Source organism: Priestia sp. MDV22-iso46 (assembly GCF_058629175.1).
Window position 1 is genome coordinate 286,626 of record NZ_JBZVWT010000004.1, and the last position, 57,671, is coordinate 344,296.

Here is a 57,671-nt window from a genome sequence, read left to right on the forward strand (position 1 = left end):
CGCTTCATACTCTTCAATAAGTTTTACTCTGCCGCTATTGAAACGCTCTTTTGCCGCTTCTAACGATTTTTCATAATTATCTTTTAAGCTAGCGCTTAAATAAATATCCATTAATACCGACAAAGCTTTTTCATAGTCATTTGAATACGTACCTTCACTTGTATAGACTTCAAAGTACAACTGAAACTTCTTAAAAATATTTTCTACTTCGCGAATAGATTCCATCGTCATGCCTACTGAATATTGTTTTTCCCCTTGTGGATTCCGAAGCTCTGCTCCGTTTGCACAAATTAAATATGTATGAAGTCCTGCTTCTTCTAAAACATAACGGGCCTCTTCATAAGAACGTCCCGTAGCAATAACAACTTCCACCCCTGCCTTTTGAGCTGTCTTAATCGCTTGGGCATTTTCTTTACTTACAACTTGTTCACTATTTACTAAAGTTCCATCCATATCGATCGCAATACATTTAATCATGATGTACCCCTTCCTATGTATCTTTGCTCTCTTATTTTATTCTAGCATATGTTTTTTTGCGCTTTGCTACTTGCATGTAAAAGATTTACTAATTTTTTGTATACGCTCTGTTATAATCTGTTCCTTTTCTTGCTTTTTCGAAAACCTCTTTGATCGTCTTTAAATGCAAATCAGCTGTTGAATATACGTGAAAATTCATATCCTCTTCCTTCAGATGCTTACCAACGCCGATAGAAACCATATCTGTTTGATTAATAGCTTTTATACCCGCCTCTCCATCTTCTATGGCCACACATGCATAGGGTGTTACTTTTAATTGATCGGCAGCTGTCAAAAATATTTCTGGATCTGGTTTTCCCTTCTTTATTTTTCTCACATCCACAATGCAATCAAAAAAAGGACGTATTCCTAACGCATCCACTACAGTATTTGCATTTGAACTAGAAGAAGCAATCGCCGTTTTAATACCTTGTTTTTTACAATCCTCTAACAACAATTGTATTCCTGGAAGTAAGTGATTCTTTGTCATTTCCTTTATTAATGCTTGATAATGCTTATTCTTTTCATCAGCAAGCTGTTCTTTTTTTTCCACTGTGAGACGCACGTTGCCTTGTGCAGCAATGAGCTCTACAGTTTTCACTCGGCTGATTCCCTGCAGCTGCTGATTCAGTTCTTCAGAAAATGAAACGTTAAGTTGATCTGCTACTTTTTTATTTGCTTTATAATATAAATGTACCGTATTTGCAATAACACCGTCTAAATCAAAAATAATCGCTTGTAGCTCTTCTTTTTTCATATTATCCTCCTCTGTACTTGTCTTTATGCCATTATTTGAATGCTTTTATTACATTCCATCATGTTAAAATACCGTTGATATTGTTCACTTTATCATAAAAATTTTTTCATCATTTATGATTCATGAATAAATTTTTCAAAAAAAGAGAAATTACAGTCTTGCATTATGAAAGCCCTTTTATTACAATAGGGTTATGCAAACGGTTGCACTATCTTGGAAATATAGTTTATCAAAAAATAAAATGAAAACCCATACATAGGGGAAGGGGAAAAACTATGAAAAAGTTCTTTTCATTTGATTTTTGGCAGAAATTTGGTAAGGCTTTATTAGTAGTAGTAGCGGTTATGCCCGCAGCTGGTATTATGATTTCACTTGGAAAGCTAGTTGCAATGACTGGGGGAGACATCACTGCTGTACAAACAATTGCACGCGTGATGGAAGATATAGGTTGGGGTATCATTACAAATCTTCACATCTTGTTCGCTGTTGCCATCGGGGGATCTTGGGCAAAAGAACGTGCTGGCGGTGCATTTGCTGCACTCATTGCATTCATTCTTATTAATCGAATTACAGGAGCCATTTTCGGAGTTAAAGCAGAAATGCTCTCAGATTCAAAAGCAACGGTTCAATCACTGTTTGGACAAGAATTAGTTGTAAAAGACTACTTCACATCTATTTTAGGATCTCCCGCTCTTAACATGGGAGTGTTCGTAGGAATTATCGCTGGGTTTTTAGGCGCGAATTTATTCAATAAATATTACAACTATGATAAATTGCCTGAAGCCCTTTCGTTTTTTAACGGTAAGCGCTTCGTACCATTTGTGGTCATCGGTGGTTCAGTTGTAACGGCACTGCTTTTATCCATTGTATGGCCGTTTATCCAAGGTTCATTAAACAGCTTCGGACAGTGGATTGCAACATCTAGAGACACAGCTCCTATTCTAGCACCATTTATTTTCGGAGCATTAGAGCGCCTGCTTCTTCCATTTGGTCTTCATCATATGCTGACAGTTCCTATGAACTACACGGAGCTAGGTGGTACGTACAAAATTTTAACGGGTTCTGGAGCAGGTTCCACTGTTGCTGGTCAAGACCCTTTATGGCTTGCTTGGATTGCAGATTTAAATAATTTCCGCGCTGCAGGAGATATGGACAGCTACAAACAGCTCTTACATGACGTTACACCTGCACGATTTAAAGTAGGACAGATGATTTTATCTTGTGCGTCATTAATTGGAATCGCTTTAGCAATGTATCGTAACGTAGATCCTGACAAACGTTCGAAATATCGTTCAATGTTCTTTTCAGCTGGACTAGCTGTTTTCTTAACAGGCGTAACAGAACCGATTGAATTTATGTTCATGTTCGCGGCACCTCTTCTATACGTCGTATACGCCATTATGACGGGACTGGCTTTTGCCATTGTTGATATTGTTCATGTTCGAGTACACTCATTTGGTGTAATTGAACTATTAACACGTACACCAATGATTATCAAAGCCGGACTATGGACTGACTTAATGAACTTTGTCATCGCCTGCCTTGTATTCTTTGGCTTAAATTTTGGAGTGGCAAACTTCTTAATCAAACGTTTTAACTTCCCAACGCCGGGACGTAACGGAAACTATATCGATGAAGAAACAACTGCAACAAGCAGCAAGCAGGTGAAAAATGATTCGCTTGCCCCAGTCATTATTGGACTGCTTGGCGGAGAAAACAATATTGAAGACGTTGATGCTTGTATGACTCGCTTACGTGTAACGGTAAAAGATATACATGCCGTTGCAGGAGAAAGTGAGTGGAAACAAAATGGAGCCCTTGGTTTAATCTTGAAAGATAAAGGGGTACAAGCTATTTATGGACCTAAAGCGGATGTTTTGAAATCCGACATTCAAGATTTGTTAGGAGCTTAACATAATGAAGCTATTAACGTTAAATTGCCACTCTTGGCAAGAGGAAAATCAGCTAGACAAGTTATCTTGTCTAGCTGAAGTAATTAAAAAAGAAAAATATGATGTCATTGCTTTACAGGAAGTAAGCCAAAAAGTAGACGCACCTTATGTATATGACTACATTCGTAGCGATAATTACGCTTGGCTTTTAGCAAAAGAACTGGGTAAGCAAGGTGAAGACTATCAATTGGTATGGGATTTATCTCATATAGGCTATGAAGTGTATGAAGAAGGAATTGCCATTTTAACGAAACACCCGATTATTGAGGAGCATTCATTTTTTGTTTCACAAACGTCAAATATTGACTATTGGAAAACGAGAAGAATTGTTGGAGCAACAATCGAATATGAAAAAGAACTCCTTACGTTTTATTCTTGTCATCTTGGCTGGTGGGATGACGAGGAAGAGCCGTTCAAGCAGCAAGTTGATACGCTGCTAGCTCATGTACACAAAGATAACCCATTTTTCCTACTCGGAGACTTTAATAATGACGCTCATAGACGAAATGAAGGTTACGACTACCTGTTGAGCCAAGGCCTCTATGATACGTATACTCTATCGAACAAAAAAGACAGCGGTATTACAGTTAAAGGTAACATTGCTGGATGGGATGATAATGAACGGGCACTGCGCCTTGATCTAATTCTATCGAGTCATGCGCAGGATATTCAGTCATCAACTGTGGTTTTTAACGGCATACATTATCCCGTTGTTTCCGACCATTTTGGGGTAAGCGTTGAAGTGAAATAAGTGACATAAAGCGAACGAATAGCGTTCGCTTTTTTTCGTGTGATTATGATGATGTGAAAATCATCTTCTTTACTGCTTTATCTATCGTTTTAGAAGTGTCCGATAAACTTTCGCATTTTAAAAAGTAGGTGTGCTATAATATTGTGATGTTGGCGATATGCAACCCATTTTTGCATGTTTATCGATGAAATCGCTCAACTTAATAGTAAGATGATACATGTAAGCTCTATTTAAATGAACACCCGTTGTCATTATCATAAACTAATAAAGAAAAATAGGTGTGAAACAATCATGAAAATTTTGTTGATTTCAAATATGTATCCTTCGGAACAATTCCCAAGCTATGGTGTATTTGTTCAAAACACTGAAAAAATTTTAGTTCAACATGGTATTCAAGTTGATAAAATTGTCATGCAAAAAAAGACAAGCAAATTAAGCAAGCTTTTTAGCTATGCTTCTCATTATGCTAATGTCGTCTTGACGGGCTTGACAAAAAACTACGACTACCTTTACGTACATTATGCATCTCATAATGCTCTTCCGCTGCTGATTCTAAAAAAGCTAAAGAAGAATGTGAAGATTGTGACAAACGTGCATGGTTCAGACGTTGTACCTGAAGTACCTTCACAGGAAAAGTATCAGCCTAGAGTAAATGACTTATTGCAACATTCCACTAAAATTATTACTCCTTCTCCTTATTATAAAGGGCTCGTTAAAGAGAAATATAAGGTTCATAATCCAATCTATATTTTTCCAAGCGGAGGAGTGAATAAAGATCTGTTTCATCCTTATGCAGATAAAAGCAAAGCTTATCAAGAACTAAACTTGGACCCTACTATCCGTTATCTTGGATGTGTAAGCCGCATTGATGTGGGTAAAGGATGGGAATACTACCTGCAAGCAATTGCAAAAGCTGAACAACAAATGCCCACTTCTTACAAATACCTATACGTTGGAAGCGGAAAAGACGAAGCTGCATTTAAGGAAATGATCAAGACTCTGGGCCTAGAGGAAAAAGTCATCCATTTCCCTCTCCTTCCTCAGTCCTCTCTTGCTTACGTATATAATGCGATTGAAGCATTCGTTTTTCCGACCGTAAGAAAAGGAGAAAGTTTGGGCTTAGTCGGCCTCGAAGCTATGGCTTGCGGAGCACCCGTAATTGGGAGTCAGATTGGTGGTCTAAAAGATTACATTATAGACGGAAAGAATGGTCTATTCTTTGAGCCTAAAAATGTAGACGAACTAGCTTCACAGCTACAGGCTTTTATTAATCTTCCTGAAGATGTGAAACAGCAAATGTCTCAACAGGCGTTACAAACAGCAAACCGCTACACAGTAGATGTAATTGCTGAACAACTCCCAACAATTTTTTTTGATGAGGTGGAAAAATGAAAGTCGCAGTTTTAATTCCTTGTTATAACGAGGAAGTAACAATTGGAAAAGTAATTGACGATTTCAAACGCGAACTGCCTAGTGCAGATATTTATGTGTACGATAACAATTCAAAAGATCGCACAAGTGAAATTGCACTTGAACACGGGGCAATCGTCAAAAAAGAATTCAAGCAAGGAAAAGGAAACGTTGTACGTTCGATGTTTCAAGAAATTGATGCAGATTGTTATGTCATGGTAGATGGGGATGATACGTATCCTGCAGAATTTGTTCATCAATTAATTGAGCCTATTAGAAATCGAGAAGCTAACATGGTCATTGGAGATCGTTTATCAAACGGAACGTATCTCGAAGAAAACAAACGTGCTTTCCATAATTTTGGTAACAACTTAGTACGTTCTTTAATTAACGGCCTGTACAAAAGCAACATTAAAGATATCATGACAGGTTATCGTGCGTACGATAAATTATTTGTAAAATCAATACCTGTGATGAGCCCGGGATTTGAAATTGAAACAGAAATGAGTCTTCACGCGTTAGATAAACGCTTCCGCCTAAAAGAAATCGCGATCGATTATCGCGATCGACCTGAAGGCAGCGAATCGAAACTTAATACGTTCTCTGATGGATTTAAAGTGTTACGAATGATTTTTACGTTATTTAAAGAGTACAAGCCGCTTCAGTTCTTCTCCATTTGGACAGTGTTATTTATTGTCGCAGGATTAGCTGTTGGTGCTCCAGTACTTTATGAATTTTTTGATACAGGCTTTATTACTAAAGTACCTTCATCTATCTTAGCAACTGGATTGATGGTGTTAGGTGTTTTATCTTTCGTCTGTGGATTAATTCTAGATACAATCGCTTCATTAAATCGCAAGCAATATGAATTAGAACTAAATAAAAAAATTGAACAGATTGAACAAGTAGGAGAATAACAATGATGAAGAATAAAAAAAGTATTTTGCTGCTTACAGTAACAGCTTTAATTATTCTTATCGGTTTAAGTATTGGTAATCCAGACGGTGTTCAATATCTTTCCCTTTTTGCTGCACTTGTATTTACCATCATAAGCTCTATTTTTATTTATAAAAATAGAGCTTATGCTTCATTTAAACCGCTAGAATGGCTATTGCTGATTGTTTTTTCGTTTATCGTACAGTTTTCGCTTTTAGATAACTTACATATGACGAGCTCAACTATTTTTTCACTCGTTTTGTATGCCATCAGCCGTACTTTATTGGCAATGCTGCTGACGGCCGCTGTACTCAGCGCTATCAAACAGATAAACGATTTTCACTATAAATTTGCACACCCAAAGCGTTACCTAGGAATTGTTACGATTCTTATTTTAGCTGTTAGTCTATATTACTGGTTCGCCTTTTTCCCAGCGGCCATGACTCCCGATTCATTAGCACAGTGGAGACAGGCACATAACGGAGAATTTAACGATTGGCATCCTATTATGATTACGTGGCTGATTATGCTGCTGACAAAAATATGGGATAACCCAGGAATTGTAGCATTCACGCAAATTGTTGTTGTAGTAAGCATATACGCCTATACGTTTGACTTTTTCATTAAACGCAAAGCACACCCTGTTATGATTGGACTTTTAACAGCTATTATTGTCATTATTCCAAGCTTTTTAATCTTTTCAATTATTATTTGGAAAGATATTTTATACAGTGCTTTTCTGCTGTTTTTTACGGTGAATATTGCAAAAATCTATTTATCAGAAGGTGCTTGGATTAAAAGTAAAGCAGGCTTTTTCTTACTTTTACTTTCCGCATTTGGAGTAGCTTTCTTTAGACATAATGGTTTTCCTGTATTTGTTTTGACTTTCCTTTTAATGATCGTCTTATTCAGAAAAAATTGGAAACCTCTTGTCACGATTTTCTTAGTCGTCTTTATTTTACAAAAGATTGTTACAGGCCCTGTGTTCACTTGGCTTGATGTACAGCCTTCGGATCCAAATGAAGCTTTGTCTATCCCAACTCAACAAATCGCAAACATCATTTCAAATGATGGGGAGATGTCAAGAGAAGAGCGCGAATATTTTAATAAAGTGCTTCCTATTGAATTGTGGAAAGAAAAGTACAATCCATATAAAAGCGATCCTATTAAATTCACTTGGAAATACTACGACCGCGAGTTTATTTTTAATGATCTAGGTCTTTATTTTAAGAATTATGCTAGCATTGTCATCAAAAATCCTTATCTAGCAACGGAAGGCTTTCTCAAACAAACGGCTTTAGTATGGCAAATCAATCCTTTTAAAGATGGCTACACAGATACGTATGTAACCAACATTTATTACGGCAATGATTTAGGTCTTAAAAATAAAGTAATCGAGCCGTTTATTACGCATACTGCCAATGCTTACTTAGCTATTTTTAAGCACCCTGTTTTTACATTCTTATGGAAACCAGCTTTTTATCACTGTGTCATTTTATTATTTTCATTAATGCTAGTGATTCGAAGAGGAATTACGTCACTTATTATCGTCATTCCTTGGGCTCTTAACACGCTTTCTGTTCTTGCGGCATTGCCGGCTCAAGATTTTCGATATTTATTAGCAAGCGTATTTGTGTCTTTCTTCTTTATTGGTCTTCCTTTTGTCCGATTTGATCAGAAAGAAAGGGATGTGACCTCCTGATGGAGAGCAATTACAACAAAAAGCTAGGAATCACACTCATTATCGTGGCTTCCCTGTTTACAGCTGTTGGACAACTTTTTTGGAAGTTGTCCGAAGCTTCATTTAACTTAAATTTAATTATTGGTTTTTTTCTTTATGGATTAGGAGCGGTTTTTATGATTGCCGCTTTTAAATTTGAAAGAGTTTCCTTACTTCATCCATTTTTAAGCCTAGGATACGTAATCAGCATTGCTCTTGGTTTCTTTCTATTAAATGAAACTATTAGCCCTATGAAGCTGGTCGGTACTCTTATTATTATCGTAGGTGTAATTTTAGTAGGTGGCCAAGATGAATAGTATCCCGCTTTTAATTATTATGACCCTTTTAGGTTCAGTTGGAGCTGTCTTTTTCAAGTATATTTCTACGTATTTAAATGAAAAAAAGATAAAGCTAGCGCTTATTTGCTTTGTGGGTGGCGGCCTTTTTTACGGGACGGCAGCTCTGCTTAATGTGTATGTTTTAACGCTGTTACCTTATTCTATTGTATTTCCGCTCACGTCTATTACGTATATTTGGACATTAACATTCGGTTACTTTCTAATTAAAGAAAAAGTTACAACAAAACAAGTTATCGGCTGTATTCTTCTAATTGTCGGATGCTTCTTTATTGCTAATAGTTGATGAGATAACTTGAAAAGGTAGGAGTTTCGCATGAAAAACTTAAAATTCGCGAGCATTTTACTGCTCATATCAACATTATTTTTGAAATTTTCTAGTATGATTCGTGATTTAGTTATTGCTAACTATTTCGGTACAAGTTATATCGTCGATTCATACAACGCAGCAATGATCATTCCAAACGCTTTTATTTTATTTATGTTAACGGGGATGAAGGATGCGTTTATTCCTAGTTATTTACGTTATGAAAAAGAAAATAAAGGAAAGGTTCATTTGACTAATATTGTTAAATCAACCTTTCTTATTTGTTTCATTATTTCGGTTCTCGGATCAATTGCCGCTTTCTTTTACTTTCCCGCTTCGTATTCTAATTTTTCCAAAGCAGCAATTGAACTAGGAATTTATACGGGCGTTATGTACTTCTTATCTCTTTCACTAGTTGGAGTGAATGCCGTATACGAAGGTGTATTTGATGCACGAAGTCAATATTCTTTCTCCGTGTTTTCTCAAACGGTTGTCGTACTATTTACGATTTTAAGTACAATCCTATTACATTCAATTATGGGCGGCTATGCAATTGCTCTTGGCTATTTTATAGGAACAATTGCTTCTTTCTTAATTAAAGTTGTCTATTTTAAACCGCAGCATCTGCTGTTATGGAAGCAAAAAATTGACCGTGATGAAGTGGTGGCTTTTTATAAAGTATTCATCCCTGTTGGTGTGACCATTATGGTCGGTCAAATTAATTTAACTGTAAACTTCTTCTTTGCTGGCTCCTTTGGTGAAGGTGTTATTTCATACTTAAATTACGCCTTCAGACTTGTAAGTATTCCCCAGGCAATATTCGGGGTTACGGTCGCAACCATTATTTATCCGCTGATTGCAAGAGCCATTTCTGAAAAAGATGAAGAACGCTTTAAATCAGGAATTGAAAAAGGGATTACGTTTATGCTGATGCTGCTAATTCCGACGATTGTTATTATGATCTTTTATATGAAAGACATTGTAATGATTGCTTATCAGCGCGGTGCATTTGACGCACATTCAACGTTAAAAACAACGGATGTATCTTATTATTACCTAGGTTCGGTGTTTTTCTATTCGCTGCAAGCTGTTCTTGCAAAAGGATTTTATTCTCTTCAAAAAGGTTATCTTATTATGAGAGCAGGCTTATTATCCATTGTGTTAAATATCATCTTTAACATGATTTTCACTAAATTTATGGGATACCAAGGATTAGCACTTTCCATGTCAGTGGTTGCCTTTTTCTACACGGCCATCGTATTCGTTATGCTGGCAAAACAAATCAATCACTTCCATTACGGATATCTAGTGAAAGAAACAGGAAAAATTCTTTTAGCTTCCGTACCTGTTGCTATCGTCATGTTCTTCTTAAAGGACATCGCATTTTTGAATTCATTACATGTTATCTTACGATTTGGTATTGTCTGTATTGCAGGTGGTTTAGTATACTTAATGTCGACGCTATTATGCAGAGTAGAAGGTGTTATGCTTTTAGTTAAAAGAAAACGTTAATTCACGTAAAACAGGAGAGTACTATATGAAGAACACATACTGGTTATTTTTTCTGTTCGTTGGTTTTATTTCAATTCAGCCAATTATTGATATGCTAACGACGTACATGGTTTTGAACATGGATAGTGGTCTCTCAATTGGGGTTGTTATTCGCTTTCTATATATGATTTTTGCAGGTGTCCTACTTTTAGTGTTTGCCAAACAGTCAAAATGGGCTAGATATTCGATTATCTACCTTATTGCTTTTGCACTCTTTCTTGGACTCAATATCTACTTAAATCATCAATGGAAAGATCCTTATTATATTGGGCAAGAAATTAAATTTTTCAATAAGGTTGTTTATATGAACGTTACCTTACTTGGAATGATTGTGATATTTTCACATTATCGATCGTCTGTGGATGTAAAAAGAATACTGAGCAAAAACTTATTGACTGCTTCACTCATCATCAGTATTGTTTTTATCGGTACAATGCTAACAGGTACAGCACTAGAGAGTTATCAGTATAATAAAATCGGATTCAAAGGCTGGTTTTATGCAGCGAATGAGCTAGGGGCAACCATTGCTATTTTGCTTCCTCTGACACTGCTTTTAGCTTTAGATAAAGTACGTTCGTTTTCAAAAGCTTATTACTGGATTCCTTTTATCTTATTAGCCGTTTCATCCATCATGCTTGGAACGAAAGTAGGCTTAGGTGCCGTTATTCTTTCTTTAGTTGTAGCAACAGTTGTCTTATTTGCAAAATTATTTACGAATAAACGCAGCTTAATTAAAGCCAACTTAGTAATCTCAATTCTGCTTTTAATTGTAACCGGAGCAACTACTCCGATTTCTCCAGCTTATAAAAACACATATACGCACATCGATATGTTAGAAGCTAAAAAAGAGAAAACAGAGAAAGAAAAGCCGGAAAAGAAAGAAAAAGAAAAGCCTGCTAAAAAGAAAAAACAAAAGGAATCAAATTTAGATGACAAAGATATTCAAAATCTGATTCTAAGCAGCCGTGAGCAATTTTTAGCTCATCATAAGGAAGAGTATGCAAAAGCACCTATTGCACGAAAAATGATAGGTATGGGCTTTTCTGGTGACTATACCAAGCAGCTTCCGCCAAAGATGATTGAAATGGATTTTTATGATTTGTTTTTCTCTTTAGGTATCATCGGATTTTTACTATGGGTTCTTCCACTTCTAGTAGTTGGTTTAACCGTGTTGGTTCGATTATTTAAAGACCCATCACAGCTTCTGGATGAAAGCTTTATGATGTATAGTACAGCAATTGTATTAGCTCTTGGAATTGCTTTTGTAGCTGGGCATGTCTTCACCGCACCAGCCGTTACCATCTATTTTGCAGCAGCTGCTGCTTATCTGTTCGTCATTCATTTTAAACAAAAACAAGCATAAAAAACAGGCCATTGAAGGCCTGTTTTTTTATCTTTTTAATGGCTGAAGGCTTAATACCGTATCACCCGCATTAACGTTTATTTCTTGATCATGAGCAAAAAAACTCAATGCCTTTCCTTGCTTGCTCACTGCTAGTAAAAGAGAATCATCGCTTTTCTCCTCAAGATATGTTTCATACGTATATTCATCCGTAATTTTTGTATTGTAAATCGTATATCCGTGCTCCATTTTATGATGCAGAAACTCCCACGTAATTCCTTTCTTAAAGAGCATGCGTCCTCTTACTGTGTGCATAATTTCATCGACGTCTTCTCTTGAATCTTCTTGGTCACGAATGCTCAATTGAAAAACATTGTTCCGCCCCATATCTTGAAGAAAAGCAGTACAAACAAGCGCATTATATGCATCTAACTCAGTTGCAGCAATCACGTATTCATAAGGAGTTAAATCTAGATGATATTCTGTTTGCTCAGCTAGAACTTCTCCGTGATACACATCTACTTCCGCTCTGCGCGCAACTCTTAAACGCTCCCACGAAGAATCAGCAACTAATACTGGATAGCCCAGCTGTTTTAACTTGGAAGCAAAGGCAACCGTAAAATCATTGCTTCCTACAAGCAAAATACCAGGTTCTTCTCCAATTGATAAATCAAGCTTCTTAGCTAGCCATGAAAGGGAAAAACCGTGTGCACAAACCGTAGCAAACACTAAAGCAAATGTCAGAGTTGTTAGGATGGAAGCATCTTTAAATCCTTCATCAATTAGTACTTTCGCAAAGTAGCTCGAGACCGTTAACGCTACAATTCCGCGCGGGGCAATCCAGCCAATCAGTATTTTTTCTTTTATAGATAAATCTGTCCCTACCGTTGATAAAAAGATGGAGACAGGTCTGACAATAAACAGCATAAGTAAAACAAACAAAATAATATTCCAATGAAAAATTTCAGTAATGGTCTTCATCGTCAGTCCAGCCGTTAACATGATAAAAATAGTAGAAGTCAATAGAACCGAAATGTTTTCTTTAAAATGTCGCATATCACTAATAGATGAAATATGCATATTAGCAAGCGTAATCCCCATCGCTGTTACTGCTAGAAGACCTGTTTCATGCTTAATTTCATCAGCTACCGTAAAGCAGGCAATAACGACAATAAATACGACCGGAGATTTTAAATACTCTGGAATATGACCCTTTTGAAACATCCATCCTATTCCGCGGCCAAGAAGCCACCCTATTAAAACAGCAATAATAGAGGCTGCAAAGAAAAAGAGAATTGTTTTTCCACTCACTTCTCTCAGTACTAAAAATTGAACAATTTCAAACGAAAAAACGGCCAGCAGTGCACCAAATGGATCAACAATAATACCTTCCCATTTTAAAATCGCTGCTGGTTTTGGCTTTAATTTAGCTTGTCGTAAAAGAGGTAAAATCACGGTTGGACCCGTCACAATAAAAAGCCCTCCGATAACAATTGCCACCGCCCATGATAAATCCGCTATATAATGAGCAGCTAAAGAGCCTAAAATCCAAGCTAGCATGGCTCCGAGCGTCACAATGCGAAACACGGGCTTTTCGATTCCCCTTACCTCTCTCATGTCTAAATTCAAGCTGCCTTCAAATAAAATAACAGCTACAGCAATCGATACAAAAGGATCAAAAAGCTGAGCAAATTGTGCTTTAGGATCAATTAAACCTAAAATAGGGCCTGTTAGTAGTCCGATAATTGACATCACGACAATTGCTGGTAACTTAAATCTCCAAGCCAGCCACTGAGATAGAACTCCTAGTCCCACTACGAGCGTGATATGTATAAGCATAGGTTCCATTGTATCTTCCTTCTCTCGTTCGCATAATGTGTATATATTTTCCCTAAAATAAACCGATGTTATACAGGAAGAAACAAACACTACCTTGTTTTACCACTTTTTCAAAAATGCTAAACGCATACTCTTTTCTTTGAATCCAAGCTGCTTTCTTTCTTTCATTCGACACATATTTTACTCGTGTTTGTCGAATTTCACTTTATTATCAAATAATAAAAAGCCTTTAGCTTCTGCTAAAGGCTTTTTGCCGGATGATCCAATTCATATAGCTTTTGATAGTGACTGTTCGTCGCAAGTAATTCGTCATGCGTTCCTCGAATGGCTATCTTACCATCTTGCAAAAATAAGATTTCATCCATTTTTTCCATCCCAACTAAATTATGCGTAACCCAAATTAGGGTTTTGTCTTGAAGAGTTTCAAAGATAGTGGATAACAGACGCTTTTCAGTGATAGCATCCAACCCTGCAGTTGGCTCATCTAGCATAACAATTGGCGTATGCTGAAGCAGAACACGTGCTAACGCAATCCGCTGACGTTCTCCTCCCGAGAAGCGCTGACCTGTTTCGAGCATCGGCGTTTGATATCCTTGGTGCAAACCTTCCACAAGGGAGTGCATATTCACTTGCTTCATGGCCTCAATTACTTCTTCTTTTGTGGCCTCTTCATTAGCTAGTAATAAATTGTTGGCTACGCTTGTATTAAATAAATAAGGATTTTGATTTAATACCGAGATGAGTTTTGGTACATCTTCACGAACTTCAGCAACAGACTGACCGTTTAGCTGAACTGTACCTTCTGTAGGTACTAAGGAGCCTTGCAGCAACTTTAATAGAGTCGATTTTCCAGCTCCACTCTTGCCAAGAATCGCAATTTTTTTCCCTTGCTCGACTTGAAATGAAAGATCATGAATTACTGACTCCTCCTCATTACTATAGCGAAAGCTTACATGCTCAACTTTTAATCTAACCGAATTCCATGAACCTTTATAAGGTAGAGAAAGAGTATGTTTTTTCTTTTCGTTCACTTCTTCCCAGTTCTTTTCCATTGCCTGTACTCTATTTAATGATTCTTCAAACTGAGGAATCTTTTCTACTGCATTAGATACTGGCAGCAGCGCTTCAGATAAAGGAAATACTACTAAAATAAAAGCAGCAATAAACACACCTGCAAGCTCTTTATCTGCAAAAAGAGAAGCCCCAAACCAAATCATTGTGACAATTAAACCTGCTACAACAAGTTGTCCAAACAATTCTCGATAATACGTCCATAGTTTAAGCTTACGATCCATGCCGTCTAACTCATTTTCTGTTTTGTTATACGAATGAAAAAATGACTGCTGCTGACCGCTTAACACCCAATCAGCCACTCCTAAAAAGCCGTCTGTGACCTTGGCATATAACTGTGCTTTGCTTGATTTATATCGCTGATTGGCTGCCTTCATATGCCAAAGGGAAAAAAGCGGCATCACTACTACTAATAAAAATAAATAGATGGCAATCAAACATGCAAACTTTAGGCTAAAGAATCCTAAAGCTACAATCGAAATAACGTATAAAATAACAGCTGAAATTGTTGGAAGAATGGTACGCAAGAACAAGTCTTGTAAACTTTCAATATCTTCCGCGAGAACTCCTAAAACATCTCCTGTTTGATAGCGAGATGTAGCAATTAACGGTTCAATCAAATGATAAAGACGTGTACGCATTTTAGCTAAAATACGAAGAATAAAATCGTGACTGACAAGACGCTCCGCATAACGGAAAGCGGCTCGGCTTAAACCAAATGTACGCACAAGTACAATTGGAACATACACCAATAAAATCGTTTCTGGCCGTAAGGAAGAAGCTGAAATCAAATAACCTGACGTGAACATTAACGCGCAAGCAGAACCAATCGTTAACATGCTTAGTAATAAAATAGAAAAGATACGATATTTATATGTTTTAAAGTAGGGCCATATCCAACTTTTATATTTCATCATATCTCCTCCTCTTCATGTAAAAATTGATAGTAAGCTCCTTTTTTTCGAATCAGTTCTTGATGATTACCGATTTCTGCAACTTTTCCGTCCTCTATTACAACAATGAGATCCATGTCTTTCATCCAATGCAGACGGTGTGTAGCTAAAATAAATAACTTCTCTTGGAACATCGTTAAAATATCTTGCTTTAATTCATATTCCGTTTCAATATCGACTTGTGCCGTTGGTTCATCAAGCATAATAATAGGGCGGTCGCTTAGAAATGCCCTTGCTAGAGCAATTCTTTGAGCTTGGCCGCCGCTAAGCTGCCGTCCTCCATCTCCGATCATTTCATTTTCCTTCTCAGACATCTGTTGAATCATAGATAAAAGCCCTGCTTTCGTTAAAGCATCTTCATAATCATATGAGCCGCCTCTATCTTGATAAAATTCAATATTTTCTTTTACTGTTCCATTAAAAATAAATGGATGCTGAGGGATATACGTAATCTGCTTTTGCCAAGCATCTGAGCGTAAATCAATTGGCACGCCGTTTACTTCAGCAGAGCCTTCTGTAGATTGCACAAAGCCGCTTAGTATATCAATAAGCGTCGATTTTCCAGCGCCGCTTTTTCCGATGATTCCAATTTTCTTCATTCCTTTAACATGCAGTGACACATCTTCAAGAGAAGGTGGATGCTCTTCGTCATATTTGACGGTGATATGCCTTAATTGAAGTTCACTGCTTTCAGTCCAACTAGGAACATCTTCTTTTTTAGTCGGCGTTTTTTCAGCCTGCTTCACAATCTTAAGTAATGCATCTCCGGATTCTTTTCCGTCTAATGTTGCATGGTAATCATTTCCGACTTCTCGTATCGGCAGGAAGTATTCAGGCGCCAGCAATAAAATCATAAGTGCAGGCTCTAATATCATCGAACCATTCACCAGCCGCAAACCAAGCATAACAGCCACGATGGCTACAGATAACATCGTAAAGAAATCTAAAGCAAACGTAGATAAAAAAGCAATTCGGAGCGTTCCCATTGTCGCTTTTCGATAACGGTCACTGACTCTTTCAATCGTTTCAGCATGCTCCTTACTTTTCCCGAGAAATGTTAAAGTTTCTAATCCTCGAAGCGAATCTACAAAGTGGTTCGCCAACACGTGATATGTCTCCCATTGACTATCTATTTTTTTTTGTGCAGCCAGTCCGAGCAAAATCATAAATAAAATTAAAATTGGCATGGTCACAAGTAAAATAATGCCTGAAAGCCGATCATGATACCAAACGAAAGCAAGCACTAGCCAAGGTGTAACGCTAATGGCGGCCAGTTTAGGCAAAAACAGCTCGAGATAAGCGCGAAGCTTCTGTAGGCCTGTGGTGATGAGCGTCACCAAGTTTCCTGTTCCTTCATCTTTGGTAAAACGCGGTCCTAATGCAAAAATGCTTTTCATGACTATCAAACGCAGTTCCTGAGTCGTTTTGACTCCAAATTGATATGACGTTTTTTTCACTATAAAACCTATGATCTGACGAACCATAAAGGCAGACAAAAACAATCCGATTGCTTTTGTCTGCGAAGTTAAACTTTCACCATGAAAAAGAGCGGTAATTACTTCGGCGAGCCACTTAGCTTGAAAAATAATGGCTACACTTTGAATAGTAATAAGCCCTATTAACATGGCAAGAACCATTTTTATTCCGTTGTAAACCATTAAATTTCTACCCATTAATACTCCATATGCTCCTTATGGTCTACACGCTTTCTGAAAACGTAGTAGCTCCAAATTTGATAACCTAACACAAAAGGCAGTAACGCAATAGCAGCGTAAGACATAATCTTTAAGGAATAATTCCCTGATGCTGCATTATGAATCGTTAAACTATAGCTTTCATTGATTGAACTAACCAAAACGGTTGGAAACAATCCTGCAAATATAGAGGAAATTGATAAAATCAAAATTAAGCCAGACATAGCAAATGCCCATCCGTCTTTTTTACGTGTAAGGAAAAATCCTGCTAGTAAATACACGAAAATACCGATGAAAAATGTATATAGCATCAAGCGGCTATGATTACTGAATAAATCTGTTTCAAAAAACGTCATGCCTGAAAAGATAAGAAGTAATAAGGCATTTATAGGCAAAAGCTTCATAGCGACTTTCCGTGAACGATCTCTAATATCGTCCATCGTACGGATCGTCGCAAAAATAAGTCCGTGCCATAAGCAAAGCATTGTTAACGTAACGCCGCCTGTGATGGTATATAGATTAACAATATCCGAAAAGCCGGCATTCATTTGCATGTTGCGCTCAACAGGCAGTCCTTTCATTAGCGCTGAAAATAAGATACCAAAAATGAGCGGTGGAAAAAGACTTCCAAAGAAGATAACCCAATCCCATGCATTTTTCCACGCTTGTTTTTCAACTTTCCCTCGAAATTCAAATGCTACACCGCGGCCAATAAGCGAAAGCAAAAGAAGAACAAAAAGAACATATGACCCGCTTAATAGCGTTGCATACCAGTTTGGAAAAGCGGCAAACATAGCACCGATTGCTGAAATTAGCCAAACTTCATTTGCATCCCAAAAAGGACCAATTGTATTAATAAAAGCTCGTCGCTCTAAGTCGTTTCTTCCTAAAAAACGAGACACCATTCCAATCCCAAAATCAAAGCCTTCTAAAAAGATAAAACCAACAAACAGAATGGATACTAGTAAATACCAGAATTCATTAAGAGAAAACATTGTATCCCTCCTTTGTAAACGGATCAGTTGATACTACTTTTGTATGTGCTTCGTGATCGTGATCTGGACCTTTTTTAATTTCTTTAACGAACAAGAACACCATAATCACAGCTAAAATTAAATAAAAGAACGAAAACGAGATAATAGAAAACAGCAATTCACCTGCTGTTACACCAGGAGACACGGCATCTTCCGTTTTCATATAGCCAAATACAACCCAAGGCTGACGGCCAATCTCTGTCATAATCCAACCTGCTGAGCTTCCAAGGAACGGAAAGGCAATGGCAATCGTCATAATACGTAAAAATAGTTTGCTTTCTTGAAGTTTTTTACGAGAAAGCAAGTACGTGCCCCAAATACCTAATGCACATAATACCCCACCTAGACCAGCCATAATGCGGAAACTCCAAAATGTTGTCCGAACGGGTGGAATATAATTTCCTGCCCCATATTTCGCCGTGTACTGCTCCTGCAGCTCGTTCATCCCAGGAACGGAACCTGAAAATTTCCCGTATGATAAGAAGCTTAATAAATAAGGTATTTTGATTTCACTCGTATTTTTCTTTTCATCGGGGTGAATATTTGCTGTTACCGTCCAAGCGCCTGGACTCCCGCTGTTTTCCCATAATCCTTCACTTGCCGCCATTTTCATCGGCTGTGTTTTAACTAAGTATCCAGCCTGTTCATGACCAGATAACGCAATTCCTACACCTGAAACTAACCCTACAATAATGGCAACTTGGAATGATTTTTTGGCAAAAGCCACATGTTTTTTCTTCAAGAGCATAATGGCACTGACACCCGTGATAAAAAAGGCGCCTGTTGCAAACGAACCTAAAATGGTATGAGGGAATTCAACCCACAGCTGACCGTTTGTTAACAATTTAAAGAAGTCATTCATTTCTAAACGTCCATTATTCAGCTCCATTCCAACCGGATGCTGCATAAAAGAATTAGCCGTTAAAATAAAGAACGCTGAAAAAATAGTACCTAGACTAACAAGCCAAATACATAGACAGTGCAGCCATTTAGGCAAACGATCCCACCCGAAAATCCACAGTCCGAGGAAAGTGGACTCCATAAAAAACGCGAGCAGTGCTTCAATAGCAAGCGGCGCACCGAATACATCTCCTACAAACCGTGAGTACTCTGACCAGTTCATGCCAAACTGAAATTCTTGTAAAATACCTGTTACGACTCCGACAGCAAAGTTAATCAGGAATAAGTGCCCCCAAAACTTTGCCATCTTTTTATACTGTTCATCTTTTTTTACTACGTACATCGTTTCCATGATCGCTACTAAAAAGACAAGACCGATAGATAGCGGTACAAAGATAAAATGAAACAGCGTCGTTGATGCAAATTGAATACGTGATAGTATAACTGTATCCATCTTCTTTCTCCTTTCATATATAAGAACATTCATCATTTCATAGATACTTTGCTTATTTCTGAGCATCTTTTACTTACATTGTGAAACGTTGAGCATGATAATTCGAGAGGTATGCTCAATGTTTCACATACATATGTAATATCTCTCTTTCTATCTACATAGTATAGTCTATTTTTTTAGCTGTGCACGTACATTTTTTGAACGTTTTTAGACTAAAACGTGACTTTCTTGTGACAAAAAAGTGAAGGATCTCTTTATTTTTTTCATAAAAAAAGCACGCTCTGATTTGAGCTTGCTTCTCTACGGTCGATATTTTGCTTTGGCATTTAATTTAGATTGACGAATGATTTGGTTGATGACTTCAGAAAACACAATACCAATGGCAATTGAACCTGAAATCATAAAAGCTTTCGCTGCAAGACTAATCGCTTCATTATAGTTATTTTCTACAAAGTTACGCATGGCATCGTATGCTGTTCCTCCTGGAACTAGCGGAATAATACCTGCTACGGTGAAAATAATGATCGGCGTTCGGTAAATTTTTGCGTAAATTTGACTAATAATAGCAATAAAGAAAGCCGATGCAACTGTGCTTGGAATTTCATCTACGCCATAGAACGTTAGCAAATAGTAAATGAGCCAGCCAATCATTCCGACAAAGCCACTTTTTAATAATGATTCACGTGGAACATTAAAAATGATCCCAAATGCTGCTGAAGCAATAAAACTTGTAATTATCTGCTCTACGATATGCATATGATGCCTCCCTTCTATAGAAGCGTAAATACAATGGCAATACCTGCACCGATAGCGAATGCCGTCAGAAACGCTTCTGCTCCTTTTGATAATCCAGACAGTAAATGTCCTGCCATTAAATCTCGCACTGCATTGGTAATGGATAAGCCAGGAACGAGAGGCATAACGGATCCAATAATAATTTTATCAATTTGCGTGCCTAGTCCTGAAGCAACTAAAAGAGCTGATAAAAGTCCAATAACTAACGAAGCGGTAAACTCAGCAAAAAAGCGAATCGGAATAAGACGGTGGAAATACACCACGGTTAAAAATCCGAGACCTCCTGAAAACATAGCTGGAATAAAGTCCGACCATAAACCTTGAAACATGATTAAAAAGCATCCGCTAGAAATGGATGCAGCTGCAAGTTGAACCCATAGTGGAAAAGCTACGTTCGTTGCTTCAATTTCTTGTAGCATTTCATACGCTTCCTCCAAGGAGATGTGTCCTTGACTGATTGTTCTTGAGACGCTATTTACCATGGTTACTTTTTTTAAATCTGTCGTTCGTTCCGAAATACGAATTAACTTCGTTTTCGTCGGTTCTTTCGTTTCAAGTGAAAACATAATCCCTGTTGGCGTCACATAGCTGTGGGATTTTTTTATACCGTAAGACGCTGCAATCCGCATCATTGTGTCTTCTACTCGATACGTTTCTGCTCCGCTTTCTAACATAATTTTACCTGCTAGTAAGCTAACGTCCATAATTTCATATTTATCTAATTTTTGTTGTGTCATCAAATCGCTCCAAACATATTAAAGCTTGGTTTTTTCCCCTACAGCATACAGTGTATAAGAAAGAGGGAAGTGGACGCAATGGTTAATGCAAAAAAGTGTGGACTTTTTGTCTCACACTTTCAGGAATAGTATATACATTCCTTATCAATTCATACGTTTTGTGGTCTCGCGCTCTACTAATACAGGTGCCATTTTATACTGTATCTGATCTATTTCTTGCTGATCCTGAATTTGCTGAAGTAAGAGGTTTACTGCTTTTTCAGCCATTTTTTCCATCGGTTGACGGATAGTTGTTAGTGGAGGATGCGCTTCACTAGCTTCTGTAATATCATCAAACCCTATAACAGACAAATCTGCTGGAACGTGAAGCCCATTTTGCCACGCACAGTGTATCACTTTCAGAGCAATGTAATCCGTAGCACAAATAAGCGCAGTTGGAGGCTCTGGATGATGAGCTAGCTTATTTATAAACTGATATAGTTCATCTGAGTTATTCATATCTTCTTTCACAAACTTTGCGTTTGCTGACGGTACATACTGATAAAAAAGAGACAGACGGTGTTCGACTCCGCTTACAGCTTTTCCAACGAACCCTATATTCTTATGACCAAGGTCCGTTAAGTGAGCAACAGCTAATTGCATTCCCACCGCATCATCTACATGTACAATCGGCCAAAGTGCAGAAGAGGCGTCTCCTGTAAGAGAAACGTAAGGCGTTTGATATTGTTTTAATATATCTACAAACGGATGCTGAGCAGCTACATAGTCTAATAAAATGACCCCATCAAACCAATGGTTCATCATAACATTTAATTGACGCTCAGCCGTTGTTTCTTCGTAATCCGTGTGTCCAATAAGAACATCCATCCCTCGACTTTGGACTTGTTGCTGTACCTTTTTTAATAGTTCAATTAGAAACGGATCTTTTAAATCTCTAATTAATATCCCGATAATCCCTGTTTTTTGGGCCCGCAGAGCTGCCGCAAATGGATTCGTCTGATACCCTAAATGAGCTGCTGCTTTTAGTACTTTTTGTTTAGTTTTTTCACTGATTTTAATTTTACCGTCTTTATTATTGAAGATTCTTGATACCGTAGCTAATGAAACTCCCGCTTCTTTTGCTACTTCTGTAATCGTGACTTTTTTTCTCCCCATTCGTACCGACTCCTATTTTCTTTTAGTCTATCGACCAAGTAAACATTTTTCTTTATTATACTACTAGAAGCCGGAACCACCGAAAACTACCTTCCCTACTTTTCACTAAACAGCCACTTTAACACATCTTGAATTTTTTGATCCCAATATGCCCAGTCGTGACTTCCTTTTCCTTCTTCATATGTAAAACAAATAGGCTCTTGCTTACATCGCTCGGAAAAACGTTTATTTTCCTGATATAAAAAATCTTCCGTTCCACAGCATTGATAAATACGCGGAGTCACTTCTCCATAGCGCCGGCGATTTTCAAGCAGCCAGAAAAGATCATCTTCAGGTCTAATAACAGGCGGCATGCCAAAAATCAAAGGATAATCTAAGAACTGAACTTCTCCTCGCCCTCCAAGCCCTTCAACGTCCATCACTCCTGATAAACTGGCAGCTGCAGAAAATTGATGTGGTTTGCGAAACGCCCATTTTAAAGCGCCGTACCCTCCCATAGAAAGGCCAGCTACAAAATTATCTTCTCTTTTTTCCGATAATGGAAAGAATGATCTAGCCAATTGAGGAAGTTCTTCTGTTACAAACGTCCAATACTTTTTTCCATAAGCCATATCTCTATAAAAGCTACGATCTACATTTGGCATTACAACTGCAAGTCCTAATTCTGATGCGTAGCGTTCAACCGAAGTCCTTCTCATCCATATCGTATGATCATCAGAAAGACCGTGTAATAAATAGAGCGTAGGGTGTTTCTCACTTCTTGTATTGGTTTTTAAACCAATTTGACATTTTGTTTGCTGCGGTATCAAAACGTTCATTGAAGTACTTATTTGCAATACTTCTGAAAAAAAATCACATTGCATAAATGCCATATTTCTCTTCCCCCCTATTTTTTCTTCCCTATTGATTGATAACAAAACGTACATAATTCATATAAAAGTTAAAAAATAGTTTGATTATTTAAAATTTTTAGTTTAACATAAAAACATCTTTTATGAAAACGTTTTACGTATAACGTTTTTTTATTAAAATAATGACCGTGATTCAAAGGAGGAATTTATATGGGGATAGTAAAAGTAACTTCTGACGAGTATAAGGAGCAAAAAGGAAATCTATTTTTCGTGATTTTCATTTCATGTGCAGCTGCTTTTGGAGGGTTACTTTACGGCTATGACACAGCCGTCATTTCAGGAGCTATTGGGTTGATGGAAGTACATTTTAATCTTAGTCCAACGATGGTAGGTTTTGTTGTATCTAGTCTGCTGCTCGGTGGTGCCGTTGGGGTACTTGCTTCAGGGAAACTGAGTGATCGATTCGGTAGAAAAAGCATCTTACTTTTAGCAGCTTCTTTATTTATCGTGTCCGCAATTATGCAAGCGCTATCTTCATCCATCTCTTTTGTGATTATTTCTCGAATTATTGGAGGACTAGGCATTGGTATGGCTTCTGTTCTTTCGATAACCTATATTTCTGAAATAGCCCCTCGGCACATGCGCGGCCGCTTAGGCTCTCTTTATCAATTTGCTGTTGCTGTTGGGATTGTTTCTGTCTATTTTGTAAATGACTACATTTTATCTATTGGGGAAGACGCTTGGCAGAATTCCACGGGATGGCGCTACATTATCGGCGCTTCTGGCATTCCAGCTCTTTTATTTCTTCTTATCCTTTCTACTGTTCCTGAAAGTCCGAGGTGGCTGGTAAAAGCAAACCGCACTTTAGAAGCTATGGACATTTTAATTAAAATCAATGGTACACACATTGCACGCCAAGAGCTGTATCATATTGAGCAATCGTTAAAAGAAAATCAACCGGCTTCTCTTTCGCTTTTTAAAGAGGCCGGTCTTCGAAAAGCGCTGCTTATTGGTATTCTACTTGCAGCCTTTCAACAGCTTGTCGGAATTAATGCCATTATTTATTACGCCCCGCAAGTTTTTGAAGCAGCTGGAGCTAGAGGAGATTTATCGCTCCTTGTTACGTCTATGATTGGTGTAGCCGCCTTTTTAGGCGTTCTTTGTTCCATGTGGCTTATCGATCGGATTGGCCGCAAAGCTTTATTGCTTATTGGCACAGCTGGTATGGCCGTTACGCAGCTTCTCGTTTCCTTTGGATTTCATTCTCAGGGTAATGAAGGGTTGACTACTAGTTTACTTATTGTTTTTTATTTATTTCTTTTTAATATTTCTATGGGACCGGTTGTATGGGTTGTGATTTCGGAAATTTTCCCTAATCACGCGAGAGGCTATGCAATGTCTATTTCTACGTTTTTCTTGTGGATAGCTAATTGGTTTGTATCTCAGTTTTTCCCTATCCTTTGGAACAAAGCTGGAGGATCTTTCACATTTTTATTCTTTATGATTATGTGTATTGCTTCATTTTTGTTTATATGGAAGTGGGTTCCGGAAACAAAAGGAAAGTCACTTGAAGAAATTGAACATATATGGAAATAAGAGAAGCCTGGGCATATGCCTCAGGCTTCTTTTTTATCGAATTTGTCCATCTCCGTAAATAATATATTTTAGCGTTGTTAATTCCTTTAATCCCATCGGTCCACGCGCATGAAGCTTTTGTGTACTAATTCCGATTTCTGCCCCGAAACCAAACTCTTCTCCGTCCGTAAACCTCGTTGAAGCATTCACATAAACAGCGGCTGAATTAACGCGCTGTAAAAAACGCTGAGCATGAGCATAATTTGTTGTTACAATCGCTTCAGAGTGATGTGAACTATGAACATTAATATGGGAAATCGCTTCATCGATATCATCTACGATTTTAACCGCCATGATGAAATCCAAGTATTCTTTCTTCCAATCCTCATCCCCTGCTGGAACAAGATCTGGAACGATTGTTAGCGCACGTTCATCACCGCGTACTTCTACATCTTTCTCTCGTAGCGCTTGAACAATAATCGGCAAAAATTCATGAGCCGCTCGTTCATGAATAATCAGCTTTTCGGCTGAGTTACACACCGCTGGACGAGATGTTTTTGCATTAATGACAATATTGGCCGCCATGTCACCGTCATATGCTTCATCAACATAAATGTGGCAGTTCCCAGTTCCTGTCTCAATAACGGGAACCGTTGCATTTTTTACCACCGCTTCAATTAAACCAGCACCGCCTCGAGGAATTAATACATCGATATATTCATTTAATTTCATTAACTCCAGTGCTGTTTCTCTCGACGTATCTTCAATAAGCTGTACGCTATGCTCAGGCAATCCTGCACTTGCCGCAGCTTGAGATAATACAGAAACAATCGCTTGATTCGAATAAAACGCCTCGCTGCCTCCGCGCAAAATAACTGCATTTCCTGCTTTTAAGCATAAGCCTGCTGCATCACACGTAACGTTTGGACGCGCTTCATAAATAATTCCTATGACACCAATAGGTACACGCTGCTGCCCAATTTGTAAGCCATTTGGTCGCTTCGCCATAGACAGCACTTCTCCTACTGGATCGGAAAGCGCAGCTACTTGGCGCAGGCCGTCTGCCATTCCGTGAATCCGCTCTTCATTTAAAGATAGGCGATCCAACATAGCTTTTGACGTGCCTTTTTGAACGGCTTTTTCTACGTCTAATTTATTTGCTTTTAAAATCGCTTCTTGCTGACTCAATAAAGCAGCCGCCATTTTATAAAGTGCCTGCTGTTTTTGTTCGCTCGTTACATTTCCTAAGAAATAAGAGGCTTCTTTTCCCTGCTTTCCTTTAAGCTGCAATTCACTCATTTCATTACTCCTTCAGCTTGTTTTAAGAATAACGTTCCAATTTCTTGGCCTTCAATAATATCTCGCAAAATACTTGGTTCTTTACCATTTGCTAGGATTAAGCTCACGCCTGCACTTGTAGCTGTTTTAGCAGCGGTAAGCTTTGTGACCATTCCGCCTGTTCCAACGTCAGTTCCACTATCTCCAGCAAAATTCTCAAGCTCCGGTGTGATGCCATCTATTACTTTCATTAATTTAGAGTTAAGGTTTTTTGTGGGATCTGAATCAAAGAAACCATCAATATCAGATAAAATAACAAGTAAATCTGCGTGAATCAAAACTGAAACAATGGCGGATAAATTATCGTTATCTCCAAAACGTACGATGTTTTCAATCTCATCGATTGCAACTGTATCGTTTTCATTCACAATAGGAATTACTTTGTCTTCAATTAATTTTTCAAACGTGTTCACAACGTTATTGCGCACATGTTCATCTTCGATTACATCTTTCGTTAACAGTACTTGACCAACGATGTGGCTGTACTCACCAAAGAATTTACTATAGATATGCATAAGCTCACATTGCCCGACAGAGGCCGCTGCTTGTTTGTCTCGAATAGAAGTTGGCTTTTCTTTTAACTTTAGTTTTTTTACTCCTACTTGAACAGCACCTGATGTAACAAGCACAACTTCTTTTCCTGCATTCATTAAATCAGATAAAACACGCGCTAGTTTTTCAATGCGTGCTAAGTTAATATCTCCATTATCATAGGTCAACGTAGATGTCCCTACTTTGACTACAATACGCTTGCTATTTTGTAACTCTTGACGATGGTTCACTCTTTTCATCTCCCTAACTAAAAACACCTAAATGCGTACTAATTTTTTTAAAAATTATAGCAGAGATTATGCGAAAAGTCTTATAGTTTTTCAAAGGGAATTTGAACTTTCTAATTTTTTAAATAATTAAGGGAAAAACTGGTGATAAAAGCGCTTTCTTCTTTTATAATGAAAGTTGTAAGGGGAACACACAATTACATAACGTTGTGTAGTAGTACAAACATCAGACAACTAAGGGATAGGGGGATTTGTAATGAATGCGGTTACCATTGTTATTGGATCTATCTGTATTTTAATGATTGCGTATCGGCTTTATGGAACATTCATGGCTGTTAAGGTCTTGAAACTAAACGATGCGCAAAAAACGCCAGCACATGAGCTTGAAGATGGAAAAGATTATGTGCCAACCAACCGATGGGTAACATTTGGTCATCACTTTGCAGCTATTGCAGCTGCTGGTCCGCTTGTTGGACCTATCTTAGCAGCTCAGTTTGGCTATTTGCCCGGACTGCTCTGGCTTTTAATCGGAGCTGTAATCGGAGGAGCCGTTCACGATGCAGTTGTGTTATTTGCATCTATGCGCCAAAAAGGCCAGTCGCTTTCAGAAGTGGCAAAAAAAGAGCTAGGACCCGTCGCTGGTTTTTGTACAGGTTTAGCTATGCTTTTTATCATTACCATCACAATGGCCGGTTTATCTATGGTCGTGTTACACGCACTTGAGAAAAATCCTTGGGGTACATTCGCTGTTGGAATTACGATTCCGATTGCAATGGGGGTAGGTATTTACCACAAAAAAACCGGTAATTTAAAAGCGGCTTCTACCGTCGGCTTCATTTTAATTTTAATCGCCGTATTTAGCGGTCCTTATATTCAAGGAACAGCTTTAGGAGATTTTTTAACGCTAGATATTAAAACACTTTCAATTATTCTTCCCGTTTATGCATTTTTCGCAGCGGCCTTGCCCGTTTGGCTGCTTTTAGCACCTCGAGATTATTTAAGCAGCTTTATGAAAATTGGTGTCTTTATCGCGCTGATTGTAGGCGTGTTTTTCGTAAATCCAGCAATTCCATTTCCTGCAGTTACTGAATTTATTCACGGAGGCGGCCCTATTTTAGCAGGACCTGTGTGGCCGTTCATTTCCATTACGATCGCCTGCGGTGCTATTTCCGGCTTCCATGCATTTGTTGGTTCAGGGACAACCCCTAAGATGCTTGACCGCTGGAGTGACATTAAAGTTGTAGGCTTCGGGGCGATGTTAGTCGAATGCTTGGTAGGAATTATGGCATTAATTGCCGCAACAGCTTTACATCCTGGAGACTATTTTGCAATCAACTCTACACCTGAAGTATTTAAAACGCTCGGTATGAACGTGACAGCTCTTCCTCAGCTTAGCCAAGAGATTGGTCTAAACTTGGAAGGCCGTACAGGCGGCGCTGTTACACTGGCTGTAGGCATGACGTATATCTTCACGGAAATTCCTTGGTTCAGCCACCTGTCTTCTTATTTTTTCCAGTTCGTCATTATGTTTGAAGCAGTGTTTATTTTAACTGCTATCGACGCTGGCACACGCGTTTCCCGCTATTTAATTCAAGACTTTTTCGGTGAATTTTATAAGCCCTTGAAGCGAGTAGACTGGCTTCCCGGGTCCATTTTTGCAAGCGCCCTAGCCTGTTTTATGTGGGGGTACTTATTGTTCTCAGGAGATATTGGCTCCGTTTGGGCGCTGTTCGGCGTATCGAATCAGTTAATGGCCTCTATTGGTTTAATTATTGGAGCAACCGTCATTCTTAGAATTGCAGATAAACGTTCCTATATGCTTACTTGCCTTATTCCATTAGCCTACCTTTACGTGACGGTTAACTACGCGGGTTATTGGATGGTTAAGAATGTGTATTTAAATGAAGCTGCGGCAGGTTACAGCATATTAAATGCGACTCTTTCAATCATCATGCTTATACTCGGTCTCATTATTATGATAGCCGCGATTCAAAAATGGACACAGCTTTGGCGCACGCCTCAGGCTGAGCTGGCAGCGAAAGCAAACTTAACACAAAATATATAAAACGAACACGCTTGCTTATATAAGCAAGCGTGTTTTTGATATGGTAATAGCCGGTCAAAATAATTGCACACCAGGCATTTTTATTATTAAACTAAATATACTATACAGAAAATTTTTAAAATAGTTCGTACACTTCACATGCTATATACCCCATTGGCTACATCTCAAAATCAACACTTTAAATTATAATAATTATAATTTAGTATTGATTTTTTATTTAAAAATGTTATTATTATTTCTAACATAATAAAATTCAAATAAGAGGTGGTTCTAAGATGACAACAAACAAGAATAACCTAACGACTAGTTGGGGAGCTCCGGTTGGAGATAATCAAAATTCAATGACCGCTGGTTCACGCGGACCTACTTTAATTCAAGATGTTCACCTTTTAGAGAAATTAGCCCATTTTAACCGAGAGCGTGTTCCCGAACGCGTCGTACACGCAAAAGGCGCCGGTGCCCACGGCTATTTTGAAGTGACAAATGATGTTTCAGCCTATACAAAAGCAGCTTTCCTTTCTGAAGTAGGAAAACGAACGCCTCTATTTGTTCGCTTTTCAACAGTAGCTGGTGAAAATGGCTCAGCAGATACCGTTCGCGACCCTCGCGGGTTTGCTGTTAAATTTTATACAGAAGAAGGAAACTACGACTTAGTCGGAAATAATACACCTGTATTTTTCATCCGAGATGCGATTAAATTTCCTGACTTTATTCATACACAAAAACGCGATCCACGCACACATTTAAAAAACCCGACGGCCGTTTGGGATTTCTGGTCTTTATCTCCTGAATCTTTGCATCAAGTTTCTATTTTAATGTCTGACCGCGGTATCCCGGCAACTTTACGCCATATGCATGGATTTGGCAGCCACACATTTAAATGGGTTAATGCCGAAGGAGATGGCGTTTGGGTAAAATATCACTTTAAAACAGAGCAAGGCGTAAAAAATCTGTCTCCAGACGTAGCTGCAAAGCTAGCTGGTGAAAATCCAGATTATCATACTGAAGATTTATTTAATGCCATTGAAAAAGGCGATTTCCCTTCATGGAAGCTGTACGTTCAGATTATGCCATTAGAAGACGCTGATACGTATCGCTTTGATCCGTTTGACGTAACAAAGGTTTGGTCACAAAAAGACTACCCGTTAATTGAAGTAGGTCGCATGGTCTTGGACCGCAATCCAGAAAATTATTTTGCCGAAGTGGAGCAAGCTACATTCTCACCTGGAACGCTTGTACCAGGAATTGACGTATCACCTGATAAAATGCTGCAAGGTCGACTATTCGCATACAGCGATGCACATCGCTACCGCGTGGGTGCTAACCATCAAGCGCTACCGATTAACCGTCCGCGCAATGAAGTAAATAACTATCAGCGTGATGGTCAAATGCGCTTTGACGATAACGGCGGCCGTTCTGTTTACTACGAGCCAAACAGCTTTGGTGGTCCGACAGAATCTCATGAAAACAAACAAGCGGCATACCCTGTTTCAGGCGTTGCCGATAGTGTTGCATATGATCATAACGACCATTACACGCAAGCAGGTGACTTATACCGCCTTCTAAGCGAAGACGAGCGTACACGACTAGTTGCAAACATCGTTGAAGCTATGAAGCCTGTAGAAAAAGAAGAGATTAAACTGCGTCAAATTCAGCACTTCTACAAAGCGGATCCAGAGTATGGAACACGCGTTGCAGACGGTTTAGGATTATCTGTTCCGCAGCAAGTAAAATAAAGAGATCAGTTTTCTAAATGAGAAAATAAAGGTATTTTTCTCATTTTAGATTCTCGTATATTATCAATTAGTTTAACATTTTATCACTAAATAAGTATCCATATTTTATGGATACTTATTTAAATTCTTGTAAAAAGAGGAAGGGATGAAGAAATGATTGGACAAAAAATAAGATGTAATCAGTGTGATAGAGAAATAAAAGTACTAAAGCACAGTACACTTTGCGGTTGCGGAATAAAATTACGAACGCTAAAAAAAGAGAAGCAACCAGCATAATGAGGTTGCTTCTCTTTTTTTACTAGATATGCTGTTTATATTCACTCACATTAAAGAGTAATCGTTACTTTAAATAAATCTCCGTCAATTTCAATATTCAGTTCTCCTCCGTGCAAATCAATAATTGACTTAGCAATAGCTAAACCAAGTCTAGAGTCTTTGGTTTACCTCGAGGTATCCCCACTTTTAAAACGTTCAAACCGCTCATCGTTTACAACTAGAATCGCATATTCGTCCATTGATTTCTCACTCTCCTTTCAAAAGTATGTCATGGGTCATTTCGTCTATGGGTTTTACTGTAAACTGCATTTTTTAAGAAAAAAGAAGAAAAAATTTTAAGATTTTCTTAAGCTTCATATGTTGAAAAAGGTTTAAAGAATAGGGATAACAGGAACGTTAAAAGAAAAAATATAATCAATTCCTCATTTGATTCTAAAGAACTATCCGTGAGCGATTATATCTTTTTATTTAAAAGGAGGATGATTTAACTTGGAACGGAATCATACAATTATGCAATTTTTCGAATGGCATGTGCCAGCTGATGGCGAGCATTGGCAACGCCTCAAAGAGCTCGCTCCTCAACTAAAAGAACAAGGAATTGATTCCGTGTGGATTCCCCCTGTTACAAAAGGTGTTTCATCAGAGGATAATGGCTACGGCGTTTACGACTTATACGATCTTGGCGAATTTGATCAAAAAGGAACCGTTCGTACAAAGTATGGAACCAAGCAAGAGCTGCATGATGCGATTGATGCCTGTCATAATCACGGAATTAATGTCTATGTGGATATTGTGATGAATCATAAAGCTGCAGCAGATGAAAAAGAAACGTTCCACGTCATTGAAGTGGATCCCATGAACCGAACAGAAGAAATTTCTGAACCTTTTGAAATTGAAGGGTGGACAAAGTTTACATTTGAAGGGCGCGGCGATCAATATTCTTCTTTCAAATGGAACTTTAATCATTTTAACGGCACTGATTACGATGATAAAAATGGAAAAGAAGGCGTTTTTCGTATTGCCGGGGAAAACAAAAGCTGGAACGAAAATGTCGATCAAGAGTTTGGCAACTACGATTATTTAATGTTTGCGAATATTGATTACGATCACCCTGAAGTTCGAGAAGAAATGATCAAATGGGGAAAATGGTTAGCAGACACCCTGCAGTGCGACGGTTATCGATTAGACGCCATTAAACATATTAACCACGATTTTATTAAAGAGTTTGCCCACGAATTGTCCTCTTCTCAAGAAAAGCCATTTTATTTTGTGGGAGAGTTTTGGAATCCAGAGTTAACAGCCTGTCAGGAATTCCTAGACGTGATTGATTATCAAATTGATTTGTTTGACGTATCGCTGCACTATAAACTGCATGAAGCCTCTCAGCAAGGAAGAGATTTTGATTTAACCACGATTTTTGATGATACATTAGTCAAGACTCACCCTTTGAATGTTGTCACATTTGTAGATAACCATGACTCTCAGCCAAATGAATCTTTAGAATCTTGGGTAGAAGATTGGTTCAAACAAAGTGCTTACGCTCTAATTTTACTTCGTGAAGACGGCTATCCTTGTGTGTTTTACGGAGACTATTTTGGGATAGGCGGAGAGCACCCTATTGAGGGAAAAGAAAAAGATATTTCCGCTCTCTTGCATGTACGCTATGACAAAGCATATGGTCAGCAAGACGATTATTTTGATCACCCGAATACCATTGGATGGGTAAGGCATGGTGTAGAGGAATTTGAGAAGTCTGGATGCGCTGTGGTGATGTCAAACGGCGAAGATGGCGAAAAGAGAATGTTCGTCGGCGAACACCGAAGTGGACAAACGTGGATCGACTTCACAAACAACCGAGAAGATCAAGTTGTGATTGAAGAAGATGGCTACGGACAGTTTCCTGTAAATGGCGGCTCTGTATCCGTTTGGGCTGAAGCATAAAAAAAACAGTGGCCTGCGCCACTGTTTTTTTACCATAGACCGAGCAGTTTCCACCACAAGCCGCCAATTCCAACCCAAATGATAATATGAATAATTGAAATTAAAAAGCCGAGCGACCACCATTTTTGCTGCGTTACATATCCACTACCGAAGAACACCGGTGCCGGTCCACTGCCGTAGTGAGTTAAACAGCCAAATAAATTGCTAAAGAACGCTAAAATTAATGCTGACAGTAACGGAGGCGCACCAGCGGCCACGATGACAGATAAAAATGCTGCGTACATAGCGCTGACGTGAGCCGTATTACTCGCAAAAAAGTAGTGAGAATAAAAATACGCAACAGCTAGTACAATCAATGCCGTCATCCAAGACATATGACTAACAGTGCCTTTCATCAGATCACTGAACCAAGGAATCATGCCTAGATCATTTAAGAAGGTTGCCATCATAACCAACACAGCAAACCAAACTAATGTATCCCATGCTCCCTGTTCTTTTTTGATGTCCGACCAGCTTAGTACTTGCGTTAAAAGCAGCGTACATAGACCAATAAAAGCAGTTGTTGTTGCATTAATATTTAAATTAGCGCCAAAAATCCACAGCACAAGAAGAAGTAAAAATACGCCAATCATGTACCATTCTTCTTTCTTTAGCGGACCCATCTCATTTAATTTTTTTACTGCAATTTCAGATGCTTCCGGTGTTTCTTTTAATTCTGGCGGATACAGCTTATAAATAACAAGCGGAATAACAATTAAACTAATAATTCCAGGTACAATTGCAGCCGCTGCCCAGCCAACCCATGAAATAGTCTTTCCTGTAATTTGTTCCGTCATTTTAACAGCAAGAGGATTGGCCGCCATTGCTGTTACAAACATAGCGGATGTGATCATATCTCCTTGAAACGATACTTTTGTTAAGAAAGCACCGACTCTGCGCTCCGTACCGTCTCCAGTTCTCGATCCATATGTTTCGGATAAAGAACGAATGATTGGAAGAATAATTCCTCCAGCTCGTGCTGTATTAGACGGCATTGCAGGTGATAAAAGCAAGTCACTTACGATAAGAGAATACGATAATCCCAACGTCTTTTTACCGAACAAACGAACGAAGATATAGGCAACCCTTGTTCCTAGACCAGTCTTAATAAAACCTCTAGAAATAAAGAATGCAATAACGATTAACCAAATCGTCGTATTTTGAAAACCGCTGAGCGATTGTTCAAGTGTTAATGTATTAGTTAATACAATAATGGTTAAAGATAAAATAGCTACACTGCCTAATGGCAATGGTTTAATGATAAGCCCTACGATAGTAGCCATAAAAATAGCGAATAAGTGCCAAGCCTTCACATCAAGTCCGGACGGAGGTGTAATAAACCATAAAACAAGTCCGATTGCCAGACAAATTAATAAAGGAATAAATTTCACTTCGCCGGCAGGCTTTTTTGTTGTTTCAGCCATAATCTTTCTCCTTTCATGTTTTTTAATAATAGTAGTATGCTCTTTCTACTTCGTACCCAATACTTATCCCATTTAAAATAAAATAATTGTAAAAATACGTTTCGTAAGGATGATATTGTAAAATTGTGAAGTGTTGAGCATAATTCCTTTATTATTTTATCATATATATTGACAATATTTATCTCCTACCTTCATTTTGTCCCCTTCAAATAGCTTGTAATCGTTATTTTATCAAAAATAAATAAACTGCATGAGTTCATCATGCAGCCTTGCATTTAGCGATTTATTTTTTGAATAAACACGACTTTTAAATAATTACCTGACTTAAATTCTTTTATTGTTTTAAAATCAGATGGAAGAGCGAACTGCTCCATCATTTTGTACCGTTCCCCTTTTTCATTAAAAGCTTTTTCAATAAACGAATGGAATTTTTTCATATCAAAATTGCTTGCATTCGTAGATGCTACAATGACACCGTTTGGCTTTGTAAGCACAATGGCTTCTTTTAATAAATCTTTGTAGTCTTTTGCCGCGCTAAACGTATGCTTTTTCGACTTAGCAAAGCTTGGCGGATCTAGCACCACAAGATCGAAGGTCATGTTCTTCTTGACCGCATATTTAAAATACTTGAAAACATCTTCTACGATAATGTCCTGTGCTTCGTGATCAATTCCATTTACACTAAATTGCTCAATTGTTTTTGCCAAGCTGCGGTTGGCTAAATCGACACTTGTTGTTTTCGCAGCTCCTCCAAGAGCGGCCGCCACTGAAAATGCGCCTGTATACGAAAACATATTTAGCACGGTCTTTCCTTTTGCATATTTATCTCGAATCGTTTTACGGACGTCTCGCTGATCTAAAAAGACTCCCACCATCGCTCCGTCATTTAAGTAAACGGCAAAACGAATACCATTTTCTTTTACAATTAAAGGGAATTCACCTTTATCCCCTGCTACAAAATCATCTTCTTCAATATACTGCCCCTTTACGTTAAAACGTTTTTTCTGGTACAGCCCTTTAAAGTTAGGCGCAGACTTTAAGGCTTCAATGACGTATTCTTTAAATTGATAAATTCCTTCACTATACCAACTCATGACGTAATATCCGTCATAATAATCAATAATCAAGCCGCCGATTCCGTCACCTTCACTATTAAATATGCGAAAAGCAGTTGTGTCTTCAGACGCATAAAAGTCATGACGAGATGAAATAGCTTGCTGAATTTTTCTAGCAAAAAACGCCGCGTCAATTTGCTCACTTTTCTTCTTCGTAAGAATCCATCCGTAGCCTTTGTTTTGTTTTCCATAATAGCCTTTGGCTAAAAATTGATTCTTGGAAGTAACTAAGTTAATAATAACCCCTTCTTCTTGCAGTTTATGACCATCAACAAGCGCATCTTTTTCAATGAGTGGATAACCCTTGTTCACTTTTTTAATAAAAGCTTCTTTGGCTATAACTTGTACTTCTTTTCTCATGTGTACACCCTATCTATTTAATTTATTTCATTCTAGTTCTATCCATTTTACAACAATAATCTACATTTATCTTAACATAGATAAACAGCCCCGTTTCTAGTTATAAATAGAAAAGCAGAGGATGCCTTGAAGCACCCTCTGCTTGATATGAATGAAAAATGAAATGTATGTTTTATGTTTTAAGATAAAAAATTATGAGCACTCTTGTCCCGTATAAGCATCGAACTTAAGCGTCTGCTGCTTGCTTCCGCTCACTAAGGTTAATACGTATACAGTTATTGAGTTTTCTGTTATAAGCTCAATATGCTCTACTTTTCCTTCTTGATGTTTTAAAGCAAGAACTTTTACATCGTTCTCCGTTAACGGCTGAAGTTTATCTTGTTTTACATGTGTGATTTCACCCGAAACCGCATCGATTGTGATTGTGTATTCCGTATTATCTTTGATTATTTTTACTGTGAAAATCGCTGCGTTTTGATCATATTCTACCATTCTCACCTTACCTACATATGTAGCCAATGCAAGATCTTTTGCATCTTGCCTCGTTAATAGCTTCACTGCTTGCTGAGAAGTATTAACTACTTTTCCGGTGAAAGCATCTAACGTTACGGTATATTGAGTGCTATCTTTAAGAATCACTGCGATATACTGACTAGTGGCTTCTTTAAACTCTAGACTATATACGTAACCACTATATTGTTTGACAGCTCCTTCTTTTATTTTTTGCTCTGACATTAGCTGCAGCTCTTTTTTATTCTCATGAATGACTTTTCCCGTTAGACCATCTACAGTTAACGTATATTCTACTTTGCCATCTACTACAGTTAACGTATATTCACGCGTTTCTTTGTTAAAGGTAATAGATTGAATAGCGCCTTTATACTGCTTAGAAACAGATTCTTTCACTTGATTTTGTGTCCATAACTTCACTTCTTGCTTCTTTACTACTTTTCCAGTGCTCGCACTTACTTCTACAATTCTTTGCTCCAGGTTATTCGTTACAATTGTAATTACATACACACTTGATTCCTGCTTAAATTCCGTAGACGTAACTGTCCCTTTGCAATCTTGTAGAGCAATACCTTTTGCCTGAGCTTGCGAGATACTCACATGTTCAGTTGTTTCTGCTTTAGCTGTCTTCATTTCTGCAGCGTGACTCGTTGTAATAGAGCTAAATGCAATTGCAGTTCCTAAAGCAGATGTAGACAATACTTTTGCCCATTTAATCATCCTTAAATTTCCTCCTTTTTCACCATTAGACTTTCCGTCTAATTTATGGCGTTTTATCTAGTACGCCGTTCATTATGCAAAAGATTTCTGAGAATAAGACGAATAGAAGCTTAAAGTTAGCTGAAGATATAAGAATAGCTACTATTTTTCAGCTTGCTTTCAGCTATTATTCAGTGCTGTTTCAGATAAAAAAGCATAATAGAAAGTAGAGGAGCAAAGGAGTTTTCAACATGATGGAACAACTAAAAGGAATTAAAGTCTTACTTATAGATGACGAACCAACTATTTTACAGTTTTTATCTTTGGGTTTAACGAATGAAGGATTTGATATTAAAGCTACCCAAGACGGAATTGAAGGAATTAATGTAGCCAAAGAATTCAAGCCCCATATCGCTATTGTAGATGTTATGCTTCCAGGAATGGATGGATTTGAAGTATGCCGCTTGTTGAAGAAAATGGGGAATATAGCTGTCATTATGCTAACAGCAAAAGATCAAGTAGACGATCGGGTAAAAGGGCTGACTATTGGAGCAGATGATTATATGGTCAAACCTTTCAGTTTTGAAGAACTTCTTGCGCGCATTCAAGCTAGAATCCGCAATCAATTTCCCAACTTATTAGACGAAGTATCAATCGGTCCATTTAAAATTGATGACCGCCGCAAAGAAATTAAATACCTTAATCACATACTTGATTTATCCCCTACTGAATATGCACTCTTAAAATTCTTGGTTATTAATCACGGTCTCGTACTAAGTAAATCCACCATTTTAGATCGAGTGTGGGGATATGATTTTGGAGGAGAAGAAAACATTGTAGAAGTATACATTCGATCACTGAGAGAAAAATTACAGGACCATAGCCGAACCGTCATTCGAACGCTTCGCGGTGTAGGATACCGGATTGATATTTCATGAAGCACAAACGGTTCTTTCATCTGAACTCTCTTCGCCTTCAGCTCTTATTCAGAAGTTTGCTTGTTATTTTGAGTTTACTGATACTGATAGGCTTGTTTCAATACGTGTTCATGAAGCAATTTATTTACACGAATAAAATTAAAAGCATCGAAGACCAAATTCACTTGATTCCCGATGATGTCTGGAAACATGATATTGAAACAAGCCAGAATGTAAAAAGATCAAGACCCATGGTTTATTTCCCGGGTGTTAATATTACCTTTATCAATCAAAAAAGCACATTTTTACGGCTGGCTAAGGATCCACATCATTCTTACTTTCCTAAGCTTTCTGCATCTACATATAAACAAGTAATGAAAAACATCAAACAGCCGGACAACACGATGAGCCTCATAAAGAAAATCGATGGTCATCAAGAGCAAGTCATTGTTTTAAAACCAATTGTCTTTGACGGAGAAATCCAGGGAGTTATTCAAATCAATACTCCAACAGAATCACTAAGAGACCTGTTAATCAGACAAATGATAATCTTTTTAATGCTTTCACTTACTGCAATGACCATTGCTTTTTTTGTTTTTTCTTCTGTTTTAAAACAGACGTTAATCCCTTTGTTTACTATTACTAAAAAAGTGGAGCATATTAATGCAGGAAGCTTACATGACCGCTTGCCTGTTAATCAAGGACAAATCGAAATGGATCGCCTTTCTCTTTCTATTAACGAAATGCTTGAGCGTCTTGAAGAAGCATTTAAAGCTGAAACAGATGCCAAAGAACAAATGCGGCGCTTTGTGGCGGATGCTTCTCATGAACTGCGAACGCCGCTTACATCCATTCATGGCTTTTTAGAAGTTTTACTAAGAGGGGCTAGCAGTAATCCAGACCAATTAAACGACGCATTAAAAAGCATGTATGGGGAGTCCAAAAGACTGCGCAAACTGATTCAGGATCTTCTGCTTCTTGCTCAGCTTGATCAACTTCCGACGTTTCAAAAAGAGTGCTGTTTTGTAGATGAATTGATTTTAGATATGAAACCTCAATTAATGCTATTGGCCGGGAACAGAAAAATTTTATTCGACTTCCCAAGCCCTTTACCATCAGACATTAACAAAGATCAATTTAAACAAGTTGTTTTAAACTTATTTTCCAACGCAGTACAGCATACAAATCCAACTACAGGAGTTATTCAAGTGATAGGAAAAGCAAATGAGAAAGAACTTTCATTAACAATACAAGATAACGGTCACGGCATTCCTCAAGAACACCTTGCTCATTTATTTGAGCGATTTTACAAAGCTGATGCTTCACGCTCTCGAGCATACGGAGGAGCAGGTTTAGGTTTAGCCATCAGCGCATCTATTATAGAGCTGCACGGGGGAAAAATACGTGTAAAAAGCAAATTAAATGTAGGAACTGCTTTTGAAATTGTATTGCCCTTAACGTAAAAAAGACGATTGCTGTAAAGCAATCGTCTTTTTTATCAAATCAGCACACTTTTCCTGTTTGAGGGCTTATTTTTACAGTATGTTTTACATTGTCTGTTCCTTTGATCACAAACGTGTATGCTTGTTCACTGAACGAAACAGATTGAACCGTTCCTTTGTGCTGTTGAAGAGCAGCTTGTTTAGCTTGTTCTTGTGTAAACTTTACCGCTTCGACTTTAATTACTTTTCCAGTTTCAGCGTTTACTTTCACATGGTGATCTTTGTTGTCTTTTCCGTGGATCAAAAATGTGTATACATCATTTGCATATGAACTTGATTGAATCGTTCCGCTGCAATTTTTTAATGCAATCGTTTGAATCTGTGCTTTTGTAAATGCAGCGCTTTGAATTTGAATCACTTTTCCACTTTGTGCATTCACTTTTACGTGGTGATCACGGCTATCTTTTCCGTGAATTAAGAACGTATATACTCCATCGTTGAAGCCTACCGACTTAACCGTTCCTCCACAGTTTTTCAACGCTACTGCTTGTGCCTCACTTCGAGAAAAAGATAGTTTTTCAACCTTTACCACTTTTCCGCTGTGTGCATTTACTTTCACGTGATGGTCTTGATTATCTTGTCCGTGAATTAAAAACGTATAGGCGTTATTTTCAAAAGAAACTGATTGAACCGTTCCTCCGCAGTTCTTTAAGGCAATTGCTTTTGCTTGAGCTTGCGTATATGTTGCCGCTTCGGTATGAGCCGACGCTTTTGTTGAAGTAATGTGCTGGCCGTCTGAAGCAAATGCGCTTGTCATTGAACCAAGAGCGATAGCTGTTCCAATTGTGGCACCTCCCACCGCTTTTGCTACTACTGCTTTTCCTGCTAATACTTTTCCAATCATGATTATACCTCCGCCTAATTTCCAATGTATTTACAGCACAAGCTAAAGTTTTTAGCAGCGGTCATTTATCAAAATAGCGCTATTGGAGTAACGTTTTTTTCTGCTAAAATACCTTTCACTTTTGCTGTACGAGCCAAAGCGCTTCCTGTCGCCTTTAGCTATGTGTTTATTGTAAGAGCAGAACATGAATTCACTGTGAAGCCCAGCTGAATGCTATCTGAACAAATTCTGAAAGATAGCTGAATAACTTCTAGTTAAACTTGTCATGTAAATGTTCAACGTTCTTAACGACAGCTCAACAAATCCAGCGCTTCTCTTTATATTTCCTCAACAATCAAATGATTTAATAAGTGTATGAATAAAATTTGGAGGTTATCAACCATGAAAAAACGAGTATCTCTTGGACTATCTCTCACTCTTTTAGCTTCTAGCGCCGCTTCTGCTTTTGCAGCAGAGCATCATCCAGTTCAACATCCAAAACAAATCAAAAGCGTCGAGTTTCAGCCAATGAAAGCACCTACTACGATTGAAAATATGATTAAAACGTATACAGAGGCATCTGTAAAAGTAACGTATAAAGATGGAAGCGTTGAAGAAACGCCGCTTAACTATAATCAACTCTTTCTTTCAAAAGATAAAATTGTCGATAATAAAGGGGAATTAATCGCCGCAGGTACACCGATCGATGCAAACGGGGATCCAATTATTGACCGAAGCGTTCCTGATAAGCCCTCACCGTACGTATCAGACGCACCGGATTCAAACAGCTTTATCACCATCAACGGTAAGTCTTATATTATTTCACATTATGAATATGAATCCGTTAATAATGCTGGAAAAGAGATTTCCGGTCTTCCTGCTTCAATGACGCTTACACAAGTTGACCGAGATGATAAAACAGGAAAACTAACCGTCAACCATGCTAAAAAAATTGATTTTTCTAATGTGAATGGTTTATGGACGCCGTGTAATGGCTCTACAACAGATTGGGGTACTCACCTTGGTTCAGAAGAATACGAGCCTGATGCACGTGCTTTTGAAGACCCTTCATCTAGCTCTTATAAAGACGTCACGAACTTCGCTAAGCTTTATTTCGGTGACACGTCAAAAGCAAATCCTTACTACTATGGCTGGATTCCAGAAATTTCAGTGGATGAAAGCGGCAATGCGTCCGTCGTAAAACATTACAGCACAGGTCGTTTTTCACACGAAATGATGCAGGTACTTCCAGATAATAAAACCGCTCTTTTTGGCGATGATGGATCTAATACCATGATGTTTATGTATGTAGCAGATAAGGAGAAAGACTTCTCAGCAGGAACGCTTTATGCAGCAAAATTCAAACAAACGAGTACGAACAATGGAGGTAAAGGCGACCTTCATTGGATTAAGCTTGGCCATGCAACAGACAGTGAAGTGAAAACAATAATCGACAAAGGCACAAAATTTAGTGATATTTTTGAAACAACTGAACAGCCTACAAAAGGATTTAAAGCAGTCAAAACCGCCGCAAGTAAAAAAGTTGAATATTTAAAAGTAAAGCCTGGCATGGAAAAAGCAGCTGCCTTTTTAGAATCACGCCGATACGGTGCAATTTTAGGTGCAACATCTGAATTCAACAAGATGGAAGGACTAACGGTTAACAAAAAAGATAAAAAAGCGTATGTGGCTATTTCTTACCAAAATAGTGCCATGCTAAAAGAATCTGGTGCTGTCCAAGATGATATCCAGCTTCCAAGATTAGAGTCTGGTGTGACCTACCAGCTGAACTTAGGATCGCATCAAAAAGACCAAGCAAAAGGCAAGATTAACAGTCGCTACGTTCCTGCAAGCATGGAAGGGCTACTGATTGGACAAGACCTAGAAAAAGCAGATGCATACGGTAATACAGCGGATCCAAATAAAATTGCCAACCCTGATAACCTTACGTATTCAAATGACTTAAATACACTCTTTATCGGAGAAGACAGCTCACTGCACACAAACAACTTCGTATGGGCTTACAATGTAAAAACCAAAAAACTATCGCGCATTCTTTCAGTTCCAGTGGGAGCAGAAGCAACAGGACTTCGTGCAGTAGAAAACATTAAAAACTCTCGCTACGTACTAAGCAACTATCAGCACCCGGGCGAGGACATCAGCGACAAAAATATTACCGCTGTTGATAAAGAAGAGCTAGCTAATGCAATGAAAGAAAGCATTGGCATTCAAGAAACAGGTGGTGTAGGATACATTTCTGGACTGCCTTCTAAGGACGGCGCTCCTTACAAAAAGCATTAATACGTAATGAAGCCACGTCTGTTGTACAGTGACAGACGTGGTTTTTTATATATTATATAGTAAAAGTTATTTATAAAATCGTTTATCGTAATCATAATTATGGTGAATACTTTATAATATCCTTAGAGAAAGTGCCTAAACACAAACCAAATGCTTTAGGATATTTATTCGCAGGTATCCGGTACATGCCTTCAGGCTCGCTTTTAATTGCTTATACCCCACTAATACTAGATATAAAATTTGTTTCAATAAGTATTTCCAGCAAAACAAAACCACTCGTTCCCTTGCACTTTTCGTTCCATACCATTAAAGTATATATTGGTTGAAGTTTATACTGGCATTCAACCTGATAAAAGAAATTACACTTTTTAATTTTGGGAATATGTTTTCCCTAAAAGAAAGGGTTTAGATATAAGATGAAAGATAATTTTTGGCATGAGTTGCCGCGTCCGTTTTTTATTTTGGCACCGATGGAAGCTGTGACGGATGTCGTTTTTCGCCATGTTGTGACCGAAGCAGCACGACCTGACGTATTTTTTACAGAGTTTACGAATACGGAAAGCTACTGCCACCCGAAAGGAAAAGATAGCGTAAAAGGACGATTGACGTTTACAGAAGATGAACAGCCAATCGTTGCGCATATTTGGGGAGACAAGCCTGAATACTTCCGTCAAATGAGTATCGGCATGGCCGAAATGGGCTTTCGCGGAATTGATATTAATATGGGCTGTCCTGTACAGAACGTTGCAGGAAACGGAAAAGGTTCTGGTCTGATTCGCCGTCCAGATACTGCGGCTGAGATTATCCAGGCAGCCAAAGCTGGAGGGCTTCCAGTAAGCGTAAAGACTCGTCTTGGCTATACGCAAGTTGATGAGTGGTACGACTGGCTGAAGCACATTTTAGAACAGGATATCGTGAACCTTTCTATTCACCTTCGTACGAAAAAAGAAATGAGCGATGTTGACGCGCACTGGGAGTTAATTCCGGAGATTAAGAAGCTTCGTGACGAAATTGCGCCTCATACGCTACTAACAATTAACGGTGATATTCCTGACCGCCAGAAAGGTCTTGAACTTGCTGAAAAGTACGGCGTTGATGGAATCATGATTGGACGCGGAATTTTCCATAATCCGTTTGCGTTTGAAAAAGAAAAGAAAGAGCATACAAGCGAAGAGCTATTAGAACTTCTTCGCCTGCAGCTAGATCTTCATGATAAGTATTCTGAAGAATTAGAGCCGCGCCCTTTCAAACCGCTTCGACGCTTTTTCAAAATTTACGTTCGCGGATTCCGCGGTGCAAGTGAATTAAGAAATCTACTCATGAGCACGGAAACAACTGACGAAGTGCGTGCGTTGCTTGATGAGTTTAAAGACAGAGCTGGAGTGAAAGAAGACGAAGGTTTTTCTGTTTCTTAAATAAGATCTCGTTTGCTCAAACTCAATTGTTCTAACATTTTATCGGAGAGAAGAACCTCTTGTTCTTTTTTATAGACGTGTGCTATTTATCCACATATGATAAAAGCTGAGGCAGAAGGTTTTACATTTCCTTCTGCCTCAGCTTTTAATAAAAAAATATCCACACTTTCTATTTATGATAAGGTTCATTTCGAATAATACGAAAAGCTCGGTAAATCTGTTCTACTAATACTAGGCGCATAAGCTGATGAGGAAACGTCATCTTTGAAAAAGAAAGGGCTGCGTTTGAGCGTTTCATTACTTCGCTGCTTAAACCAAGCGATCCGCCAATGACAAACGCTATTTTGCTTTTTCCGTAGGTAGCTAATGAATCAATTTCTTTTGCGAGTTCCTCGGAAGATTTTTGTTTTCCGTTAATAGCTAATGCGATTACGTGAGTATCGTCTGAGATTTTCGCTAAGATGCGCTCTCCTTCTTTTTGTTTCACCTGTTCCATTTCAGATTCACTTAAGTTTTCTGGCGCTTTTTCATCTGCAAGCTCAATAATTTCTACTTTTGCATAGCTTGATAGACGCTTTAAATATTCTTGAATGCCTTGTTTTAAGTATTTTTCTTTTAGCTTCCCAATGGTTATAATAGAGATATTCACAGGCTATTCTCCTCTCCTTTATCTCTTATCCACAGATATTATCCACATATCCACATGCTATATCCACATTTTGTATAAGAATTTTAGTTCCCTACTACATATACAGCTTCATTGTCACAATATTCACAGCTTTTTTTGTCAGTAGAATTTTCTATTTTTTCAAAAACCGGCGCTAGCTCAATCTCATCTACCATTACATCCAGCGCTAGTTCTGTATGTTCTAAACAGCAATATATCTTCATGTATTTATCTTCCTCTCTCTATTCTTTTCATTAAAAAACCACAGGAGTTTATCCCCTGTGGATAACTTTTCTTTCACTTCATTTGACGCGTTAATTTTACTTCTGTGGATTTCTTTTTGCCATCGCGATAGAACGTTACGTTCATTTTATCGCCAATTTCTTTTTCAATGTAGAGGTGTTTGCGAAGTGTCGCAATGTCCCTTACTTTGCTGTGATCTAACTCAACAATCACATCATATTCCTTTAATCCGGCTTTAGCGGCTGGCGAACCTGGCTCGACTTTTAGAACAGCGACTCCGTTTACTACATCATGCGGTAACTTAAGGGTTTCTTTTAAATGATACCCTGATACCTCACTTAATGATAGTGTACTAACTCCAAGATACGGACGTCTGACTTCACCATATCGTTCTAAGTCATTAATAATGGGTCTAGCCATATTGATTGGAATCGCAAGACCAATGCCTTCTACTGCTTCTTGGGCAATTTTCATGGAATTAATACCGATTAATTCACCATCAATATTAACAAGAGCACCCCCGCTATTGCCAGGGTTAATGGCGGCATCTGTTTGAATAACTTCTGATTGCCAATCAGGATTTCCATCGCCATTCAAATCTTGAGGAATGACACGGTTAACCCCTGAGACAACTCCTTGTGTAACAGAGCCAGAAAATTGAAGGCCTAGCGGGTTTCCGATAGCAATCACTGGTTCACCAGCTTTAAGCTTATCAGAATTTCCGAAGGTAGCCACTTTTGTCACGTGGCCTGCGTCAATTTCAAGAACTGCTAAGTCCATTAAATCATCGCTGCCAAGAATTTTAGCCGATACCCTTGTACCGTTACTGAAGCTCACTTCAATTTCGTTAGCTCCTTTAATGACATGATAGTTTGTCACAATATAAGCTTTGTTGCCTTGCTTTTTGTAAATAACACCTGAGCCCGTTCCGGCATCAGTTCGTTCATCATTCCAAAAACTTTCAGAGTTCTGAATGTTTACAACTCCTACAACTGCTGCATTGGCTTCAGAAACAGCTTTTGTGACGGCCGTAGTGACGTCAAGAGATACTGACTTTTGAATGGTAGATCCTGTTTGTTCATCTCTATTTTCATCCGTCATCCATCCATCTGGCAAAATTCCGTTCCTCACCAAGGCTGGCATAAGAAGCAGTACAATAAGTGCACCTATAATTGCTCCAATCAGAGCAGAAGCGAAATATCCTCTGCGGCGTTTAGGCGGCCGACTATTTGGCTCTTGGCCTTCATCATAATGTTCCACACTATCACCGAACCCTTCATTTATCATCGTGAATGCCTGCATTCACGTACTAAATGAAGTTATTTTTCGCTTCCTTTCTAGAGACTATACATAAACAATATCAGTTGGTCTTTTTGGATCTGTATCACATAGGAGAATATTGTCCTCTACATTGATGTCTTTTTGTTGTAACACTTGCGCAACAGACATGCGGGCAATTTCCTTCATGTTATTGTCTTGACTCAAATGCGCTAAGTAAATGCGTTTGGTTTGATCTCCAATCACATCTGCCATTGCAAGAGCCGCGTCTTCATTTGATACATGTCCCACGTCGCTTAGAATTCGTCTTTTAATGCTCCAAGGGTAGCGCCCCATTCTCAGCATTTCAACATCATGATTGCTTTCAAATACGTACATATCGCTATTTTTAATCGTACCTTTCATGCGGTCACTTACATAGCCGGTATCCGTAATAAGGGTTAATTTTTTAGATCCTTGATGAAAGACATAAAACATAGGCTCTGCAGCATCATGCGAAACGCCAAAAGACTCCACTTCCAATTGACCAAACGATTTCGTTTGGCCAATTTCAAAGTGAAACTTCTGTTCCGTATCAATGTTGCCGATCAAGCCATCCATTGCGTTCCACGTTTTTTCATTTGCGAAAATAGGGAGCTTATATTTACGTGCCAGGACACCTAGTCCTTTAATATGGTCACTATGTTCATGAGTCACTAAAATTCCTGATAAATCCGGGATATTGCGATTTACTTGTTGAAATAGAGCTTCCATTTGTTTTCCGCTCAGCCCTGCATCAACTAGTAAGGAATGTTCTCCATCACTTACTAAAATCGCATTTCCTGTGCTCCCACTCGCTAGCACGCTGAAATGCAGGCTCATTTATCTCACTCCAAATACTTATTTATTTCCTTTTTTAATAATCTGCCCTTCAAAGGCATTGACAAAATAACTCGTGTCTCCATTTACAATAACATGCCAAGTTGGTGCTAAAACTTGAGAATTTAGTAGAGGTAGATCAAACGTATAGTACCCAAACTCTACTTTTGTTACAGAATCTTTCTTTTTCAATTCACCCTTCAAAAACAAATTTTCCAATGCTTTTAAAGGCGTTAAAACATCCTGCTCATCATCCAACGTTTTCACAGAACCCAGCATCGTTTGTTCATAAGAAATAATTTCATCTTTGTCATTTAAGTGAGCAACAATCATGCCATTTTCATTATCAAAGATTTTATGCTTCTTATATTTTTGAAAGAATGTAACTGTTTTTTTCTCTTTGTTAACATTCCATAGCTCATAATCCTTACCTGAGATCACATACCGTTTTAGAAATTGACTTAGCTTTGCTTCGGGACTTTTTTCAGGTACTGAAAAAGGTTTGTCTAATGCGCTTCGAATTGTTTTTTCCTCAAGCAGCGTTGCTTTTTGCTCTTTTAGCTTTTTTAAATCTTCATCTTTAAACAGTTTGCTTTTAGCATTTAACGACGAAGCTTCCTTCACATCTACAGGTAAATGTTTATATTCAATGCCTTCACTCGTTAATTGTTCTTCAACGCTGGACTCTACAAATAGAGAGTACTGGTCTTCTTGATGAGTTTTAAAAATCTGATAGCCTAAGTAAATATTAAGAATCAAGAAAGTGAAAATAAAGATGGTTTTTGTTCTATTCCAATCCATCGTTATCGCCTCCTTCGGTCGGCGGTGCAATTCGATACCATTTGCTATTATAATAATAGAACCAAGAAGGAACGAGTTTGACAGAGTTAGAATTAAACTCAACCGTCTTTTCACCGGTTTTCGGCTGCTGTGACACTTCTTCTAGCTGATAGCCTATTGAAATATCTTTTAACAGATTCGGGTCAAAGTTTTGGTGTTTTTCAATTAATTGAATCACTTTTTGAGATGACTGCAGCTTTTCTACACTCGAATCCTGTACTCTCACAAAACGATAAAGAGGACGACGGTAATTTAAAATCTCCGCATTTCCCCATCTCTGATATATTTCAGTCATTCCCTGATTGCTGTAAACTGGATAGTTATCTTTATAATAACGATAGCTAATTTCTTTTGTAATACGATTCCAGCTGTTGAACCTGTAATTAGATTCCGTCCAGCCGCCGTGGTCATTAACGAAGCTAAAGCTGCGATTTATTAAATTATAATCTTCCATTACTTCGGTCGTGGAATTTACAAGATTCACATATTCCATCACATCTGTCTTCGTATTAACATTAATCACTTTTGTACCTTCGGTGTAGACATCTCGGTTTGTAGACGTTTCTTTCCGTGCATAGTCTGGGTTGTTAAAAAGCGCTTCTTTATATTTTTCAATATCTAAATGCCTCATGCTCGTATAGTAGACTTCACTATTCATCGTGATATTATTTTCCGGAAGGAAGATATACCGATTTTTGTTTTCTTTATATACAAAGCTCGGGGCATACGTACGTTTCATTTTATCTTCTAATTCTTTGATATCATCTTTGGCCAAATTCTTGACTGTAACCGAATAAATCTTTTTTTGCTCATAATTCACAAGATACACGCTTACGAAAAAGGAAGGTGTACGCTTAATTTTAATGAGTACACGGTCAAATGTTTGATTAGGCAAAGACGTTTGAGAAAATGAAAAAAGCTGTTGAAATGTTTTCAAAGGTAGCGCGTCTGGATACAACACTTCAATAGAATTACTTCCATGGACATAATTTAAAAATCCATCAGGAGAAATAGCATCCGAAACGTCCGTCACATTCGAAAATTTCCACTTTTTCATTTCATTTACCCATTTGTTTACATCATCTTCGTCGTGAGACATGTAGTGATTATCGTTTCGATGATAGAGAACTTCTGTTGGAAGAATATGATCTTCTATTTTACTTTTTGAACTCACTTCAACTTCCTGCAAATGTTGATTTTTTGAAATGACCTTATAAGAAGGCTGATACGTCCATATATGATACGTCATAATTAAACTGGAAGCGACGAGAACAACTAAGATGGCCGTTTTGATATGTTCATATCTCATTCCCATTCGTCATCATTCTCACTTTCAATCGGAAGAGTAAAGTAAATCGTTGTTCCTTTTCCTTCCTGACTATCTGCCCAAATACGTCCATCATGTGCTTCAATAATTTCCTTGGCAATAGCAAGCCCTAATCCTGTTCCGCCTAATTTACGCGTTCGTGCTTTATCTACACGATAGAAGCGTTCGAAAATTTTAGCTAAATTTGATTTTGGAATTCCCATACCTTGGTCTTTAATGCTCACAACAATTTCATGCGTATGCTGAGCAATTGAAAATGTAATGGTTCCGCCTTCAGGTGAATATTTTATTGCATTGGAAATAATGTTATCTAATACTTGTGTAATTTTATCTTGATCGATCGCGACATAGATTGCTTCATTTGGCAAGTCGCGCACGAACGAAATACCTTGTTCAATTGTCATTTCAAAGCGATCAATGATGTAATGATAGAACTTCACAAAATTGATTGGGTCACGACTAAATCGGTAGTCTTGGCTATCTAGCTTAGATAATTGAAGCAAGTCGTTAACGAGACGAATCATTCGTTCTGTTTCCGTTTGCGTTACATTTAAAAATGTTGGAGCTAAGTCCTTATCTTGCCATGCTCCTTCTGCAAGCGCATCTAAATAACTGCGCATCGTTGTTAACGGCGTACGCAATTCATGTGAAACATTGGCTACAAATTCTCGGCGATCTTGATCAATTTTCTCCTGCTCTGTAATATCATGCAAGACAATGATAATCCCGTTAATAAAACCGGTCTCTTTTTGAATAGCGGAAATGGTAGCTCTTAAAATAAAGGGATCTGATTTTGTACTAAAGTCCAAAATTAATGACTCTTGATTAGCGAGCAAGCTTTCAAACGTATGCGTTTCTTCAAGATCTAATAGGGAAACAACTGGATCAGACAAAACCGTTTCACGTGAAACATTTAGCATAGCTGCAGCTGGATCATTAATTAAAATTACTCTTCCCTTTCGATCCGTAGCAATAACGCCGTCCGTCATATGAGCTAATACCGAACTAAGCTTACGGCGCTCCCCTTCTGTAGTTGCCTGTGCTTCTTGAAGCTTTCTTGTCAAGTTGTTGAATGTGAGAGCTAGCTGACCAATTTCATCATACCCGTATACCTTAGCTTTTCTCGTAAAATTCCCTTTGGCCATCTCAAGTGCTTGTTTTCTCATTTCAGACATTGGACGAGTAATCGTCTGAGCTAAAAACACGCCTAAAATAGCTGTAATAAAAAGAGCAATCACCGTACCTGCCTTAAAGATCTGATTGATATTACTCATTTGATCGTAAACAGGCTCCATGGAAGCTGTTAAGTAAATAGCACCTAAGATTTCTTCGCTAGACTGAACTTTTCCATTTTTATTAGTTGAATTTGATTGACTGGCACCTACTTTATCCTGTAAACGAATAGGCTGTATCATAACTCTGATTCGCTGTCCGCTTTGATCAACAAATACATTATCAGAGTTCGTTCCTGCTAACAACGCATTTGTAATCGCTAAATCATTAGTCTTTTTACCTATGATCTGTTGAGGATTTGAGTTCGATGTAGCAATGATTCTTCTATTTTGGTCAATGACTCTTACTTCAGAGATGTCATTCATATCATTTGAAGCTAAATTGGGTCTTGAAGCAAAATCTCGTAAAATAGTCTTTAAGTCTTCCTCAAGAGTGGGGGAATCATCATCACGATTTTTCACCATTTCTTGTCCAATGTTATACGTCAGCAAGTCTGTCCGCTCTTGAAGAGACGTTCGAAAGTTGTTAACTAATTCTTTTTCTAATTGTCGTGCAAAATAGACCCCAATAATTTGCATCGCAATTAAAATGAGCAGCACATAAATCAATACAAACTTTAAATGAATAGATTGCAGGAGCCTTACTTTCTTCATCTAAAATTACTCCTGCTCTGGGCTGCGTAAATAATAGCCTACTCCACGTCTTGTTACAATCCACATTGGATGGCTTGGATTATCTTCAATTTTTTCACGTAATCTTCGAACTGTTACATCTACCGTACGCACATCACCAAAATAGTCATAACCCCATACAGTTTGAAGCAAGTGTTCACGCGTCATGACTTGTCCAATGTGTTTCGCTAAATAATGCAGCAGCTCAAATTCACGGTGAGTCAGTTCAATCGTTTCTCCGCGCTTAGACACGATATAAGCATCTGGGTGAATAACAAGTGCTCCAATTGTAATTTCATTCGTTTCGCTTTCTTCCGTTGGAGCAGCTACCTGCTGATGTCTACGCAAATTAGCTTTTACACGTGCTAATAATTCACGCGTACTAAACGGCTTAGTTACATAATCATCTGCACCTAATTCTAGACCTAAAACTTTGTCAATTTCAGAGTCTTTTGCTGTTAACATGATAATTGGCATATCATATTTTTTGCGTACTTCTCGGCAAACTTCCATTCCATCTTTCTGAGGAAGCATAATATCTAATAAAATCATTTCAGGCTGTACTTCTTCCACTTTTTCAAGTGCTTCTACGCCATCATAAGCACAAAATACTTCGTAACCTTCTTTTTGCAAATTAAACTTTAAAATATCTGCAATCGGCTTTTCGTCATCTACGACTAAAATACGTTTATCCATGATCATCGTTCTCCTTTATTAGTTGAAGCAAAATATAAAAGATAGTATTCATACTGTTTGAATACCGTAGTTTTATTATACTTGATAACCCTTGAAACGTCACAAGTTCATCCTCTACTATACATGAAGATATATGATTTTCAACCATCTCTAAATACAAAAGTAATATATTACCACAAAAGAGATACAAAGCAAATAACGTTTTCTTTTAAATGTAAATAAAAGAAAAAAGCATGACTTTAAATAAAGTCATGCTTTTTGATGGCTCGGGACGGAATCGAACCGCCGACACAAGGATTTTCAGTCCTTTGCTCTACCAACTGAGCTACCGAGCCAAAATGGCGGTCCCGACGGGAATCGAACCCGCGATCTCCTGCGTGACAGGCAGGCATGTTAACCGCTACACCACGGGACCTCAGTCTATATGCTATGTATTAAAAATATTAAAAATGACCCGTACGGGATTCGAACCCGTGTTACCGCCGTGAAAGGGCGGTGTCTTAACCGCTTGACCAACGGGCCACGTTGTAACAAAAGTGAGCCATGAAGGACTCGAACCTTCGACCCTCTGATTAAAAGTCAGATGCTCTACCAACTGAGCTAATGGCTCATGTTATATCTCTTAGCGACGCTTATTATAATAACATGATATTTCATATGAATGCAATAGTTTTTTTAAAACTTTCTTTTTATTATTGAGCTTTTTTTAAAAAACTTGTTAACAAAGCACCAATTATAAATAAAAAAAGGTTAGCTCACGAGGAGCTAACCTTTTTTATTTAGCTATATACACCACGTAATACATTTGTTTGTGTGCGATCTGGACCTACAGAGAAAATAGATAAAGGAATACCTGTTAATTGAGACACTCGCTCTAAGTAGTGGCGAGCGTTATCAGGTAACTCATCTAATGTTTTCACACCCGTAATATCTTCTGTCCAACCTGGAAGCTCTTCATATACAGGTTCGCATTCTGCAAGTGTTTTTAAGCTAGCAGGGAATTCTTCCATAACTTCCCCTTTATAACGGTAAGCTACACAAATCTTTAATGTCTCAATTCCCGTTAATACATCAATTGAGTTTAAAGATAAATCTGTGATTCCGCTAACGCGACGAGCATGGCGTACAACTACACTGTCGAACCAACCTACACGGCGAGGACGACCAGTTGTTGTACCATATTCACGTCCTACTTCACGGATTTGATCACCGATTTCGTTTGTTAATTCAGTTGGGAAAGGACCGTCACCAACACGAGTTGTATACGCTTTTGATACACCTACAACGTGTTTGATTTTAGATGGACCTACACCAGAACCAATTGTTACTCCACCCGCTACTGGGTTTGAAGATGTAACAAATGGATATGTTCCTTGGTCGATATCTAACATAACACCTTGTGCGCCTTCAAATAGTACACGACGTCCTTCGTCTAACGCATCATTTAATACTACTGATGTGTCAACAACATATTTTGCAACTTGTTGACCATACTCATAGTACTCATCTAAAATTTCTTCTAATGTAAAGCCTTCTACTTCATACATTTTTTCAAGAAGGCGATTCTTTTCAGCTAAGTTTTGTGTTAATTTTGCTTCAAATACTTCACGGTCTAGTAAATCGGCAATTCGAATACCAACACGTGCTGCTTTATCCATATAAGCTGGTCCAATACCTTTTTTCGTTGTACCAATCTTATTTTCACCTTTACGTTCTTCTTCAACTTCATCTAATTTTAAATGATACGGAAGAATCACATGAGCTCGGTTACTAATACGTAAGTTTTCTGTTGTTACACCGCGATCATGTAAGTATTTTAATTCTTGAACAAGCGCTTTTGGATCGACAACCATACCGTTTCCAATTACACATGTTTTGTCATTATAAAAAATACCTGAAGGAATTAAATGTAACTTATAAGTTTCACCATTAAACTTAATTGTATGACCTGCATTGTTCCCACCTTGGTAACGTGCAATCACTTCTGCATTTTCTGATAGGAAGTCTGTAATCTTCCCTTTTCCTTCATCTCCCCATTGTGTTCCTACTACAACGACTGAAGACATATCTTAAGCACCTCCGCTTAGTAAGCAACAGCTCACTACGACATAATTTAACCATGGATAAGTGTATCAATTTATCACGCTAAAGTCAATTAAATCCGAACGATTTAACAAAAGTTATTACAAATATATCGTATTTTGCGGAACGAATGCGATAACAATAAAATAAAACCTCTCATATTGAGAGGTTTTATGCACCAGGCGGCACTCCTGCGTCATCAAAGCGCCGCTCGAGATTAACGAATTTATTGTACTCTTTTACAAAGGCAAGCTGTACGGTTCCAACTGGACCGTTACGCTGCTTGGCTATAATAATCTCGATAATATTTTGATTTTCTGTATCTTTTTCATAATAGTCTTCACGATATAAGAAAGCTACGATATCGGCATCCTGCTCAATACTTCCGGATTCACGGATATCAGACATCATTGGTCGCTTATCTTGTCTTTGCTCTACTCCACGGGAAAGCTGTGATAAGGCGATAACAGGAACTTCTAATTCACGAGCTAAAGCTTTTAACGCACGAGAAATTTCAGATACTTCCTGCTGTCGGTTTTCTCCGCTTCGTCCATTTCCTTGAATGAGCTGTAAGTAGTCAATTAAAATCATCCCAAGCCCGCCTTCTTGTTTCAAGCGACGACACTTAGAACGAATTTCACCTACACGAATACCCGGTGTATCATCAATATAAATCCCTGCATTGGACAAAGATCCCATTGCCATAGTGAGCTTTCCCCAGTCATCAGCTGTAAGCGAACCTGTACGCAGCCTTTGTGCATCAATATTTCCTTCCGCACACAGCATCCTCATAACAAGCTGCTGAGCACCCATCTCTAAACTGAAGATGGCTACGTTCTCATCCGTTTTCGTTGCAACGTTTTGCGCAATATTTAAGGCAAAAGCCGTTTTACCTACAGATGGTCGAGCCGCTACAATGATTAAATCATTTCGCTGGAACCCTGCTGTCATTCTATCTAAATCACTAAACCCGGTTGGGATACCTGTAATGTCACCTTTTCGATTGTGAAGAACTTCGATATCATCGTACGTTTGTACAAGTACATCTTTGATATTTTGAAACACACCGCTGTTTTTACGCTGTGCTACTTCTAAAATGTTTTTTTCCGCTTCATTTAATAAAACTTCCACTTCGTCTTCCCTTGCATATCCTTCTGAAGCAATATGCGTTGCAGTACGAATTAAACGGCGTAAAATCGACTTTTCTTCTACGATTTTACCGTAATACTCTACGTTTGCAGCCGTTGGAACAGAGTTAGCTAAATCACTTAAATACGATACGCCGCCAACTTCTTCTAGGATTTTTTGGTCAGCTAATTCAGACGTTACCGTTACCAAATCAACCGGTTCACCTTGGTCAGAAAGTTTCAGCATACATGTAAAGATTTTCTGGTGCGATGCCCGGTAAAAATCTTCAGGTATTAGCAGTTCAGATGCTAAGGTTAAAGAAGAAGGCTCTAAGAAAATGGCCCCTAATAGCGCTTGCTCTGCTTCAATATTCTGAGGCGGAAGACGATCAGCAAAAAGATCACTCATATTTCTATGCCCCTCTTATATTCTTTCAGTATTTTCTTTCATCATAAATGTTGGCGCGAACAAATACAAGTCCGCGCCAACCCTTTATATTATTTACTTATTTCTCAATCTTACGTTTATTTTTGTTCAGTCACGTGTACCTTTACCGTAGCCGTTACTTCCGGGTGTAATTTAACCGGTACATTTGTGTAGCCTAATGCGCGAATTGCATCATTTAATTCAATTTTACGCTTATCTACTTTAATTTTGTGCTTTTTCTTTAATTCCTCAGCAATTTGTTTGCTTGTGATAGAACCGAATAAACGGCCACCTTCACCAGATTTTGCTGTTAATTCAACTGTTAGTTCTTCAAGAGTTGCTTTTAACTCTTTGTTTGCTTGAAGTTCTGCAGCTGCATCTTTTTGCTCTCTATTTTTTTGTGCTTCTAATACTTTCACATTACCGCCTGTAGCTTCAACAGCATAACCATTTTTTAATAAGAAGTTATGTGCATAACCGTCTGAAACATTTTTCACTTCACCTTTTTTGCCTTTTCCTTTTACATCTTTTAAGAAAATTACTTTCATGATTTTTTACCTCCATCTAAGTACTCATCAATTGCTTGTTTAAGCCGTTCTTCAGCTTCATCCAAACTAATGTCTTGAAGCTGAGTAGCAGCATTCGTTAAGTGGCCTCCGCCTTGGAGACTTTCCATAATAACTTGTACATTGATATCTCCCAGCGATCTAGCACTAATGCCAATTAGATTATCCCGTCGCTTAGAAATAACAAACGAAGCAACCACTCCGCTGATTGAAAGCAGCGTATCTGCAGCTTGCGCAATTAACACTTGATCATACATTTTGTTTGGTTCAGCTCGTGAAATGGCAATACCTGCTGTATAAATCTCTGCATGTTCAATAAAGCGTGCTCGCTGTACATATTGCGTGATATCTTCTTTTAAAAACTTTTGAACAAGAACCGTATCTGCGCCTTGAGAACGTAAAAAGGACGCTGCATCAAACGTACGAGATCCCGTGCGTAATGTAAAGCTTTTTGTATCGACAATAATACCGGCTAAAAGTGCTGTTGCTTCTAGCATATCAATTTTAAATCGTTTTGGCTGGTATTCAAGAAGCTCAGTAACGAGTTCTGCTGTCGAGGAAGCATATGGCTCCATATAGACAAGAAGAGGATCTTCGATAAAGTCTTCTCCTCGTCTATGATGATCAATGACCACGACATTTTCAATACGATTTAATAACCTTTCTTCAATAACCAGGGACGGCTTATGCGTATCTACTACTACTAAAAGAGTATCATCACTCACAAGATTTAAGGCTTCTTCAGGCGTAATAAATCGTTCCCACAGGCCTTCTTTCTTTTTAATCTCTTCCAGCATTCGCTGAACACCTGTGTCGATATGATCAGGATCTAATACAATAAAACCGTCTTTCTGATTTACTTGGGCTACTTTTAGTATCCCAATAGCAGCTCCTACAGCATCCATATCCGGATACTTATGACCCATGATAATCACTTTTCCACTCTCTGTAATGAGCTCTTTTAAAGCGTGAGAAATAACCCTTGCACGTACGCGCGTCCGTTTTTCCATTGGGTTTGTCTTACCCCCGAAGAATTTCACTTTTCCATTCGGCTGTTTAATCGCTACTTGATCTCCACCACGACCTAAGGCCAAATCCAAGCTAGATTGAGCTAAAGCACCCAGTTCGGGTAAATCAGCCGCACCAGCCCCAATACCGATACTCAATGTAAGCGGTATATTTTGTTTAGACGTCTCTTCTCGAACTTGGTCTAAGATAGAAAATTTGCTTCGCTCTAAATGAATTAAGATTTGTTCATTCATAATCGCAATAAATTTCTCGGAAGACGTACGTTTAATAAAAATACCGTATTCTTGAGCCCAATTATTTAACATTGAGGTTACTTGGCTATTCAAGTTACTTTTAACTTGATCATCCATTCCTTGCGTTAGTTCATCATAATTGTCTAAAAAGATAATACCTAAACTTGTTCGTTCTTCTTCATACAATTTTTCGATTTCTATTTGCTCTGTAATATCAAAGAAGTACAGTAAGCGCTCGTCTCGTTTAATCACCACTTTAAATTTCCGATCATGCAACGTGACAACTTCTGTTTCCACTTCTTGTTTGATCAGTGGAATAATACTTTCGGCTACATCGTATAATGATCTTCCCACTAGTGTGTCTTCACCGAGACAAGATGCTAGAAAAGGATTGGTCCATTCAATTTGATATTCATCATTAAACAGCATAATCCCAATCGGCATTTCCATTAATGCCTCTTCGCCTACTTTTTTCAGCCGATGAGACAGCATTGAAAT

The 57,671-nt window shown here is 38.2% G+C and carries 46 protein-coding genes, 4 tRNA genes and 1 pseudogene (2 of these 51 cut by a window edge); 17 read left to right on the forward strand and 34 right to left on the reverse strand.

Annotated features, from left to right (window positions below):
- Both AC4NPH_RS22345 and pgmB read right to left on the reverse strand, forming a co-directional pair.
- Window positions 1-477, reverse strand: the 5' portion of a protein-coding gene (locus AC4NPH_RS22345; protein WP_013059866.1) for a Cof-type HAD-IIB family hydrolase. It extends 393 nt beyond the left edge of the window; the window shows 477 of its 870 coding nt (coding positions 1-477); its start codon is at window positions 475-477; its stop codon lies off the left edge, out of view.
- Window positions 478-565: 88 nt separating this feature from the next.
- A complete protein-coding gene (gene pgmB / locus AC4NPH_RS22350; protein ID WP_063670728.1) occupies window positions 566-1,273 on the reverse strand; it encodes a beta-phosphoglucomutase in 708 nt (235 codons plus the stop codon).
- A 275-nt stretch (window positions 1,274-1,548) separates the two neighbouring features.
- Here pgmB and AC4NPH_RS22355 point away from each other — a divergent pair, with 275 nt between their 5' ends.
- The 9 genes from AC4NPH_RS22355 (at window position 1,549) to AC4NPH_RS22395 (ending at window position 11,619) form a co-directional block, all read left to right on the forward strand.
- Window positions 1,549-3,186 (forward strand): PTS transporter subunit IIBC, encoded by a 1,638-nt coding sequence (locus AC4NPH_RS22355; protein ID WP_013059868.1) that lies wholly within the window; start codon window positions 1,549-1,551, stop codon window positions 3,184-3,186.
- 4 nt (window positions 3,187-3,190) lie between these two features.
- Window positions 3,191-3,976 carry an endonuclease/exonuclease/phosphatase family protein gene (locus AC4NPH_RS22360; protein WP_013059869.1) on the forward strand — a complete coding sequence of 262 codons (786 nt, stop codon included), beginning with the start codon at window positions 3,191-3,193 and terminating at the stop codon, window positions 3,974-3,976.
- A 291-nt stretch (window positions 3,977-4,267) separates the two neighbouring features.
- The gene (locus AC4NPH_RS22365) at window positions 4,268-5,368 is read left to right on the forward strand and encodes a glycosyltransferase family 4 protein (protein WP_491938927.1); all 1,101 of its coding nucleotides are present in this window, start codon (window positions 4,268-4,270) and stop codon (window positions 5,366-5,368) included.
- Window positions 5,365-6,303 carry a glycosyltransferase family 2 protein gene (locus tag AC4NPH_RS22370; RefSeq protein WP_013059871.1) on the forward strand — a complete coding sequence of 313 codons (939 nt, stop codon included), beginning with the start codon at window positions 5,365-5,367 and terminating at the stop codon, window positions 6,301-6,303. Before AC4NPH_RS22365 ends, AC4NPH_RS22370 begins: the two co-directional genes overlap by 4 nt.
- Before the next feature lie 2 nt (window positions 6,304-6,305).
- A complete protein-coding gene (locus tag AC4NPH_RS22375) occupies window positions 6,306-8,024 on the forward strand; it encodes a DUF6020 family protein (protein WP_013059872.1) in 1,719 nt (572 codons plus the stop codon).
- Window positions 8,024-8,359 carry an EamA family transporter gene (locus tag AC4NPH_RS22380; protein WP_013059873.1) on the forward strand — a complete coding sequence of 112 codons (336 nt, stop codon included), beginning with the start codon at window positions 8,024-8,026 and terminating at the stop codon, window positions 8,357-8,359. The genes AC4NPH_RS22375 and AC4NPH_RS22380 overlap by 1 nt, the downstream gene beginning before the upstream one ends.
- Window positions 8,352-8,684: an EamA family transporter gene (locus AC4NPH_RS22385; RefSeq protein ID WP_013059874.1), complete on the forward strand. Its 333-nt coding sequence runs from the start codon at window positions 8,352-8,354 to the stop codon at window positions 8,682-8,684. Before AC4NPH_RS22380 ends, AC4NPH_RS22385 begins: the two co-directional genes overlap by 8 nt.
- 30 nt (window positions 8,685-8,714) lie before the next feature.
- Entirely contained in the window at window positions 8,715-10,217 is a 1,503-nt protein-coding gene (murJ, locus tag AC4NPH_RS22390) for a murein biosynthesis integral membrane protein MurJ (protein ID WP_013059875.1), read from the forward strand.
- A 25-nt stretch (window positions 10,218-10,242) separates the two neighbouring features.
- On the forward strand, window positions 10,243-11,619 hold the full coding sequence (locus AC4NPH_RS22395) for an O-antigen ligase family protein (RefSeq protein ID WP_013059876.1): 1,377 nt from the start codon (window positions 10,243-10,245) through the stop codon (window positions 11,617-11,619).
- Between the two features lie 27 nt (window positions 11,620-11,646).
- On the opposite strand, the gene AC4NPH_RS22400 is transcribed toward AC4NPH_RS22395, so the two are convergent.
- The 9 genes from AC4NPH_RS22400 to AC4NPH_RS22440 all read right to left on the reverse strand — a co-directional run bounded on the left by AC4NPH_RS22400 (window position 11,647) and on the right by AC4NPH_RS22440 (window position 23,102).
- Window positions 11,647-13,446, reverse strand: a complete 1,800-nt coding sequence (locus AC4NPH_RS22400) for a cation:proton antiporter (protein ID WP_055991573.1) — start codon at window positions 13,444-13,446, stop codon at window positions 11,647-11,649.
- A gap of 230 nt (window positions 13,447-13,676) precedes the next feature.
- Entirely contained in the window at window positions 13,677-15,422 is a 1,746-nt protein-coding gene (gene cydC / locus AC4NPH_RS22405) for a thiol reductant ABC exporter subunit CydC (protein WP_234419985.1), read from the reverse strand.
- Window positions 15,422-17,134: a thiol reductant ABC exporter subunit CydD gene (gene cydD, locus AC4NPH_RS22410; RefSeq protein ID WP_491938928.1), complete on the reverse strand. Its 1,713-nt coding sequence runs from the start codon at window positions 17,132-17,134 to the stop codon at window positions 15,422-15,424. Before cydD ends, cydC begins: the two co-directional genes overlap by 1 nt.
- Window positions 17,134-18,150 carry a cytochrome d ubiquinol oxidase subunit II gene (gene cydB, locus AC4NPH_RS22415; RefSeq protein ID WP_043977563.1) on the reverse strand — a complete coding sequence of 339 codons (1,017 nt, stop codon included), beginning with the start codon at window positions 18,148-18,150 and terminating at the stop codon, window positions 17,134-17,136. The genes cydD and cydB overlap by 1 nt, the downstream gene beginning before the upstream one ends.
- Window positions 18,137-19,543 (reverse strand): cytochrome ubiquinol oxidase subunit I, encoded by a 1,407-nt coding sequence (locus tag AC4NPH_RS22420; RefSeq protein WP_053487837.1) that lies wholly within the window; start codon window positions 19,541-19,543, stop codon window positions 18,137-18,139. Before AC4NPH_RS22420 ends, cydB begins: the two co-directional genes overlap by 14 nt.
- A 300-nt stretch (window positions 19,544-19,843) precedes the next feature.
- Complete coding sequence (locus tag AC4NPH_RS22425) at window positions 19,844-20,299, reverse strand: threonine/serine exporter family protein (RefSeq protein ID WP_013059882.1); 456 nt, start codon at window positions 20,297-20,299, stop codon at window positions 19,844-19,846.
- A 14-nt stretch (window positions 20,300-20,313) separates the two neighbouring features.
- Window positions 20,314-21,075: a threonine/serine exporter family protein gene (locus AC4NPH_RS22430; protein WP_029319463.1), complete on the reverse strand. Its 762-nt coding sequence runs from the start codon at window positions 21,073-21,075 to the stop codon at window positions 20,314-20,316.
- 144 nt (window positions 21,076-21,219) lie between these two features.
- Window positions 21,220-22,230 (reverse strand): LacI family DNA-binding transcriptional regulator, encoded by a 1,011-nt coding sequence (locus tag AC4NPH_RS22435; RefSeq protein ID WP_013059884.1) that lies wholly within the window; start codon window positions 22,228-22,230, stop codon window positions 21,220-21,222.
- Window positions 22,231-22,325: 95 nt separating this feature from the next.
- Entirely contained in the window at window positions 22,326-23,102 is a 777-nt protein-coding gene (locus AC4NPH_RS22440) for an alpha/beta hydrolase (protein ID WP_029319467.1), read from the reverse strand.
- A gap of 189 nt (window positions 23,103-23,291) precedes the next feature.
- On the opposite strand from AC4NPH_RS22440, the gene AC4NPH_RS22445 reads away from it, so the two are divergent.
- The gene (locus AC4NPH_RS22445; RefSeq protein WP_098325246.1) at window positions 23,292-24,677 is read left to right on the forward strand and encodes a sugar porter family MFS transporter; all 1,386 of its coding nucleotides are present in this window, start codon (window positions 23,292-23,294) and stop codon (window positions 24,675-24,677) included.
- A 33-nt stretch (window positions 24,678-24,710) separates the two neighbouring features.
- On the opposite strand, the gene AC4NPH_RS22450 is transcribed toward AC4NPH_RS22445, so the two are convergent.
- Window positions 24,711-25,955, reverse strand: a complete 1,245-nt coding sequence (locus AC4NPH_RS22450) for a glutamate-5-semialdehyde dehydrogenase (protein ID WP_029319471.1) — start codon at window positions 25,953-25,955, stop codon at window positions 24,711-24,713.
- A complete protein-coding gene (proB, locus tag AC4NPH_RS22455; protein ID WP_035438596.1) occupies window positions 25,952-26,785 on the reverse strand; it encodes a glutamate 5-kinase in 834 nt (277 codons plus the stop codon). The genes AC4NPH_RS22450 and proB overlap by 4 nt, the downstream gene beginning before the upstream one ends.
- A gap of 244 nt (window positions 26,786-27,029) precedes the next feature.
- Here proB and cstA point away from each other — a divergent pair, with 244 nt between their 5' ends.
- Window positions 27,030-28,838, forward strand: a complete 1,809-nt coding sequence (gene cstA, locus AC4NPH_RS22460) for a carbon starvation protein CstA (RefSeq protein WP_029319473.1) — start codon at window positions 27,030-27,032, stop codon at window positions 28,836-28,838.
- A gap of 275 nt (window positions 28,839-29,113) precedes the next feature.
- On the forward strand, window positions 29,114-30,574 hold the full coding sequence (gene katA / locus AC4NPH_RS22465) for a catalase KatA (protein WP_029319474.1): 1,461 nt from the start codon (window positions 29,114-29,116) through the stop codon (window positions 30,572-30,574).
- Window positions 30,575-30,900: 326 nt separating this feature from the next.
- Here katA and AC4NPH_RS22470 read toward each other — a convergent pair.
- Window positions 30,901-31,059, reverse strand: a pseudogene (locus AC4NPH_RS22470) (ATP-binding protein); the annotation flags it as partial.
- Between the two features lie 280 nt (window positions 31,060-31,339).
- Here AC4NPH_RS22470 and AC4NPH_RS22475 point away from each other — a divergent pair.
- Window positions 31,340-32,791, forward strand: a complete 1,452-nt coding sequence (locus tag AC4NPH_RS22475) for an alpha-amylase (protein ID WP_013059891.1) — start codon at window positions 31,340-31,342, stop codon at window positions 32,789-32,791.
- 29 nt (window positions 32,792-32,820) lie between these two features.
- Here the strand turns inward: AC4NPH_RS22475 and AC4NPH_RS22480 are convergent, their stop codons facing one another.
- From AC4NPH_RS22480 to AC4NPH_RS22490, 3 genes are all read right to left on the reverse strand, one after another.
- On the reverse strand, window positions 32,821-34,254 hold the full coding sequence (locus tag AC4NPH_RS22480) for an anion permease (RefSeq protein ID WP_063670749.1): 1,434 nt from the start codon (window positions 34,252-34,254) through the stop codon (window positions 32,821-32,823).
- A 275-nt stretch (window positions 34,255-34,529) separates the two neighbouring features.
- On the reverse strand, window positions 34,530-35,729 hold the full coding sequence (locus AC4NPH_RS22485) for a class I SAM-dependent rRNA methyltransferase (RefSeq protein ID WP_406643777.1): 1,200 nt from the start codon (window positions 35,727-35,729) through the stop codon (window positions 34,530-34,532).
- 192 nt (window positions 35,730-35,921) lie between these two features.
- Window positions 35,922-36,959 carry a PepSY domain-containing protein gene (locus AC4NPH_RS22490; RefSeq protein WP_475842326.1) on the reverse strand — a complete coding sequence of 346 codons (1,038 nt, stop codon included), beginning with the start codon at window positions 36,957-36,959 and terminating at the stop codon, window positions 35,922-35,924.
- Window positions 36,960-37,192: 233 nt separating this feature from the next.
- On the opposite strand from AC4NPH_RS22490, the gene AC4NPH_RS22495 reads away from it, so the two are divergent.
- Both AC4NPH_RS22495 and AC4NPH_RS22500 read left to right on the forward strand, forming a co-directional pair.
- Complete coding sequence (locus tag AC4NPH_RS22495; protein WP_029319479.1) at window positions 37,193-37,876, forward strand: response regulator transcription factor; 684 nt, start codon at window positions 37,193-37,195, stop codon at window positions 37,874-37,876.
- Between the two features lie 68 nt (window positions 37,877-37,944).
- Window positions 37,945-39,318, forward strand: coding sequence for a sensor histidine kinase (locus AC4NPH_RS22500; RefSeq protein ID WP_234419924.1), 1,374 nt, complete (start codon window positions 37,945-37,947; stop codon window positions 39,316-39,318).
- A 40-nt stretch (window positions 39,319-39,358) separates the two neighbouring features.
- On the opposite strand, the gene AC4NPH_RS22505 is transcribed toward AC4NPH_RS22500, so the two are convergent.
- Window positions 39,359-40,201, reverse strand: a complete 843-nt coding sequence (locus tag AC4NPH_RS22505) for a PepSY domain-containing protein (protein ID WP_013059897.1) — start codon at window positions 40,199-40,201, stop codon at window positions 39,359-39,361.
- Between the two features lie 381 nt (window positions 40,202-40,582).
- Here AC4NPH_RS22505 and AC4NPH_RS22510 point away from each other — a divergent pair, with 381 nt between their 5' ends.
- The gene (locus tag AC4NPH_RS22510) at window positions 40,583-42,481 is read left to right on the forward strand and encodes a PhoX family protein (RefSeq protein ID WP_491938929.1); all 1,899 of its coding nucleotides are present in this window, start codon (window positions 40,583-40,585) and stop codon (window positions 42,479-42,481) included.
- A 416-nt stretch (window positions 42,482-42,897) separates the two neighbouring features.
- The gene (locus AC4NPH_RS22515) at window positions 42,898-43,896 is read left to right on the forward strand and encodes a tRNA dihydrouridine synthase (protein WP_013059899.1); all 999 of its coding nucleotides are present in this window, start codon (window positions 42,898-42,900) and stop codon (window positions 43,894-43,896) included.
- Between the two features lie 169 nt (window positions 43,897-44,065).
- Here the strand turns inward: AC4NPH_RS22515 and rlmH are convergent, their stop codons facing one another.
- The 16 genes from rlmH to AC4NPH_RS22595 all read right to left on the reverse strand — a co-directional run.
- The gene (gene rlmH, locus AC4NPH_RS22520) at window positions 44,066-44,545 is read right to left on the reverse strand and encodes a 23S rRNA (pseudouridine(1915)-N(3))-methyltransferase RlmH (RefSeq protein WP_013085547.1); all 480 of its coding nucleotides are present in this window, start codon (window positions 44,543-44,545) and stop codon (window positions 44,066-44,068) included.
- Window positions 44,546-44,628: 83 nt separating this feature from the next.
- Window positions 44,629-44,787 carry a CxxH/CxxC protein gene (locus AC4NPH_RS22525; RefSeq protein ID WP_013059901.1) on the reverse strand — a complete coding sequence of 53 codons (159 nt, stop codon included), beginning with the start codon at window positions 44,785-44,787 and terminating at the stop codon, window positions 44,629-44,631.
- A 73-nt stretch (window positions 44,788-44,860) separates the two neighbouring features.
- On the reverse strand, window positions 44,861-46,093 hold the full coding sequence (locus AC4NPH_RS22530; RefSeq protein WP_013059902.1) for a S1C family serine protease: 1,233 nt from the start codon (window positions 46,091-46,093) through the stop codon (window positions 44,861-44,863).
- Window positions 46,094-46,150: 57 nt separating this feature from the next.
- On the reverse strand, window positions 46,151-46,945 hold the full coding sequence (locus AC4NPH_RS22535; protein ID WP_014457688.1) for an MBL fold metallo-hydrolase: 795 nt from the start codon (window positions 46,943-46,945) through the stop codon (window positions 46,151-46,153).
- A gap of 18 nt (window positions 46,946-46,963) precedes the next feature.
- Window positions 46,964-47,743, reverse strand: coding sequence for a two-component system regulatory protein YycI (locus AC4NPH_RS22540; RefSeq protein ID WP_029319486.1), 780 nt, complete (start codon window positions 47,741-47,743; stop codon window positions 46,964-46,966).
- A complete protein-coding gene (locus AC4NPH_RS22545) occupies window positions 47,730-49,097 on the reverse strand; it encodes a YycH family regulatory protein (protein WP_028409756.1) in 1,368 nt (455 codons plus the stop codon). The genes AC4NPH_RS22540 and AC4NPH_RS22545 overlap by 14 nt, the downstream gene beginning before the upstream one ends.
- Window positions 49,088-50,995: a cell wall metabolism sensor histidine kinase WalK gene (gene walK / locus AC4NPH_RS22550; RefSeq protein ID WP_013059906.1), complete on the reverse strand. Its 1,908-nt coding sequence runs from the start codon at window positions 50,993-50,995 to the stop codon at window positions 49,088-49,090. Before walK ends, AC4NPH_RS22545 begins: the two co-directional genes overlap by 10 nt.
- Window positions 50,996-51,001: 6 nt before the next feature.
- Window positions 51,002-51,709, reverse strand: a complete 708-nt coding sequence (yycF, locus tag AC4NPH_RS22555; RefSeq protein ID WP_013059907.1) for a response regulator YycF — start codon at window positions 51,707-51,709, stop codon at window positions 51,002-51,004.
- 262 nt (window positions 51,710-51,971) lie between these two features.
- Window positions 51,972-52,044 (reverse strand) — tRNA-Phe (locus AC4NPH_RS22560).
- Between the two features lie 4 nt (window positions 52,045-52,048).
- Window positions 52,049-52,124 (reverse strand) — tRNA-Asp (locus tag AC4NPH_RS22565).
- A gap of 35 nt (window positions 52,125-52,159) precedes the next feature.
- Window positions 52,160-52,231, reverse strand: a tRNA-Glu gene (locus AC4NPH_RS22570).
- A gap of 15 nt (window positions 52,232-52,246) precedes the next feature.
- Window positions 52,247-52,319: transfer RNA gene (locus tag AC4NPH_RS22575), tRNA-Lys, on the reverse strand.
- A gap of 169 nt (window positions 52,320-52,488) precedes the next feature.
- A complete protein-coding gene (locus AC4NPH_RS22580; RefSeq protein WP_013085553.1) occupies window positions 52,489-53,775 on the reverse strand; it encodes an adenylosuccinate synthase in 1,287 nt (428 codons plus the stop codon).
- A 187-nt stretch (window positions 53,776-53,962) separates the two neighbouring features.
- Window positions 53,963-55,327, reverse strand: coding sequence for a replicative DNA helicase (gene dnaB / locus AC4NPH_RS22585; RefSeq protein WP_013059909.1), 1,365 nt, complete (start codon window positions 55,325-55,327; stop codon window positions 53,963-53,965).
- 116 nt (window positions 55,328-55,443) lie between these two features.
- Window positions 55,444-55,893 carry a 50S ribosomal protein L9 gene (rplI, locus tag AC4NPH_RS22590; RefSeq protein ID WP_013059910.1) on the reverse strand — a complete coding sequence of 150 codons (450 nt, stop codon included), beginning with the start codon at window positions 55,891-55,893 and terminating at the stop codon, window positions 55,444-55,446.
- Window positions 55,890-57,671, reverse strand: partial view of a DHH family phosphoesterase gene (locus AC4NPH_RS22595; protein ID WP_013059911.1) — the 3' portion only. 192 nt of this gene lie beyond the right edge of the window; only the last 1,782 of its 1,974 coding nucleotides appear in the window; its start codon lies beyond the right edge, outside the window; the stop codon is at window positions 55,890-55,892. The genes rplI and AC4NPH_RS22595 overlap by 4 nt, the downstream gene beginning before the upstream one ends.

Excerpts from the sequence above, each read along its gene's own strand:
- pgmB (WP_063670728.1), bottom strand. The coding sequence starts at position 1,273 with ATGAAAAAAGAAGAGCTACAAGCGATTATTTTTGATTTAGACGGTGTT.
- AC4NPH_RS22355 (WP_013059868.1), top strand. The coding sequence starts at position 1,549 with ATGAAAAAGTTCTTTTCATTTGATTTTTGGCAGAAATTTGGTAAGGCT.
- AC4NPH_RS22360 (WP_013059869.1), top strand. The coding sequence starts at position 3,191 with ATGAAGCTATTAACGTTAAATTGCCACTCTTGGCAAGAGGAAAATCAG.
- AC4NPH_RS22365 (WP_491938927.1), top strand. The coding sequence starts at position 4,268 with ATGAAAATTTTGTTGATTTCAAATATGTATCCTTCGGAACAATTCCCA.
- AC4NPH_RS22370 (WP_013059871.1), top strand. The coding sequence starts at position 5,365 with ATGAAAGTCGCAGTTTTAATTCCTTGTTATAACGAGGAAGTAACAATT.
- AC4NPH_RS22375 (WP_013059872.1), top strand. The coding sequence starts at position 6,306 with ATGATGAAGAATAAAAAAAGTATTTTGCTGCTTACAGTAACAGCTTTA.
- AC4NPH_RS22380 (WP_013059873.1), top strand. The coding sequence starts at position 8,024 with ATGGAGAGCAATTACAACAAAAAGCTAGGAATCACACTCATTATCGTG.
- AC4NPH_RS22385 (WP_013059874.1), top strand. The coding sequence starts at position 8,352 with ATGAATAGTATCCCGCTTTTAATTATTATGACCCTTTTAGGTTCAGTT.
- murJ (WP_013059875.1), top strand. The coding sequence starts at position 8,715 with ATGAAAAACTTAAAATTCGCGAGCATTTTACTGCTCATATCAACATTA.
- AC4NPH_RS22395 (WP_013059876.1), top strand. The coding sequence starts at position 10,243 with ATGAAGAACACATACTGGTTATTTTTTCTGTTCGTTGGTTTTATTTCA.
- AC4NPH_RS22400 (WP_055991573.1), bottom strand. The coding sequence starts at position 13,446 with ATGGAACCTATGCTTATACATATCACGCTCGTAGTGGGACTAGGAGTT.
- cydC (WP_234419985.1), bottom strand. The coding sequence starts at position 15,422 with ATGAAATATAAAAGTTGGATATGGCCCTACTTTAAAACATATAAATAT.
- cydD (WP_491938928.1), bottom strand. The coding sequence starts at position 17,134 with ATGGGTAGAAATTTAATGGTTTACAACGGAATAAAAATGGTTCTTGCC.
- cydB (WP_043977563.1), bottom strand. The coding sequence starts at position 18,150 with ATGTTTTCTCTTAATGAATTCTGGTATTTACTAGTATCCATTCTGTTT.
- AC4NPH_RS22420 (WP_053487837.1), bottom strand. The coding sequence starts at position 19,543 with ATGGATACAGTTATACTATCACGTATTCAATTTGCATCAACGACGCTG.
- AC4NPH_RS22425 (WP_013059882.1), bottom strand. The coding sequence starts at position 20,299 with ATGCATATCGTAGAGCAGATAATTACAAGTTTTATTGCTTCAGCAGCA.
- AC4NPH_RS22430 (WP_029319463.1), bottom strand. The coding sequence starts at position 21,075 with ATGACACAACAAAAATTAGATAAATATGAAATTATGGACGTTAGCTTA.
- AC4NPH_RS22435 (WP_013059884.1), bottom strand. The coding sequence starts at position 22,230 with ATGGGGAGAAAAAAAGTCACGATTACAGAAGTAGCAAAAGAAGCGGGA.
- AC4NPH_RS22440 (WP_029319467.1), bottom strand. The coding sequence starts at position 23,102 with ATGGCATTTATGCAATGTGATTTTTTTTCAGAAGTATTGCAAATAAGT.
- AC4NPH_RS22445 (WP_098325246.1), top strand. The coding sequence starts at position 23,292 with ATGGGGATAGTAAAAGTAACTTCTGACGAGTATAAGGAGCAAAAAGGA.
- AC4NPH_RS22450 (WP_029319471.1), bottom strand. The coding sequence starts at position 25,955 with ATGAGTGAATTGCAGCTTAAAGGAAAGCAGGGAAAAGAAGCCTCTTAT.
- proB (WP_035438596.1), bottom strand. The coding sequence starts at position 26,785 with ATGAAAAGAGTGAACCATCGTCAAGAGTTACAAAATAGCAAGCGTATT.
- cstA (WP_029319473.1), top strand. The coding sequence starts at position 27,030 with ATGAATGCGGTTACCATTGTTATTGGATCTATCTGTATTTTAATGATT.
- katA (WP_029319474.1), top strand. The coding sequence starts at position 29,114 with ATGACAACAAACAAGAATAACCTAACGACTAGTTGGGGAGCTCCGGTT.
- AC4NPH_RS22480 (WP_063670749.1), bottom strand. The coding sequence starts at position 34,254 with ATGGCTGAAACAACAAAAAAGCCTGCCGGCGAAGTGAAATTTATTCCT.
- AC4NPH_RS22485 (WP_406643777.1), bottom strand. The coding sequence starts at position 35,729 with ATGAGAAAAGAAGTACAAGTTATAGCCAAAGAAGCTTTTATTAAAAAA.
- AC4NPH_RS22490 (WP_475842326.1), bottom strand. The coding sequence starts at position 36,959 with ATGATTAAATGGGCAAAAGTATTGTCTACATCTGCTTTAGGAACTGCA.
- AC4NPH_RS22495 (WP_029319479.1), top strand. The coding sequence starts at position 37,193 with ATGGAACAACTAAAAGGAATTAAAGTCTTACTTATAGATGACGAACCA.
- AC4NPH_RS22505 (WP_013059897.1), bottom strand. The coding sequence starts at position 40,201 with ATGATTGGAAAAGTATTAGCAGGAAAAGCAGTAGTAGCAAAAGCGGTG.
- AC4NPH_RS22510 (WP_491938929.1), top strand. The coding sequence starts at position 40,583 with ATGAAAAAACGAGTATCTCTTGGACTATCTCTCACTCTTTTAGCTTCT.
- AC4NPH_RS22515 (WP_013059899.1), top strand. The coding sequence starts at position 42,898 with ATGAAAGATAATTTTTGGCATGAGTTGCCGCGTCCGTTTTTTATTTTG.
- AC4NPH_RS22525 (WP_013059901.1), bottom strand. The coding sequence starts at position 44,787 with ATGAAGATATATTGCTGTTTAGAACATACAGAACTAGCGCTGGATGTA.
- AC4NPH_RS22530 (WP_013059902.1), bottom strand. The coding sequence starts at position 46,093 with ATGATAAATGAAGGGTTCGGTGATAGTGTGGAACATTATGATGAAGGC.
- AC4NPH_RS22535 (WP_014457688.1), bottom strand. The coding sequence starts at position 46,945 with ATGAGCCTGCATTTCAGCGTGCTAGCGAGTGGGAGCACAGGAAATGCG.
- AC4NPH_RS22540 (WP_029319486.1), bottom strand. The coding sequence starts at position 47,743 with ATGGATTGGAATAGAACAAAAACCATCTTTATTTTCACTTTCTTGATT.
- AC4NPH_RS22545 (WP_028409756.1), bottom strand. The coding sequence starts at position 49,097 with ATGGGAATGAGATATGAACATATCAAAACGGCCATCTTAGTTGTTCTC.
- walK (WP_013059906.1), bottom strand. The coding sequence starts at position 50,995 with ATGAAGAAAGTAAGGCTCCTGCAATCTATTCATTTAAAGTTTGTATTG.
- yycF (WP_013059907.1), bottom strand. The coding sequence starts at position 51,709 with ATGGATAAACGTATTTTAGTCGTAGATGACGAAAAGCCGATTGCAGAT.
- AC4NPH_RS22580 (WP_013085553.1), bottom strand. The coding sequence starts at position 53,775 with ATGTCTTCAGTCGTTGTAGTAGGAACACAATGGGGAGATGAAGGAAAA.
- dnaB (WP_013059909.1), bottom strand. The coding sequence starts at position 55,327 with ATGAGTGATCTTTTTGCTGATCGTCTTCCGCCTCAGAATATTGAAGCA.
- rplI (WP_013059910.1), bottom strand. The coding sequence starts at position 55,893 with ATGAAAGTAATTTTCTTAAAAGATGTAAAAGGAAAAGGCAAAAAAGGT.